At 42.6% G+C, this 57,671-nt stretch carries 53 protein-coding genes and 5 tRNA genes (1 of these 58 running past the window's edge); 26 read left to right on the forward strand and 32 right to left on the reverse strand.

The annotated features are described in order from the left end of the window. Window positions 1-49: 49 nt before the first annotated feature. Genes TY87_RS18950 through TY87_RS18960 form a run of 3 tightly spaced genes read right to left on the reverse strand, consistent with a single transcriptional unit; the run spans window position 50 to window position 3,334 of the window. The gene (locus TY87_RS18950) at window positions 50-1,222 is read right to left on the reverse strand and encodes a sodium ion-translocating decarboxylase subunit beta (protein WP_100188261.1); all 1,173 of its coding nucleotides are present in this window, start codon (window positions 1,220-1,222) and stop codon (window positions 50-52) included. A 19-nt stretch (window positions 1,223-1,241) separates the two neighbouring features. Next, window positions 1,242-3,041: a sodium-extruding oxaloacetate decarboxylase subunit alpha gene (gene oadA, locus TY87_RS18955; protein WP_100188262.1), complete on the reverse strand. Its 1,800-nt coding sequence runs from the start codon at window positions 3,039-3,041 to the stop codon at window positions 1,242-1,244. A 41-nt stretch (window positions 3,042-3,082) separates the two neighbouring features. After that, a complete protein-coding gene (locus tag TY87_RS18960; RefSeq protein ID WP_100188263.1) occupies window positions 3,083-3,334 on the reverse strand; it encodes an OadG family protein in 252 nt (83 codons plus the stop codon). A 149-nt stretch (window positions 3,335-3,483) separates the two neighbouring features. Here TY87_RS18960 and TY87_RS18965 point away from each other — a divergent pair, with 149 nt between their 5' ends. Next, window positions 3,484-4,497: a tRNA dihydrouridine synthase gene (locus TY87_RS18965; RefSeq protein ID WP_100188264.1), complete on the forward strand. Its 1,014-nt coding sequence runs from the start codon at window positions 3,484-3,486 to the stop codon at window positions 4,495-4,497. A gap of 67 nt (window positions 4,498-4,564) precedes the next feature. Here TY87_RS18965 and TY87_RS18970 read toward each other — a convergent pair. From TY87_RS18970 to TY87_RS19010, 9 genes are all read right to left on the reverse strand, one after another. Then, window positions 4,565-4,641, reverse strand: a tRNA-Arg gene (locus TY87_RS18970). A 54-nt stretch (window positions 4,642-4,695) separates the two neighbouring features. Next, window positions 4,696-4,772 (reverse strand) — tRNA-Arg (locus tag TY87_RS18975). A gap of 58 nt (window positions 4,773-4,830) precedes the next feature. Then, window positions 4,831-4,907 (reverse strand) — tRNA-Arg (locus tag TY87_RS18980). Window positions 4,908-4,976: 69 nt separating this feature from the next. Further along, window positions 4,977-5,066 (reverse strand) — tRNA-Ser (locus TY87_RS18985). Window positions 5,067-5,124: 58 nt separating this feature from the next. Next, window positions 5,125-5,313 (reverse strand): carbon storage regulator CsrA, encoded by a 189-nt coding sequence (csrA, locus tag TY87_RS18990; protein ID WP_072840609.1) that lies wholly within the window; start codon window positions 5,311-5,313, stop codon window positions 5,125-5,127. 145 nt (window positions 5,314-5,458) lie between these two features. Then, window positions 5,459-6,700, reverse strand: coding sequence for an aspartate kinase (locus TY87_RS18995; protein WP_072840610.1), 1,242 nt, complete (start codon window positions 6,698-6,700; stop codon window positions 5,459-5,461). 60 nt (window positions 6,701-6,760) lie between these two features. After that, window positions 6,761-9,379, reverse strand: coding sequence for an alanine--tRNA ligase (gene alaS, locus TY87_RS19000; RefSeq protein WP_100188265.1), 2,619 nt, complete (start codon window positions 9,377-9,379; stop codon window positions 6,761-6,763). Window positions 9,380-9,604: 225 nt separating this feature from the next. Further along, a complete protein-coding gene (gene alr, locus TY87_RS19005) occupies window positions 9,605-10,702 on the reverse strand; it encodes an alanine racemase (protein WP_100188266.1) in 1,098 nt (365 codons plus the stop codon). Window positions 10,703-10,732: 30 nt separating this feature from the next. Then, window positions 10,733-11,986, reverse strand: a complete 1,254-nt coding sequence (locus TY87_RS19010; RefSeq protein ID WP_072840613.1) for a D-amino acid dehydrogenase — start codon at window positions 11,984-11,986, stop codon at window positions 10,733-10,735. A 197-nt stretch (window positions 11,987-12,183) separates the two neighbouring features. Here TY87_RS19010 and recX point away from each other — a divergent pair, with 197 nt between their 5' ends. After that, window positions 12,184-12,633, forward strand: coding sequence for a recombination regulator RecX (recX, locus tag TY87_RS19015; protein ID WP_100188267.1), 450 nt, complete (start codon window positions 12,184-12,186; stop codon window positions 12,631-12,633). 209 nt (window positions 12,634-12,842) lie between these two features. Here recX and TY87_RS19020 read toward each other — a convergent pair whose 3' ends face one another. Beyond that, window positions 12,843-13,256, reverse strand: coding sequence for an HPF/RaiA family ribosome-associated protein (locus TY87_RS19020; protein WP_072840615.1), 414 nt, complete (start codon window positions 13,254-13,256; stop codon window positions 12,843-12,845). 125 nt (window positions 13,257-13,381) lie between these two features. On the opposite strand from TY87_RS19020, the gene nhaR reads away from it, so the two are divergent. Next, complete coding sequence (gene nhaR / locus TY87_RS19025) at window positions 13,382-14,278, forward strand: transcriptional activator NhaR (RefSeq protein WP_100188268.1); 897 nt, start codon at window positions 13,382-13,384, stop codon at window positions 14,276-14,278. A gap of 21 nt (window positions 14,279-14,299) precedes the next feature. On the opposite strand, the gene TY87_RS19030 is transcribed toward nhaR, so the two are convergent. Beyond that, the gene (locus TY87_RS19030) at window positions 14,300-15,472 is read right to left on the reverse strand and encodes a coiled-coil domain-containing protein (RefSeq protein WP_100188269.1); all 1,173 of its coding nucleotides are present in this window, start codon (window positions 15,470-15,472) and stop codon (window positions 14,300-14,302) included. A 172-nt stretch (window positions 15,473-15,644) separates the two neighbouring features. On the opposite strand from TY87_RS19030, the gene TY87_RS19035 reads away from it, so the two are divergent. From TY87_RS19035 to TY87_RS19060, 6 genes are all read left to right on the forward strand, one after another. After that, window positions 15,645-16,394 (forward strand): helix-turn-helix domain-containing protein, encoded by a 750-nt coding sequence (locus TY87_RS19035; RefSeq protein ID WP_100188270.1) that lies wholly within the window; start codon window positions 15,645-15,647, stop codon window positions 16,392-16,394. Between the two features lie 133 nt (window positions 16,395-16,527). Then, a complete protein-coding gene (locus TY87_RS19040; protein ID WP_100188271.1) occupies window positions 16,528-17,505 on the forward strand; it encodes an iron-siderophore ABC transporter substrate-binding protein in 978 nt (325 codons plus the stop codon). Beyond that, entirely contained in the window at window positions 17,502-18,524 is a 1,023-nt protein-coding gene (locus TY87_RS19045; RefSeq protein WP_100188272.1) for a FecCD family ABC transporter permease, read from the forward strand. The genes TY87_RS19040 and TY87_RS19045 overlap by 4 nt, the downstream gene beginning before the upstream one ends. Next, window positions 18,521-19,561, forward strand: coding sequence for a FecCD family ABC transporter permease (locus tag TY87_RS19050; RefSeq protein WP_100188273.1), 1,041 nt, complete (start codon window positions 18,521-18,523; stop codon window positions 19,559-19,561). The genes TY87_RS19045 and TY87_RS19050 overlap by 4 nt, the downstream gene beginning before the upstream one ends. Next, window positions 19,558-20,367 carry an ABC transporter ATP-binding protein gene (locus TY87_RS19055; protein ID WP_100188274.1) on the forward strand — a complete coding sequence of 270 codons (810 nt, stop codon included), beginning with the start codon at window positions 19,558-19,560 and terminating at the stop codon, window positions 20,365-20,367. Before TY87_RS19050 ends, TY87_RS19055 begins: the two co-directional genes overlap by 4 nt. Window positions 20,368-20,461: 94 nt before the next feature. Then, a complete protein-coding gene (locus TY87_RS19060) occupies window positions 20,462-22,561 on the forward strand; it encodes a TonB-dependent siderophore receptor (protein ID WP_100188275.1) in 2,100 nt (699 codons plus the stop codon). A gap of 84 nt (window positions 22,562-22,645) precedes the next feature. Here TY87_RS19060 and TY87_RS19065 read toward each other — a convergent pair whose 3' ends face one another. The 3 genes from TY87_RS19065 to TY87_RS19075 are packed head-to-tail and all read right to left on the reverse strand — an operon-like array spanning window position 22,646 to window position 25,258. Next, window positions 22,646-23,206 (reverse strand): phosphatase PAP2 family protein, encoded by a 561-nt coding sequence (locus tag TY87_RS19065; RefSeq protein WP_100188276.1) that lies wholly within the window; start codon window positions 23,204-23,206, stop codon window positions 22,646-22,648. Beyond that, window positions 23,203-24,885 (reverse strand): phosphoethanolamine transferase, encoded by a 1,683-nt coding sequence (locus TY87_RS19070; RefSeq protein ID WP_100188277.1) that lies wholly within the window; start codon window positions 24,883-24,885, stop codon window positions 23,203-23,205. Before TY87_RS19070 ends, TY87_RS19065 begins: the two co-directional genes overlap by 4 nt. Continuing rightward, the gene (locus tag TY87_RS19075; protein WP_425435123.1) at window positions 24,872-25,258 is read right to left on the reverse strand and encodes a diacylglycerol kinase; all 387 of its coding nucleotides are present in this window, start codon (window positions 25,256-25,258) and stop codon (window positions 24,872-24,874) included. Before TY87_RS19075 ends, TY87_RS19070 begins: the two co-directional genes overlap by 14 nt. 208 nt (window positions 25,259-25,466) lie before the next feature. Between TY87_RS19075 and TY87_RS19080 the strand changes: the two genes are divergently transcribed. The 3 genes from TY87_RS19080 to TY87_RS19090 are packed head-to-tail and all read left to right on the forward strand — an operon-like array spanning window position 25,467 to window position 28,565. Beyond that, entirely contained in the window at window positions 25,467-26,747 is a 1,281-nt protein-coding gene (locus TY87_RS19080; RefSeq protein ID WP_100188278.1) for a serine/threonine protein kinase, read from the forward strand. A gap of 15 nt (window positions 26,748-26,762) precedes the next feature. Further along, entirely contained in the window at window positions 26,763-27,962 is a 1,200-nt protein-coding gene (locus TY87_RS19085; RefSeq protein WP_100188279.1) for a hypothetical protein, read from the forward strand. A 3-nt stretch (window positions 27,963-27,965) separates the two neighbouring features. Further along, the gene (locus tag TY87_RS19090) at window positions 27,966-28,565 is read left to right on the forward strand and encodes an ECF-type sigma factor (RefSeq protein WP_100188280.1); all 600 of its coding nucleotides are present in this window, start codon (window positions 27,966-27,968) and stop codon (window positions 28,563-28,565) included. A 435-nt stretch (window positions 28,566-29,000) separates the two neighbouring features. Here the strand turns inward: TY87_RS19090 and TY87_RS19095 are convergent. Together TY87_RS19095 and TY87_RS19100 are read right to left on the reverse strand one after the other, a co-directional pair. Further along, window positions 29,001-29,077: transfer RNA gene (locus TY87_RS19095), tRNA-Arg, on the reverse strand. A 206-nt stretch (window positions 29,078-29,283) separates the two neighbouring features. After that, window positions 29,284-29,577 carry a putative quinol monooxygenase gene (locus TY87_RS19100; protein ID WP_100188281.1) on the reverse strand — a complete coding sequence of 98 codons (294 nt, stop codon included), beginning with the start codon at window positions 29,575-29,577 and terminating at the stop codon, window positions 29,284-29,286. A 143-nt stretch (window positions 29,578-29,720) separates the two neighbouring features. Here TY87_RS19100 and TY87_RS19105 point away from each other — a divergent pair, with 143 nt between their 5' ends. Next, on the forward strand, window positions 29,721-30,059 hold the full coding sequence (locus tag TY87_RS19105) for a c-type cytochrome (protein WP_072840630.1): 339 nt from the start codon (window positions 29,721-29,723) through the stop codon (window positions 30,057-30,059). A gap of 12 nt (window positions 30,060-30,071) precedes the next feature. Here the strand turns inward: TY87_RS19105 and rep are convergent, their stop codons facing one another. The 3 genes from rep to TY87_RS19120 form a co-directional block, all read right to left on the reverse strand. Next, entirely contained in the window at window positions 30,072-32,120 is a 2,049-nt protein-coding gene (gene rep, locus TY87_RS19110; RefSeq protein WP_100188282.1) for a DNA helicase Rep, read from the reverse strand. A 157-nt stretch (window positions 32,121-32,277) separates the two neighbouring features. After that, window positions 32,278-33,207 (reverse strand): bile acid:sodium symporter family protein, encoded by a 930-nt coding sequence (locus TY87_RS19115; RefSeq protein ID WP_100188283.1) that lies wholly within the window; start codon window positions 33,205-33,207, stop codon window positions 32,278-32,280. Between the two features lie 291 nt (window positions 33,208-33,498). Next, window positions 33,499-35,010, reverse strand: coding sequence for a YifB family Mg chelatase-like AAA ATPase (locus tag TY87_RS19120; RefSeq protein WP_100188284.1), 1,512 nt, complete (start codon window positions 35,008-35,010; stop codon window positions 33,499-33,501). Window positions 35,011-35,117: 107 nt separating this feature from the next. Here TY87_RS19120 and TY87_RS19125 point away from each other — a divergent pair, with 107 nt between their 5' ends. Beyond that, window positions 35,118-35,339 carry a TIGR02450 family Trp-rich protein gene (locus TY87_RS19125; protein ID WP_100188285.1) on the forward strand — a complete coding sequence of 74 codons (222 nt, stop codon included), beginning with the start codon at window positions 35,118-35,120 and terminating at the stop codon, window positions 35,337-35,339. A gap of 78 nt (window positions 35,340-35,417) precedes the next feature. Here the strand turns inward: TY87_RS19125 and TY87_RS19130 are convergent, their stop codons facing one another. Then, window positions 35,418-35,657 (reverse strand): accessory factor UbiK family protein, encoded by a 240-nt coding sequence (locus TY87_RS19130; RefSeq protein ID WP_072840635.1) that lies wholly within the window; start codon window positions 35,655-35,657, stop codon window positions 35,418-35,420. A 195-nt stretch (window positions 35,658-35,852) separates the two neighbouring features. Next, on the reverse strand, window positions 35,853-35,990 hold the full coding sequence (locus TY87_RS22525; protein WP_157789924.1) for a hypothetical protein: 138 nt from the start codon (window positions 35,988-35,990) through the stop codon (window positions 35,853-35,855). Window positions 35,991-36,149: 159 nt separating this feature from the next. Between TY87_RS22525 and glnK the strand changes: the two genes are divergently transcribed. From glnK to radA, 4 genes are all read left to right on the forward strand, one after another. Then, window positions 36,150-36,488 carry a P-II family nitrogen regulator gene (gene glnK / locus TY87_RS19135; RefSeq protein WP_012071322.1) on the forward strand — a complete coding sequence of 113 codons (339 nt, stop codon included), beginning with the start codon at window positions 36,150-36,152 and terminating at the stop codon, window positions 36,486-36,488. Window positions 36,489-36,527: 39 nt separating this feature from the next. Further along, window positions 36,528-37,793 (forward strand): ammonium transporter, encoded by a 1,266-nt coding sequence (locus TY87_RS19140; protein WP_100188286.1) that lies wholly within the window; start codon window positions 36,528-36,530, stop codon window positions 37,791-37,793. 179 nt (window positions 37,794-37,972) lie between these two features. Beyond that, window positions 37,973-39,502 (forward strand): carbon-nitrogen hydrolase family protein, encoded by a 1,530-nt coding sequence (locus tag TY87_RS19145; RefSeq protein ID WP_100188287.1) that lies wholly within the window; start codon window positions 37,973-37,975, stop codon window positions 39,500-39,502. A 114-nt stretch (window positions 39,503-39,616) separates the two neighbouring features. After that, window positions 39,617-41,005 (forward strand): DNA repair protein RadA, encoded by a 1,389-nt coding sequence (gene radA, locus TY87_RS19150; RefSeq protein WP_100188288.1) that lies wholly within the window; start codon window positions 39,617-39,619, stop codon window positions 41,003-41,005. Window positions 41,006-41,033: 28 nt separating this feature from the next. On the opposite strand, the gene TY87_RS19155 is transcribed toward radA, so the two are convergent. From TY87_RS19155 to TY87_RS19165, 3 genes are all read right to left on the reverse strand, one after another. Beyond that, the gene (locus TY87_RS19155; RefSeq protein WP_100188289.1) at window positions 41,034-41,318 is read right to left on the reverse strand and encodes a DUF1289 domain-containing protein; all 285 of its coding nucleotides are present in this window, start codon (window positions 41,316-41,318) and stop codon (window positions 41,034-41,036) included. Between the two features lie 33 nt (window positions 41,319-41,351). Beyond that, window positions 41,352-41,963: a COG3904 family protein gene (locus tag TY87_RS19160; protein ID WP_100188290.1), complete on the reverse strand. Its 612-nt coding sequence runs from the start codon at window positions 41,961-41,963 to the stop codon at window positions 41,352-41,354. 186 nt (window positions 41,964-42,149) lie between these two features. Further along, complete coding sequence (locus TY87_RS19165; protein ID WP_100188291.1) at window positions 42,150-43,640, reverse strand: CoA-acylating methylmalonate-semialdehyde dehydrogenase; 1,491 nt, start codon at window positions 43,638-43,640, stop codon at window positions 42,150-42,152. 176 nt (window positions 43,641-43,816) lie between these two features. On the opposite strand from TY87_RS19165, the gene TY87_RS19170 reads away from it, so the two are divergent. From TY87_RS19170 to TY87_RS19185, 4 genes are all read left to right on the forward strand, one after another. Then, window positions 43,817-44,725 carry a LysR family transcriptional regulator gene (locus tag TY87_RS19170; protein ID WP_100188292.1) on the forward strand — a complete coding sequence of 303 codons (909 nt, stop codon included), beginning with the start codon at window positions 43,817-43,819 and terminating at the stop codon, window positions 44,723-44,725. 129 nt (window positions 44,726-44,854) lie between these two features. Continuing rightward, window positions 44,855-45,967: an efflux RND transporter periplasmic adaptor subunit gene (locus TY87_RS19175; protein ID WP_100188293.1), complete on the forward strand. Its 1,113-nt coding sequence runs from the start codon at window positions 44,855-44,857 to the stop codon at window positions 45,965-45,967. After that, window positions 45,967-49,056, forward strand: a complete 3,090-nt coding sequence (locus TY87_RS19180) for an efflux RND transporter permease subunit (protein WP_100188294.1) — start codon at window positions 45,967-45,969, stop codon at window positions 49,054-49,056. Before TY87_RS19175 ends, TY87_RS19180 begins: the two co-directional genes overlap by 1 nt. A 112-nt stretch (window positions 49,057-49,168) precedes the next feature. Further along, window positions 49,169-50,149 carry a LysR family transcriptional regulator gene (locus TY87_RS19185; protein WP_100188295.1) on the forward strand — a complete coding sequence of 327 codons (981 nt, stop codon included), beginning with the start codon at window positions 49,169-49,171 and terminating at the stop codon, window positions 50,147-50,149. Between the two features lie 21 nt (window positions 50,150-50,170). On the opposite strand, the gene TY87_RS19190 is transcribed toward TY87_RS19185, so the two are convergent. After that, window positions 50,171-50,392: a DUF1653 domain-containing protein gene (locus TY87_RS19190; RefSeq protein WP_072840646.1), complete on the reverse strand. Its 222-nt coding sequence runs from the start codon at window positions 50,390-50,392 to the stop codon at window positions 50,171-50,173. Between the two features lie 154 nt (window positions 50,393-50,546). Between TY87_RS19190 and TY87_RS19195 the strand changes: the two genes are divergently transcribed. The 4 genes from TY87_RS19195 (at window position 50,547) to astB (ending at window position 55,615) form a co-directional block, all read left to right on the forward strand. Beyond that, entirely contained in the window at window positions 50,547-51,560 is a 1,014-nt protein-coding gene (locus tag TY87_RS19195) for an arginine N-succinyltransferase (RefSeq protein WP_100188296.1), read from the forward strand. Between the two features lie 70 nt (window positions 51,561-51,630). Then, a complete protein-coding gene (gene astA, locus TY87_RS19200) occupies window positions 51,631-52,695 on the forward strand; it encodes an arginine N-succinyltransferase (RefSeq protein WP_072840648.1) in 1,065 nt (354 codons plus the stop codon). Between the two features lie 67 nt (window positions 52,696-52,762). Beyond that, window positions 52,763-54,235, forward strand: a complete 1,473-nt coding sequence (gene astD, locus TY87_RS19205; protein ID WP_198432139.1) for a succinylglutamate-semialdehyde dehydrogenase — start codon at window positions 52,763-52,765, stop codon at window positions 54,233-54,235. A gap of 33 nt (window positions 54,236-54,268) precedes the next feature. Then, window positions 54,269-55,615 (forward strand): N-succinylarginine dihydrolase, encoded by a 1,347-nt coding sequence (astB, locus tag TY87_RS19210; RefSeq protein WP_100188297.1) that lies wholly within the window; start codon window positions 54,269-54,271, stop codon window positions 55,613-55,615. A 91-nt stretch (window positions 55,616-55,706) separates the two neighbouring features. Here astB and TY87_RS19215 read toward each other — a convergent pair whose 3' ends face one another. The 4 genes from TY87_RS19215 to cobU form a co-directional block, all read right to left on the reverse strand. Then, the gene (locus TY87_RS19215) at window positions 55,707-56,039 is read right to left on the reverse strand and encodes a DUF1904 family protein (RefSeq protein WP_100188298.1); all 333 of its coding nucleotides are present in this window, start codon (window positions 56,037-56,039) and stop codon (window positions 55,707-55,709) included. 51 nt (window positions 56,040-56,090) lie between these two features. Next, on the reverse strand, window positions 56,091-56,498 hold the full coding sequence (locus TY87_RS19220) for a DUF2914 domain-containing protein (RefSeq protein WP_072840651.1): 408 nt from the start codon (window positions 56,496-56,498) through the stop codon (window positions 56,091-56,093). A gap of 267 nt (window positions 56,499-56,765) precedes the next feature. After that, window positions 56,766-57,263 (reverse strand): xanthine phosphoribosyltransferase, encoded by a 498-nt coding sequence (gene gpt / locus TY87_RS19225; protein ID WP_012071340.1) that lies wholly within the window; start codon window positions 57,261-57,263, stop codon window positions 56,766-56,768. 98 nt (window positions 57,264-57,361) lie between these two features. Continuing rightward, window positions 57,362-57,671, reverse strand: the 3' portion of a protein-coding gene (cobU, locus tag TY87_RS19230; protein WP_072840652.1) for a bifunctional adenosylcobinamide kinase/adenosylcobinamide-phosphate guanylyltransferase. The gene runs 203 nt beyond the window's last position; the window shows 310 of its 513 coding nt (coding positions 204-513); its start codon lies beyond the right edge, outside the window — the gene reads right to left on this strand; the stop codon is at window positions 57,362-57,364.

The following is a 57,671-nucleotide window of genomic DNA, read 5'->3' on the forward strand; positions in this document are numbered from 1 at the left end:
ATAAACAAAAAGACACCGGAGTGTCTTTTTGAAAACTGGCAATTAAACACTAACCACCGACGTAACTCAGCATTACACCAGCCGCCACAGCAGAACCTATAACACCCGCAACATTAGGACCCATCGCATGCATTAATAAGAAGTTTTGCTTGTTCGCTTCAAGACCAACCTTATTCGCCACGCGCGCAGCCATAGGAACGGCCGACACACCAGCAGCACCAATCAATGGGTTAATGGAATCTTTAGAGAATCTATTCATCAACTTCGCCATCAATACACCTGCAGCCGTGCCGATAGAAAATGCAATCAAGCCTAAGCTCAAAATCCCTAGCGTTTCTAAATTCAAGAAAGCCTCTGAACTTAACTTTGAACCGACACCTAAACCCAAGAAGATAGTTACGATGTTAATCAAAGCATTTTGAGACGTATCACTTAAACGGTCTACAACACCACATTCACGCATCAAGTTCCCAAAGCAGAACATTCCAAGCAGAGGCGCTGCAGATGGCAAAAACATCGCAACCAAAATAGTCACTACAATTGGAAAAACAATTTTCTCTTTCTTAGTAACAGGCCTAAGCTGCTCCATCTTAATCGAACGCTCTTCTTTAGTTGTTAGCGCTCGCATGATTGGCGGCTGAATAAGTGGCACTAACGCCATATAGGAATAAGCCGCTACAGCAATCGCACCAAGCAAATCAGGCGCCAACCTACTAGCAACGAAGATAGCCGTCGGGCCGTCCGCGCCACCAATGATACCAATTGCCGCAGCATCCGCTAATGAGAAATCCATAATGCCGGACGCACTTAATAAAACAGCCCCAATAACCGTAGCAAAGATACCAAACTGAGCAGCAGCCCCAAGCAGTAATGTTTTTGGGTTAGCAAGCATAGGACCAAAGTCCGTCATAGCCCCAACACCCATAAAGATAATCAATGGAAACAACCCTGTCTCAATACCACCATGATAAATATAGTATTGAAGACCACCTGGAGAAACCATGTGACCAGTTGCATCATAAACCGGTGCTGCCATAAAACCAGCACCAGGAATATTGACTAGAACCGCACCAATACCAATAGGTAAAAGCAGAAGTGGCTCAAAACCTTTTTTGATTGCCAGATAAACCAACAGCAAACCAACACAGATCATCACAAACTGACCAAGCTCCAGCTGGTAAATTCCTGTGTCGTGATAAAGATTTAATAATTTGTTTTCCATTTTCGATTGATTCCTTCAACTACAAAGTAAGAAGTGACTGACCAACTTGCACGGAGTCACCTTCTTTTACATTAATGGAACCAACGACACCGGATCTAGGCGCAGATATTTCTGTCTCCATCTTCATTGCCTCAAGAATCATCACAGTATCACCTTCTTCAACTTGCTGACCTGAAGACACAAGCACTTTGAAGATATTACCCGCTAATGGAGAAGGAACATCTTCACCAGATGACGCAGCAGGAGCCGAAGGCGCCTGAGCTGGAGCACTTGGAACATTAGCTACTGGCTGAATATTACTAACATCGCCACCTTCAGACACCTGAACAACAAAACTCTGTCCAGAAATTGAAACGGTATAGACACTCGCATCATTAGAAGATGCACTTGCAGCAGCGGGCTTACTATCAACAATATCATCAAGCGTCGGCGCTGGTTCAAAAGCACTTGCATCTCCACGATTTTGTAAGAACTTAAGACCAATCTGAGGGAACAAGGCATACGTTAAAACGTCATCAATCTGATCATCAGACAACTGAATATTTTTTTCTTTTGAAAGACCAAGCAACTCTTCAGTCAGTTTATTCATTTCAGGTGACAATAAGTCAGCTGGTCGACAAGTGATCGCCTCTGCCCCATCTAGAACTCGCGCTTGCAACTCTTTATTAAATTCAGCAGGAGCCGCACCATACTCACCCTTCAAAATACCTGCTGTTTCTTTTGAAATAGACTTATATCGCTCACCAGTAAGGACGTTCAAAACCGCCTGAGTACCAACAATCTGAGAAGTAGGCGTGACAAGTGGAATCAACCCCAAGTCTTCACGAACTTTTGGAATCTCTTTTAACACTTCGTCAAACTTATCTGCTGCACCTTGCTCTTTAAGCTGACTTTCCATATTAGTCAACATGCCGCCAGGCACTTGAGCAATCAATATGCGGGAGTCTGTACCTCGAAGGGAGCCCTCGAATTTCGCATATTTCTTTCTAACTTCACGAAAATAAGCCGCAATCTCTTCTAATAATTCTAAATCTAAACCTGTATCTCTATCTGTACCCTGCAGCGCAGCAACCACAGATTCTGTCGCACTATGACCATAAGTCATCGACATAGAAGAAATAGCTGTATCAACTCGATCTATTCCAGCCTCAACAGCTTTCAAAATCGTCATATCTGACAAACCAGACGTAGCGTGCGCATGCAATTGCACCTCCAGCTGAGTCTGAGCTTTCAACAAACTAACTAATTCAAAGGCATCATATGGAGTCAAAATGCCAGACATATCCTTAATAGCGATGGAGTCCGCCCCCATATCTTCAAGCGTTTTTGCATAATCCACCCAGTTCTTAGTGGTATGAACTCGGCTCTTAGTATAAGAAATCGTCCCTTGAGCATGCTTACCTTGCTGCTTAACTGCTTTAATCGCCGTCTCCAAATTGCGCGGATCATTCATCGCATCAAAGATTCGAAAAACATCTACACCATTAAAGGCAGCACGTTCAACAAACTTATTCACAACATCGTCAGCATAATGACGGTAGCCAAGCAAATTCTGCCCACGCAACAACATCTGCTGAGGCGTTTTTGGCATAGCTTTTTTCAATTCACGAATACGCTCCCAAGGATCCTCTCCAATAAAGCGAATACAAGAATCAAATGTCGCACCGCCCCAAGATTCAAGCGACCAAAAGCCGACTTGATCAAGTTTTTCTGCGATTGGAAGCATATCGTCAATGCGCATACGCGTTGCAAACAAGGATTGGTGAGCATCACGTAAAACGACATCAGTAATGCCAAGAGGTTGCTTTGTTGTTGTCATGTTTCAGCCTCAAAGAAATTAGAAGAGTTAGTATTAGAAAATTAAGATTTTTTACTGTTTCTGTGTTGATGAACAGCAGCAGTAATAACCGCAGTCATTTGCGCATCCACACCAGAAGAAGAAAGATTTTTAGAAGCAGGCTTTGACGCTACGACAACAGGTACTTCAGGAAACAAATAATTTAGTAGTCGCGACATGTAACCTGTCGCAAAAATTAACACCACTAGAAACAGGAATACAAAGCCCATCCCTAACACCATCAACCCCACACCATCTTCTAGTAACCCATTCATAGTATCGTTACCTTTTTTCTCGTCTTGTTTGTACAGATCTAATGTGATCAGATGCACACCCAAGAGCGCTGTTTATTTTTGATAGTTAGTTTTTTACCACAAACCAGAACAGTTTCATATTTTTATTGCATAACAGTTAGACTTATTTCGTGAACAATTCCCTAAAAACAGCCACCACCCTAAAAACTTCAACGAATAACAATAGCATTGTACTGGCCGTCGCACCGATGGAAGGTGTCATGGATCACACAATGAGAGCATTGCTGTCGCAAATTGGCGGCATGGACTACTTAGTTACGGAATTCATCAGGGTCACCCAGTACCCCATTCCCGCAACAACATTCAAACGCCTTGCTCCAGAAAACACTAACAAAGCAAGAACAATACATAACCATCCAGTTCACACTCAACTACTAGGTAGTAACGCAGAACTTATGGCGGAAAGCGCCTTGAATGCAACTAAAGCCGGAGCCACTCACATCGATGTAAATTTTGGCTGCCCAGCAAAACGCGTAAATGGTCACGGTGGCGGCTCTGTTTTATTACAAACCCCTGATGCACTTTATGACATCATGAGCGCAATCCGAAACATACTGCCGAGCGAAATTCCTGTATCAGCGAAAATTCGCTTAGGTTTCGAAGATGAAGCATTACTATTTGATAACGTAGCCGCCATTGAGGCCGCTGGTGTTGACACTCTCACGATACATGGGCGCACTAAAAAAGATGGTTATAAACCACCAGCAAGATGGGAAAAAATAGGCGAAATTAAAGATAAGACAAGCATGATTGTCGTCGCCAATGGAGACATTACAGATACAGAATCACTCTTAAGCTGCCAATCCATTACAGGATGCAAGCACTTCATGATTGGACGTGGCTCACTCAACAACCCATTTGTATTTCAACAAATAAGAGCTGGACTAAACGGACAAAATAATACAATAGACTTGACGACTCTAAACAAACTCTTTGCAGGCTATAGCACCGAACTACAAGAATATTATGACGAAGTCGCTACACTTGGCAGATTGAAACAATGGTGTGGACACTTACGGTTTGGTTTTGCGGAAGTTAAAGAAAACCTTCAGACATTACGACGCTGCAAAAGCGTGAATGAGCTAACACAAACATTCGAAGGCATAATAACAAAAATACAATAAGAGATTAAAATAAGGAGTTTATAAATTAACTTAAGGAGTATAAAGAATCTTAGAGGATAACTAGAATTGGTGCACCAGAGAGGATTCGAACCTCTGACCGCTCGGTTCGTAGCCGAGTACTCTATCCAGCTGAGCTACTGGTGCATATGATATTTCTTTCAGATATAACAAAAAAATATTTTTTTAGAGATTTAAGAATGGTGCACCAGAGAGGATTCGAACCTCTGACCGCTCGGTTCGTAGCCGAGTACTCTATCCAGCTGAGCTACTGGTGCAAAACAAATCTTTACTCACAGTATTTAAAGAATATCTCTTAAAATACTTTTTTTGGAATGGTGCACCAGAGAGGATTCGAACCTCTGACCGCTCGGTTCGTAGCCGAGTACTCTATCCAGCTGAGCTACTGGTGCAAAACAAAACTTTACTCANATTCCTGCCTTTTTGCTCAGAGAGTAAACTCTCAAAAGACAAACTTGAAATGGCGGAGAGTGAGGGATTCGAACCCTCGATGAGTGTTAACCCATACACCCTTAGCAGGGGCGCGCCTTCGGCCACTCGGCCAACTCTCCGTAACAAGTGGGGCGCATTATATACGACACATTTGTCTTGTAAAGGCTTTTTTAGAAATTAATCTTCAGAAATTTGTTCGTCTTGCTCTTTCTGAATACGAAGATAAATCTCTTCACGGTGAACAGACACATCTTTAGGTGCATTTATACCAATGCGTACCTGATTTCCTTTTACACCTAATACAGTGACAGAAACTTCATCACCAACCATTAAAGTTTCACCAACACGACGAGTAAGAATAAGCATAAGAATATCTCCCTGTAATTGCCTTTAACTATTTATTAAGATGAATTGCCCGACAAATCTTGTAGGGCAATTCCTACAAAGCTAATTGTAGCCTCTCAATAAAAATTAAACCATCCATAACTACAGGGTTTTATGTATCCAATTGTTAAGCTTCTCGAACACCTGATGCCGTTTCATTCAATTTGAAAGCGGAATGCAATGCACGAACCGCCAACTCCATGTATTTTTCATCGATAATGACTGACACTTTAATTTCCGAAGTAGAAATCAACTGAATGTTAATAGACTCCGCAGCCAAAGCTTTAAACATAGTACTCGCCACACCTGCATGAGAGCGCATACCCACACCGACAATAGACACCTTAGCAATCTTGGCATCAGAGAGCACAGCACTCGCTCCAAGCTCTTTCGCGATAACATTCAAGGTAGACAAAGCTTGATCATATTCATTGCGATGCACGGTAAAGGTAAAGTCTGTTGTACCATCCACAGATACGTTTTGAACAATCATGTCTACTTCAATATTGGCATCACTAATAGGACCAAGAATACGAGAAGCAATACCTGGAATATCAGGAACTCCTTTCAATGTTAATTTTGCTTCATCTCTATTGAACGCAATTCCAGAAACCGCTGGCTGCTCCATACCCTTACTCCCCTCAGTTGTAATCAACGTACCTTCACCTTCAACAAAACTGGACAGCACCCTAAGTGGCACTTGATATTTACCAGCAAACTCTACGGAACGGATTTGTAACACCTTCGAGCCAAGGCTAGCCATTTCTAGCATTTCCTCAAAAGTAATTTTATCCAAACGTCGAGCACTATCTACAACACGAGGATCCGTCGTATAAACACCATCCACATCGGTATAGATTTGACACTCATCCGCCTTCAAAGCGGCAGCAAGCGCAACACCGGTGGTATCAGAGCCACCTCGACCTAATGTCGTAATGTTGCCTAACTCATCCGCTCCCTGGAAACCAGCAGCCACAATCACTCGTCCAGCGTCTAAATCTGCGCGCATTGCTTCGGTATCAATTTTTTGAATTCGAGCTTTACCATGAGCGCTGTCAGTAGTAATACGAATCTGAGAGCCAGTATAAGAACGAGCATCAAGACCACGCTTCATCAACGCCATAGACAAAAGAGCAATAGTAACTTGCTCTCCGGTAGACAAAAGCACATCCATTTCACGCGCGCTTGGTGAAGCATTGATGCTTTTCGCAAGAGCAATCAGCCTATTGGTTTCACCACTCATGGCTGAAACCACAACCACTATGTCATCACCTTGTTGCTTATGCTTTAACACTCGATCTGCAACTGCCTCGATACGCTCTATTGTGCCTACCGAGGTGCCGCCGTATTTTTGAACTAACAACGCCATAATTTTTCCACTATTTAAATCAAAAAAGCCGAAATCAAAGCTCTTAAGGAATGATTCAATTTAAACTCTTTCAGCTACCCAACCAGGCACTGACTCAAGAGCTGCAGATAATCCATCTGGATTGTTACCACCAGCTTGAGCCATATCTGGACGACCACCACCTTTACCATCAACATAAGGCGCAATCATTTTAATCAGATCCCCAGCCTTCACGTTTTTAGTCAACTCTTTGGTTACGCCAGCAATCAAACTTACTTTGCCATCATTAACCGCAGCCAATAAAATGACTGCCGATTCTAGCTTGCTTTTCAGCTCATCTAGTAAATCACGTAACGCTTTTGGATCTTCTACTTCAACCTGAGCAACCAACAACTTACCGCCACTGATATCTACCGCCTGAGAAGCCAAATCAGCGCCAGCTAAAGCTGCCATTTTACCTTTCAATACATCCAATTCTTTTTGCAAGCTGCGCGCATGATCGTTTAAGGCAACCACCTTGTCTAACACACTGTCTTTATTGCCTTTGACAAGACTTGCAATGCCATCCAGCACAGATTCAGTCTGGCGCGTTGTATCAATTGCCACTTTACCTGTCACGGCTTCAATACGGCGAACGCCAGCAGCAATACCGCTTTCTGTAATAATTTTAAAGAAACCAATATCGCCTGTACGACTAACATGAGTACCACCACACAACTCAATCGAGTAATCGGCACCCATCGTCAATACTCGCACTTCGCTATCGTATTTCTCGCCAAACAACGCCATCGCGCCTTTCGCTTTAGCAGATTCAACATCCATGATGTCTGTTTCTACCGGACGGTTTAAGCGAATCTGTTCGTTAACCATGTCTTCAATTTGCTCGATTTCTGTCGCCGTAACGCCTTCAAAATGAGAGAAGTCAAAACGCAAACGCTCAGGATTTACCAAAGAGCCTTTTTGCGAAACATGATCACCCAAAATACGACGCAGTGCTTCGTGCATTAAGTGAGTAGCAGAGTGGTTCAATGTAGTCGCCATGCGCAAAGTGCGATCCACTTCGCCAGTCACCTGATCACCAACCGCCAAACGACCTTCTTTTAGCTCACCGTAATGCAGATGTGCTTTAGCTTGTTTAGTTGTGCTAGATACTTTGAAAGCACCGGCACCACGTAACCAACCTTGATCGCCAACCTGACCACCAGATTCCGCATAAAAAGGAGTAGATTTCAAAATCACTGCCGCAACTTGACCTGCTTCGATAGCTTTAACTGAAGTACCATCAACGAGGATCATTTCAACTTCACAGGTAGCGTTTAGATTCTCGTAACCAGTAAATTCTGTAACAGAGTCCAATTTAACGCCGCTCGACATATCCATAGAAAAGTTACTGGCTGAGCGAGCGCGAGCACGCTGTGCGTCCATCGCGACTTCAAATCCAGCCTCATCTATTTCTAGATCATTTTCACGCGCAACATCGTTGGTTAAATCCGCAGGAAAACCATAAGTGTCGTAAAGTTTGAAAACAGTCTCACCAGGAATAACTTTTTGGTCACCTAGTTCAGAGATCGCTTCTTCAAGAATCTTCATCCCTTGATCAAGGGTTTTGGCAAACTGCTCTTCTTCTTTTAATAGAATAGAAGCAACTCGCTCTTTTAATTTCGTTAACTCTGGGTAAGCTTCACCCATTTCGACATCAAGTGCTTCCACCAATTTATGGAAAAACACACCTTTTTGTCCAAGCTTATTACCGTGACGAATCGCTCGACGAATAATACGGCGCAAAACATAACCACGACCTTCATTTGATGGAATCACGCCATCAACAATCATGAAGGAACAAGAACGGATGTGGTCAGCAATAACTCGAAGAGACTGCGCACTCAGATCTTGAGTACCAACCACTTGTGCCGCTGCTTTAATCAGATTTTGGAACAAATCGATTTCGTAGTTACTATGAACGCCCTGCAAAATCGCCGCGATACGCTCCAAGCCCATTCCAGTATCAACAGAAGGCTTAGGCAATGGCGCCATAGTGCCATCAGCAGAACGATTAAATTGCATAAAAACAACGTTCCAGATTTCAATGAAACGGTCGCCGTCTTCTTCAGGTGAACCTGGAGGCCCACCCCAAATATGCTCACCATGATCATAAAACACTTCAGAACAAGGACCACAAGGACCTGTATCGCCCATCGCCCAGAAATTATCAGATTGGTAACGGCCGCCTTTATTATCACCAATACGGATAATTTTTTCTGCAGGAAGACCGATATCTTTGTTCCAGATATCAAACGCTTCATCATCGTCTGCGTAAACTGTTACCAACAGCTTTTCAGTTGGCAATTTCAATACAACCGTTAGAAATTCCCACGCATAATGAATCGCCTCTTTTTTGAAGTAATCACCAAAGCTGAAGTTACCCAACATCTCAAAGAACGTATGGTGACGCGCGGTATAACCGACGTTTTCTAAGTCATTGTGTTTACCACCCGCTCGAACACAACGCTGAGACGTCGTTGCTCGTGAGTATGGGCGAAGATCCTCTCCCAAAAACACATCTTTAAACTGGACCATACCAGCGTTGGTGAACAGCAATGTAGGATCATTTCCAGGAACCAATGAACTGGATTCTACGATCTGATGCTGCTTACTTTCAAAGTACGATAAAAATGACTGGCGTAACTCAGAACTCTTCATAATGGGATGAGTCTCTATCTCTATTTTTCTGGACGAATTGGATTGCGTGAATGGCAGATTAGTACGTGCCAACTCGATGCAACGAAAAGCACAAAATAGTACACGCAAAGGATAGGTGTTTTCAAAAGAAACCGCAGTAATTTAAAGCTTATTTTGTGCATAACTTAAGCAAAAGTAGAATTTACGGATGTAAACCTACTTTTGCTTGATATTTCTAGAAAGGCATTACTGAGAACCTTCACCGCGAATATAACGATAATGAGGTCGCGCGGTCATTCTGGTCACTAGCTCATAACCAATAGTACCAGCGTAATCAGCGACTTCTTCGACGGGCACATCGCCACCCCAAAGCACTACCTCTTGACCCATTGCAGGCTCAGCGGCAAAGTCTTGCATACGCACCGTAATCATATCCATGGACACACGACCTGCTAGGCAAGCGGGCTTTCCATCGATTTGCAACGGGGTACCATTTACTGCGTGACGAGGATAGCCATCGCCATAGCCCACAGCAACCGTCGCCAATACGTGATCTTCTGCAGCGACATACCCAAGACCATAACCGACTTTGTCACCTTGCTTAAGTTTGCGTGTTGAAATCACCTTGGACGACAAGGTCATCGCTGGGCGCAAGCCCACTGCTCGACCGCTCACTTCAGCAAAAGGAGAAATCCCATACAACATGATACCCGGACGAATCCAACCACCTTCAGGCACGCTCCACTTCATAATTGCCGCAGAGTTCGCCACGCTGGCTTCAATGTCACCAATCGACTGACGCGCTTGTTCAAAATAAGCCAACTGCTGCATAGTCGTTAAATCTGACAAATCATCCGCACAAGAAAAATGCGTCATTAAAACGACCTCACCCACTTGGCCACTGTCTTTTAACGCCGAAACAAACACTGGCGCGGTTTCTTTATCAACCCCAAGACGATGCATGCCTGAATCTAGCTTCAGGAAAACCTTTTCAATTTTGGCATGGCTAGCTTGTAGTTCATCCAGTTGCTGAGCATTTTCTAGAGCAGACCAAAAACCATGCTTCTCGCATAGCGCCCACTCCTCACCTTCAAATACACCTTCCAACAACAAGATAGGAGAAACAATGCCTGCTTCTCGTAAAGCAATGGCTTCTTCAATCGCTGCCACTGCAAAAGCATCTACTTCTTTATCTAAATAACGCGACACTTCAACCGCACCATGTCCGTACGCATTGCTTTTAACAACAGCAAACGCTTTACAAGTTGGCTGTAACTTTTTTGCATAGCGGTAGTTTTGTAGGATCGCTTCCAAATCTACCGTTGCCGTGAGTGGCCTTGCCATTTTCGCCCCTTAAACTTTTAAAGCGTTGTATTACTTATAACGTTGTACGGAAAGGTCCTGCGAATCGATATCCGTTTTATCGCCAGACATAATGTCAGCGATCACTGCCGCAGAGCCACAACTCATCGTCCAACCTAATGTTCCATGACCGGTATTCAAATACAAACCATCAATACCTGTACGCCCAACAACAGGCGTGCCATCTGGTGTCATTGGACGAAGTCCTGTCCAGTAGTCCGCTTGGGACAACTCACAACCCTGATTAAACAAGTCATGAACAACATGCGTAATAGTTTCTGTGCGCACTTTTGGCAAATCAAGATTATAGCCATTCAACTCTGCAGTGCCTGCGGCACGAATACGACCACCTAGTCGAGTCACTGCAACTTTGTAGGTTTCATCCATCACCGTAGAAATAGGAGCAAATTGCGCATCCGTAATTGGCACAGTTAAGGAATAACCTTTCACAGGGTAAACAGGAATAGAAATATCGATCGCTTTTAGTAACTCTTTTGAATAACTCCCCATGGACACCAAGACATTATCAAACTCAAAGTCACCCTGATCGGTTTTAACGGCGCGTATTTTACCACCTTCTACGACCAAGCGATCAATCGCTACGCCAAATTTAAATTTAACGCCTAATTCATCACAGTGTTTCTTCAACTCTTGGCAAAAAACAAAACAATCTCCGGTTTCATCTCCGACCAGACGAAGTCCACCTTTAAACTTATCAATTACCGGAGCAAGTCCAGGCTCAACTTCTAATATTTGTGCTGGCGTTAACACTTGATGTGGGACATTCAAGGCTTTTAGCACCTTGATATCTTTTTCGGACGCTTCAACTTGCTCATCCTTACGAAATAACTGAGTCAAACCACCTTGCCCATCATCGTACTTAATACCAATATCTTTGCGCATAGCAATGAACTGGTCACGGCTGTATTCCGCCAATGCCACCATACGAGACTTATTCACGTCGTAGGCTTTTTCATTACAGTTCGCCAACATCTTCCCCATCCAAGCTAATTTTTTAAGCTCAGGATCAGCACTAACTTTTAATGGCGCGTGTTTTTGCATTAGCCATTTAATAGCCTTAAGTGGAATGCCAGGCGCTGCCCAAGGTGCAGAATAGCCAGGTGAAATTTGCCCTGCGTTAGCAAAACTAGTCTCAAGAGCTACACCTTCTTGACGATCAATCACTGTCACCTCAAAGCCTTTTTTCGCCAAATAATAGGCTGAAGTCAAGCCAACAACACCCGCACCCAACACGCAAACACGCATAGAAAAACCTCAAATAAATATAAAAGTCACATCACCCATAATCACACAAGATATGCAGTTTTATCATCTTATTTATATTAACAATAAAGAATAAAAAACCAAAAAATATAAAAAATACAGTCAATTAAAAACAAAATGTAAAAACCCCATTCAGCTGATAAAATAACCTCTCAACCAAGACAAGCAGAGATATAGATATGAAAGAACACCAGACATCAATATTCGACCAAGCCTTGTCACTGCTAAGTCACAGAGAGCACAGCAAACAAGAGCTAGTCACAAAATTAAAAACGAAAGGGCACGAGGAAGAAGAGATCAGCGCAACAATTGAACGCCTTGAAGAAATGAACTATCTCAATGATGAGCGCTTCGCTGAAATATTTGTAAGGAGCCGACTAAGCAAACCTCTTGGAGCAAGCCGGATTCAGCAAGAACTAATACAAAAAGGTATCAATAGCGAGTTAGCAAAAACAGCTCTATCAGAAGCAAATGCAGATTGGTTTGAGTTAGCAAAGCAACTTAAGGAAAGAAGATTCGGAGAGGAAATCAGTACCGACTTCAAAGAAAAAGCCAAACAATCACGCTACCTTCAATATCGTGGATTTGACTTTGAACAAATAAAATACGCAGTATCTTCGCAAGACTAATACAACTTTCAGAACCAAGCTATTCCCCCCTGTATTTGATTCGCTTTATATTATAACTCGCCGCCCTATTTAAGCTCTTAGATTAGGTCATCAGCGCTCCCAAAGTTATCAACGTCACTAACTGAAAAAACAAAAAAGGCGAACCTTATTAATTGGTTCGCCTAAAACGGGAATTTCGATTATCTAGTATAACGCTTTCTAGCTATCACTCAGGCATGCTGATAGTAGCCATATTCGTTTTCGTATTCTTCATAGATGTCGCGAGGCATTTTCTTCTGCGGTCTCATTTTATGGAAAGCAGCTTTTAATCGCGTGGCTTTGTGTTGTAGTCGCTCAATACGTCTTGTCACGGTTCGACTCGTGCGGCTGGCCGCACTGTCTATAGCGGAATACATATCGGCTTGCTGCTCACTAATTACTACTTCTTTTTGGCCATTAATTTTGACCAATACTTGGCAGTGTTTATCTTCACCACCCTTAGGACCATTAACGTCGGTAAGCGTCACGGTCACTCTTTGAATATTGTCATAACGGGAATTCAATGCAAAATTAAGACGGCGCTTCACATAGGCTTTTAAACTTTTAGTAAGAGCTAGACGACGTGCTTGTACCTTGATTCTCATCTTCTTCTCCTTTACTCATGAATGAGTAAGTTATGTTGGAAACTTCAACTTACTCATAAAAACCCATAAGATATAATCGAATTATTTATGTAAATAGTCAGCTTTTTTCGAAGTGTCGGTGAATTATGATCAATTTCAAACATTTGCATTATTTTTGGATGGCGGCAAAGCAAGGCAGCATTACAAAAGCCAGTGAACACTTGCATATTACGCCCCAGACTATCAGTGGACAGATCAGCTTACTGGAAGAGCAATTAGGCAAAGATCTTTTTAACAAGATTGGACGTAACTTAGAACTGACCGATACTGGCCGCATGGTACTGAGTTACGCGGATGAGATTTTTACTTTGGGCAGTGAGCTGGAACAATCTGTGCGTATCGCGTCGACTGATAGAACACAATTACTGCGCGTCGGCATAGCGGATTCGATACCAAAATCCATTGCTTATCGGCTATTGGCTCCAGCTATGGAGTTAGAAGATCCGATACGACTTGTCTGCAAAGAAAACAGCTTAGAAGATTTATTGGGCGAATTGGCGTTGCATAAATTGGATCTTATTATCGCCGATGGCCCAATTCCACAACACTTGGGTGTGCGTGGTTTTAATCACTTCTTAGGTGAATGTGGTACGTCTTTTATGGCGGCACCAAACCTAGTTGAAAAAGGTCATATAGACTTTCCAAAGAACCTTATAGGCACGCCGTTTCTAATTCCTAGTGATCAATCTTTGATACAAATCCAACTCCTACAATGGCTAGAAAAACACCATATCCATCCGAAAATCATGGGAGAATTTGATGATCGAGCGTTAATGAAAACCTTCGGCCAAGCTGGCGCAGGCGTCTTTATAGTGCCATCGGCCATTGCTAATGAAGTAGCGCAGCAGTTTCAAGTCGAAGTCATAGGTAGCACGGAAGAAATACGCGAGCAGTTCTTCGCTATTGCCACCGAACAACGCCTTTCCAACCCCGCTCTTGTTGCCATTACTGACGCGGCGAAAGGCTGGCTAAAACATAAATAGCAAAACACAAATAGCAGCGTTTTATAGGCTCTCTTTTACGCCTTGTTTGGCTCGTTCTATCAGGTCAGACGGTTTCATTTGCCAGACTAATTTGAAGCCTTTTGCACCCAGATAAAGAAACAATACTGGGATCAACACGGTATTGAAGGCAAACAACGCCAGTAGTGTGAGGAAGTCGTTTACCAAGCCATTTAGCGTTTCCACATACTCGCTGATCTTGTCTTTAAAATGGCTCAGCCCAAAAGTGCCTTGTTTGATGGACGCGAAAAAACCTTGGTCTTCTAAGGTCAGGTTGCCTAGATCATCAATGGATTGCTGCAAGGCATTTATCTTATTTTTCGAGGTTTTGATGTTTTGTTCTGTACGCTGGCTATCATCACTCAGGGCGCTTTGCTGTGTTCGTAGACCCGCTAGTATTTCATCGTTATTAAACAAAATATCTAAGGCTGATAACGTATCTTTACGTGCCGATATTTGACGATTTAGAGATTCATTCTGAACAGTTAATTCATCTAAACGCGCATCATGGTTAGACAGCTCGCTCTGCAGATCGTCCAGTTTGATTTGTAACGTCTGTTTGTCTATATCAAGAGATTGCTTTAGATCCGCAGCGACACCTAAGCCAGTTGTCACTTCATTCATTTCGTCTGAATGCACTTGTATTTTATCCATGGTTTGCGTCTTTTCTTCATTCAAAAATGAGGCATCGACCAACGCCGATAACAAAACCACCAGCACCAATAAGAACTTCGCGCCCACAGCTGTGACAAACACTTTATAAGCCACTTCGATAAAACGACTTTTCACCCAATACAAGTAACCAAACAGTAAACCCGACAAGGTCACAAAGGCTTTGAAATACACTGTAGCAATGATTTTTAGCAGAATACTTTGGAAAATAAGCGACGACACAGCCACCTTCATTACACCTGAGAAGTCTTCCACCATGTCGTTAAAGGGATCTAATAATTCGCCAATAGTAACGGAGCTGACGAACACACTGATTTGGATGCTTTGCAATACAGAAACGGTGGCGTTAAACAACTTAGCCAAGCCAAATGCACTTAACGCTTGCACTAAGGAAGAGGAAACATAGTCGGACGCTTTAGTATCTAAAAAGCCCCACCAAGAAAAAACAATTGCCAGCAGGATCGCAATGTAATAACCGTTGAATTTGCTTTGTTGCTTGATCATCTACCACCTCTTTTATCCCCAGTGCCTCATAATAACAACTAAGAGTTAATACGAATCTATCTCAATTGAAGCTAGAAGATCGCTTTTTAATCGTTATACTATCTACTTAAATTTAAAGTAGCCATCGAAGGAACGAACGCGCAACACTCACCTCCAACTTTGCGATTAGGTAATGAAAGAGACCATTCAACTAACGTCATTAGTACCAAGCGACGACTTAGCTCCATTCGTTGAAAGCTTTTGGATGATCGAAAATCCAAGCGATAAAGATGAAGAACTTTCCACCTTCCCTGATGGCGGGATTGATTTGTACTTTTTCCACAATGCCGAATATCCGCTGCACATATCCTTGGTAGGACTAGAAACAGACGCTAAGCAGGGCGTCATGCCAAAACAGTCAGTATTACTGGGGGTTCGCTTAAAAATATTAGCCGTTGAGCATTTATTGAGCACCTCTGTCGCCAACATTCTGAATCATCGCATTACACTCGACATTGGCTTCGCGGGTATAGAACTAAACGACCTAAAAAGCCTGGATACTTTTGCTAATAAGCTCAGTTTGTATTTTGCGTCCCAGCTGACAGCGCCAATAGACCCTCGAAAAAAAGTCATGTCAGAACTGATTTATAAGACACATGGTTCAATAACAGTGACTGAAATATCTCAAGCAGCCAATTGGAGCAGTCGCCAAATCAATCGATACTTTACTAAGTGGCTTGGCTTACCGCTAAAAAGCTACTGTGACATTTTGCGGTTTCGCCACAGCTTCGACTCACTCAAAGTGGGCGAACTCTTTCCCAAAGAAGGTTTTAACGACCAATCTCACTATATAAAATTGATCAAAAAATACTCTAGCCTGACACCTAAGCAACTGGCTCAAGACGAAAACGACCGATTTATACAATTATATTCTGAAGATTAACTCTATCATCCGACTCGCTTTACAATTGATTATGAGTTTCATTCCCATAAAAACTCACTCATTGCATTGTAATTCCTAACGACCTCGTTCCTTTATTTAGCACTCTATTTGATTGGCATGGCACAAACACAATATGAAGATGATTATTGTTATTACCATTGTTTCTATATTTTTAAATAATGCATGGGCCGCGGACAACGTACGCTCCCCTATTACGATTCAACACGCTTTCGGCTCAACAACCATTACCCACAAACCAAAACGCGTGGCAACTGTGGCATGGGCAAACCATGAAGTACCACTTGCTCTAGGTATCGTTCCCGTTGGTTTTGCTGCCGCCACATTTGGAGACGACGATAACGATGGTTTATTGCCTTGGGTGACTGCACGACTTAAAAAACTGAATGCTAAGACGCCCGTATTGTTTGATGAAGGCGATGGAATCGATTTCGAAGCGGTCGCAGCAACACAACCCGACGTTATTCTGGCGGCTTACTCCGGCTTAAGCCAATCCGATTACGACACGCTAAGCATGATAGCGCCTGTCGTTGCTTTTCCAGACAAGCCTTGGTCTACCAACTGGCGCAGTATGATTCGCATTAATAGTGCTGGGCTGGGAATGGCGGAAGAAGGCGAAGAACTCATTGCCAGCATTGAAAAAGACATCGCCGAGCGTGTTGATCAATACCCAGAGTTAAAAGGTAAATCTGCCATGTTTATCACTCATCTTGATCCGACCGATTTAAGTGTTATTCGCTTTTACAGCGCCAATGATACCCGTGTGAAATTTTTTGATGATCTAAGCATGCACTCACCTCAAAGTATCAAAGACATCAGTAAAGATGGGCTCTTCTCTGGCGAAAGCAGCATTGAGCAAATAGACATGTTTAACGACGTAGACATTTTCGTTACCTATGGCAATGAAGAGTTGCTGGCGCCTTTAGAATCAAACCCACTTATGTCAAAAATGCGTGCGGTTAAAAATGGCTCTATTGTCATGCTGGGCAATAGCAAAATGGCGACTGCAGCTAATCCAACGCCACTGTCTATTACCTGGGTGTTAGATGATTACCTTCAAGCGCTTGCAGAAGCGGCTCGTAAAGCCAAATGAGCCAGAACAATTCCAAACATAAAGGCCTTTTACAACAGAAGCCCATTGCCTTATTCGTCGTCCTAGTCGCTTTACTGCTGTTGTGCTTTTCCTCTATTGCCATTGGCACGAGGGAGGTTACTTGGCAGGAAATAATAGGCGCCTTACAAGGCCAAATGAACACCATGGGAGAAGCCTCTGTGACCATGCGCCTACCACGCACAGTGCTCGCCATTTTTGCGGGCTGCGCCTTGGGATTATCTGGTGCCATTATGCAAAGTGTGACCCGCAATCCATTAGCCGACCCTGGGATTCTTGGCGTTAATGTGGGTGCCGCTTTCTTTGTTGTTATTGGGCTGGCGTGGTTTGGTATTAACCAACTGCAAACCTATGTTTGGCTTGCCATATTGGGGGCAGGCATAACAGCCATCTTCGTCTATTTCATTAGTTCGCTAGGATACGGCAAATCCACCCCACTCAAATTCGCTTTGGCGGGTGCCGCCACTTCTGCTGCGCTGTCTTCTTTTATTGTGGCTGTCGTCTTGCCAAGAAATGACATTGCCGGCAGCGTTAACTCTTGGCAAATTGGCGGCGTCGGTGGCGCCACGTTTGATAGCATCCAGCTAGTTTTGCCCTTCTTAATCGTTGGTTTTTTACTTAGTGTATTTATTGCTAGGAAGTTAAACACGCTTGCACTCGGAGACGATATTGCCGCTGGACTGGGAGAAAATGTAACTAGGATTCGTCTTTTAGCTTGGTTATCTGCGGTACTTCTGTGCGGAGCAACAACGGCTATTTGTGGCCCTATCGGCTTTGTTGGTCTCGTGGTTCCTCATTTATGTCGACTGCTTGTCGGCGTAGATAACCGCTGGCTGCTCATTTTTTCAGCGCTTGTCGGCGCATGCTTATTATTAAGTGCGGATGTGTTAGGACGCATTATATCAAGACCAAGTGAACTCTCAGTTGGTGTTGTGACCGCCTTTGTTGGCGCACCTTTCTTCATCTGGATTGTCCGTCGACAACGGGTGAGAGAGTTATGATTAACACAAACTCGACGCTCGCACGCGTTACCAATGGACGAAAAAAACGATCCAAGCGCTGGAAATACGTAGCTAGCTTACTTTGCTTATTGGCTGTCGCTGCGTTTTCAATCACCTTAAGCTTGGGGCAATCCTTTACACCGCCACAAGATGTCATAAACGTTTTACTGGGTGAAAACGTTCCTGGTGCCTCTTTTGTCGTTGGTCAGTTACGCCTACCAAGAGCCATTATTTCTCTTCTCGTCGGCATGAGTTTTGGTATGGCTGGCGTGGCATTCCAAGTGATGCTGAGAAACCCATTGGCTAGCCCCGATATTATCGGAGTAAGTTCAGGTGCGACCGCCGCCGCGGTATTTGCCATTATTATGCTACATATGGATGGCACTAGCGTGGCCTTCTTCTCTATCGCCGTAGGCTTATTGGTCGCCTTAGCGGTCTACGGCTTGTCCTATCGAAATGGTGCGTCAGGTGCTCGACTTATTCTGGTTGGTATTGGCGTCTCAGCGATGATTGAAAGTTTTATTGTGTATTTACTATCACAAGCCCAAGCATGGGACCGTCAAGAAGCCATGCGCTGGCTCAGTGGTAGTGTGAACTCCGCACAAATTCATCAAGCCTTACCGCTAATCATTTCTTTATTGATATTTGGTGGATTTTTACTAAGTCGAAGCAGAGATTTAGAAGCATTAAGAATGGGTGACGATACCGCCCACGCACTGGGTGTTCGAGTCGGCATGACTCGCCTTACTGTCATAGTGTCGGCGGTAGGACTTATTGCGGTGGGAGTCGCGATAACAGGGCCTATTGCGTTTGTTGCTTTCTTGTCAGGCCCAATTGCAGCACGCCTAGTAAAGAACAATGGTTCCTTGCTGATTCCTTCCGGTTTAGTTGGGGCTTGCTTAGTGATGGGCGGTGATTACATCGGACAATTCTTGCTACAGAGTCGTTACCCTGTCGGCGTGATTACTGGCGCTTTAGGTGCGCCCTACCTTATTTATCTTATTATTCGTGTTAATCGTAAAGGTGGCTCACTATGACACTAAAACACCAACTCCTTGTCGATCATCTTGCTGCAGGTTATGGTGAAAAAAACATCCTTAATGACATCAACATAGACATTAATCTCGGTCAAATTACATCTATCATTGGCGCCAATGCCTGCGGAAAATCCACCTTATTACGCACTATGTCACGCTTATTATCACCGTCTAGTGGTCAAGTTTTACTTGATGGCAAATCGATACACAACACGCCAACACGACAACTAGCGCAAACGCTTGGTTTATTGCCCCAATCACCCATTGCACCAGAAGGCATCACAGTCAGCGATCTAGTCAGCCGAGGCAGACATCCCCATCATGGATTCCTGTCACGATGGCGCAAAGAAGACGATGAAGCCATTACCAAAGCACTAGAAACCACCAAAACCACAGAGCTTTTGGACCGAGAAATAGACGAATTATCCGGTGGACAACGCCAGCGCGTCTGGATCGCCATGGCATTAGCGCAAGAAACCGACATATTGCTATTAGACGAACCGACCACCTTCTTGGACGTTGCTCACCAAATTGAAGTACTTGACCTGCTTGTCGACCTAAACCAAACCCGTGGCACCACCATCGTATTGGTATTGCACGATCTTAATCTTGCAGCGCGTTATTCAGACCAGCTTATCGCCATACAACAAGGTCAAGTCTTTGCCAATGGAGCACCAAACGAGGTGGTAACAGAAAACATGATTCACGCTGTGTTTGGCCTCCAGAGCCAAGTCATTACAGACCCTATTTCCGGCAGCCCAATGGTTTTGCCAATTGGACGACACAAGAGAATAAAACACACTTAAGCAAAGCAGACTGAAACCCTTATCCATAACAAATACGTATCAATAATCATTAGCAATACTATTTTTATATTATGAAGTTATAGAGGAACCAAAAATGAACAAGAAAAGCGCTCTTCCCTTTAAGTTAAAGCAAAGCCACTGCGCTGTCGCGACACTTTTCTGCTGCTCCGCACTCACACCAATTGCTGGGTATGCAGAAACAGAAAATGAGGCAGGCACCTTTCGACTTTCCCCTATCATGGTGAATGATCAAGCTATAGCCGATGATGACTCAGAATCAGTTGTGGCCAAAGAACTATGGGTCGGCGGCAAAGTCGCTACCAGCATTCAAGACACGCCAGCGTCTGTCTCTGTCATCACTGAAAAAGAAATCAAGCAACGTGGCGCCAGCACCACAGAAGAAGTTCTTGAATATACACCAGGCACAGTGACAGGTTACTACAGCACAGATGACAGAAACGATTATTTCCAAATTCGTGGTTTTAGCGCCACAACCTATCGAGATGGACTCACTCTTGGTTCCATGAGAGGCATCAGAGAAGATGCTTATGCTTTTGAGCGTGTCGAGGTAATCCGCGGTGCGAACTCCACCTTATTCGGCCCTGCTGATCCAGGTGGATCCATCAACTTTGTGAGTAAACAACCAAAATTCTATCGCTTTAATAATGCCTTCGTTACATATGGCTCTAACGACCATAAAGAAATGGGTATCGATGTTGGCGACACACTTGATGAAGACAAAAACCTAGCCTACCGACTAACAGGCAAGGTAAAAGACAGTGACCGAGAATACGATCACTCAAAAGATGATTCACAATTCATCATGGGCGGCCTTGCTTGGGAGCCTAATGACAACACCAGAGCCAACCTAATTGTTGACTACCTAAAAACCGATTCATCACCAAACAGCGGCGGCTATCCTGCTGGCAAAAATTATAACAGCAGCCTATTTTATGGTGAACCTGATTATAATTCCCACGATGTAGAGCGAACCAACATCAGCGCCAATATTACCCACAAGCTTGATAATGGCTTTAAAGTCATTTCAAACTTACGCTACAGTGATGCTGAAGACAGCTTTGGTTATTTGTACCTAAGCAAATACTCTGCTGACACGTCTGGAACCACTATGGGACGCGACTACTACGCCCAAGACTCTAAATTAGAGCAGTTCAATGGCAACTTGTTAGGGCAATATGACATTAGTTTTGATCGCCTAGATAGCAGTACTGTATTTGGTATCGAGTATCAAGATTCGACGACAGATTCCACTACTTACTATGGAAGCGCTTCAAGTATTGATATTAATAATCCTATTTATTCTGGTGCCCCTACAAACACGCCAGTTTACGGAAACACAAAAACTGATTACCAAACAAAAGCCGTGTTAATTCAGCAGAACTTCGCATTAGATGATAAATACATTCTTACTATTGGCGCTAGACACGACGACATTGATGTTAGTCAAATGAACTATTTGACCGAGACAAAATCTTCAAATGACTTTTCAGAAGACACTTTCCGCTCGGCATTTACATATAAATTTAACGATGAAGTGTCTGCCTACATAAGCCAAGTAGAATCCGTAGCACCGCCATCAGCGACGAGTACAAAAATCGTCCGCGGCGACCAAACTGAGGTCGGTGTTAAATACTCACCAAGTAATATGAACGCCCTATTCTCTATTGCTGTTTACGATCTTGAAAAAAGCAATGTAGAAACCGCCTCTTTCCAAAGTAGCGGCATCATTCGCGAAACCATTGGCAAGAACCAAGTGAAAGGGGTAGATCTAGAAGCTCGCGCGGAGTTAACCGATAATTTAAGCATCTCTGGTGGTTACTCATACATGGAGCCAAAGATTACCAAAGATGATACCTACGAAGGCAAAACGATCTCATACACACCAAAGCATTCCGCTTCTGTATGGGGGCATTACACACTTCCACGCCAAGATATGTCTGTCGGTCTAGGAGCTCGTTACATCGGCTCCTACTACTTCACCAATACCAACGATTCGAAAAGTGAATCCGCAGTAATAATAGATGCTTCATTTGGCTATGAGGTTACACAAGATACCCAACTTTCTATGAACATCAGTAACTTACTTGGTAAAGAATACGTTGCGGGTTCTGGTTCAGCGGATTTCTATAACCCAGGCCGAGATATAACCCTTACTTTAAACCACAGCTGGTAAACAGCCGTAAGACAATAAATCGAACACCATCCCTTTTATTTAGCCAGTATGGACACCCATACTGGCTTTTTTTATTTACAGTAACTAGTAACTCATGGATGCATAAAGTCCATACGCATTTCTGTCAATAATTGGAGCAACTACGAGGTTTCTAACACTCTTTCCCATACCAGTTATGACATATTGAACACCCACGGCTAGCGCAGCTCCTGCTGCGACATCACGCCAGTAATGATATTCACCATGTACCCTAGAATAACCAACAAAAGAAGCAGCAGCATAAGCTGGCACACCGTATTCCCATCCGTAACGCATCTGCAAGAAAGCCGCACCTTGAAAAGCGGCTGAAGTATGCCCTGAAGGAAATGAATTATTGTCATTTCCGTTTGGACGCTCTTCATCTACTGCAAATTTTAGAGTATGTGTTGCAACTGAAGTCCACAAAGCCCCTTCAGCCCATTGCTTAGTACCCTCAGAGTCACCTTTCATTAATGAAACCATACCAGCCATCAGTGGAATACCTATCTGAAGATTATCTCCAGCACGCACGATAGCATCATCAGCATGAACCGCACTAAAGCAAGACACAAATAAACAGACAACTATCGCCCTAACTAATTTAACAAAAGCTTGTCGTGATCTCATTTTTGAGCCCCCAAGCATGCGTTAAATATATTCAGCTTTGGGTTCAGCTCTTGTGTAGAGACACGAGCAAGACTAAGTAATGAATGGAAAAAGTAATCATGAGAAATGTCAGTATCTTTTGATGCTTTTAGACAATCCATATCTATATTGAAAGCGGTAGCCGTTTCTTCTGGCAACCATACAAACCAAGGTACTTGAGTCTGGTATTCGGGAGCAAATGCATATGGAGCACCATGCAAATACAGCCCGTTTTCACCTAAAGATTCTCCATGGTCTGAAACATATATAAGACCGACATTATATTTCTCTTGATATTTTTTTAGCTTTTCAATCAGTTGAGAAAGAATAAAATCGGTATAAACAATCGTATTGTCATAAACATTAACGATTTCTTGGTCAGTACATTGCTCAATGTCCTGCCTTTCACAGGCTGGCTCAAATACAGACATAGATTTAGGGTATCTTTTATAGTATGTCGTCCCATGAGAGCCAATAATGTGAAAAGCAAGCAGTTTGTTTGAGGCCTCCATATTTTGGATGTTTTTATCTACATCCGTGATTAGCGCTTCATCGTAACAATAACTGCCATCACAAAATTCAGATCGATTTCTCGCTAATTCGACAAAAGGAATATGCTTGGCGACTCCCTTATCACCGCCATCATTTTCCTTCCATAAAAGCTGATAGCCACTTTTTTGAATAATATCTAGAACATTACTTTGACTATTGGCGATTTCTTTTTTGTAAGACTGACGAGATAAATTCGAGAACATACATGGCACAGAGTGCGCTGTAGCTGTTCCACAGGATTCAACTGAAGAAAATGAAACTAAGTCGTATTTTTCTGTATAAGGATTTGTATTGCGAGAATAGCCATTGTATTGAATATTCTGTGAGCGAGCGGTTTCACCAAGAACCACAAAAATTAGATTCGGTTTATTCGAATGATTCGGTATTATTTTCGCATCATCCCCAAGCTCTCTATATTCAATAGGATCAGAAAATACATACTTTTTTAAATATTTATAAGTTCCATACACATGAGTAGGAGTAACCATTTTATCCATGTAGGAATGGTTGCGCCCTACAGCTGCTATTTCTTTGTAATTAATTTTAACAACTAGAAAACCAACAAAAACAGCAATTAAAATAGTAATAATTCGTTCTGAGATTTCTTTTAATAGAGTCGCTCTAAATCCTGTCTTTTTCAACGCAATAAAAATAGATGGAAAAATACCAAGCATAATCACAAACGATATAGATCCAAAAGAAAGAAAACCTAATGCTTCGGATGGATCTGTCTCGATTGTATTTTCAATCATTCCGATATCCCAAATAACGCCATAATGTAAGGTGGCATATACACAGGATGCTGAAGTAATAATAAGCGGAATGAATATCAACTTATTTATTAGTGGAAAAGCAAATAACTGAAATACAATAACAAAAACTGATGATAATAAAATTGGAATTGAAACAATGAGAGCGTAGCTGAATGAATCCGTACCTTTCGTTACTTTTATAAATTCATTAATAATAGGTGCATTTAAAATTGTTCCGAAATATATCCCGACCAATGTACTAAGAAAACTATATGAAATAGGGCGTCTAAAAAAACGTATAACTCCAAATTTCCCAAGCATATTTCCTTTGGCTAAAAAAGCTCTAATTAAAGGCATAAGACAGCACCTCATCACCTAAAATTAAGCTCCAACTAGCGATTAAGACCACTAACGAAACAAAAACAGCAGCACTACCAATGTCTTTTGCTCGACCACTAAGTTCATGATATTCATCACCTACACGGTCTACGACAGCTTCGATTCCTGAGTTAAGTAACTCAACAATAAGCACAAGTAACAAAGTTGAGATCAACATTGCTTTTTCTACACCCGTGCTATCTGAAAGTAAGGCGATTGGCCCCATTATTAAAATTAGAGCTGTTTCTTGACGGACTGCTGCTTCATATTTAAAAGCAGCTTTAAAGCCTTGATATGAATATCCAGCAGCTTTAATAACTCGCATAATCCCTGTGTAACTTGACTTCAACACGCTCTCCCACGACTTGACTGGATGTTTTTTGAACAAAAAACACTACGGCTTTAAAATTTCATCGTGGAGGATTTTAGAAACGTCTTTTCCTAAGGCAAAGATACGTATTTTGAAAGGAAACCCGTAAATTATTTTTTATTTTTTCATCTAAATTAATCAGTTATACTCACGCGACACTGACAGCCTAATCTTGTGTAAGGTTAAATTAATGCCACTTCTTACTGAATTAATTCACAAAACATCTTATATGGATGAGGAAGAACGCTGTGAATTCATTGAAGACTTGAAACGAAAACATCCAGAGCTACTTAAAGATATTGATGATCAACTTTCTTTCAATGCAGACTTTGACCTTACAAAAATTCTCTCTGTATCAGCTTCATACGCAGTCTCTTCTGACATCTATTTAGAAAGCTCTATTGTAGGGAAATATAAACTGCAGAATAAGCTAGGCTCTGGTGGGATTGGCGTCGTTTATAAAGCCGAAAGAAATGATCAAACCTTTGAACAATCTGTAGCGGTAAAATTTATACAACCTGCTTTGGTTAATGTTATTGGTCGATGGGCTTTATTTCGTGAAGCACAACTTCTTGCAAGTCTCAACCACCCTAATATTGCTAAAGTATTTGACGGAGGAGAGCACGAAGGACATATTTATATTTCTATGGAATGGATTGATGGCTCAACTCTAGGAGACCATTTAAAAAAAAAGAATATAAGTCAAAATGAAAAACTTAGTATATTCATTGATATTTGCAGTGCAGTAGAACATGCACATTCAAGAAATATAATACATGGAGATATTAAACCCTCAAACATTATTATTGATGAGATAGGAAGAGCTAAACTCATAGATTTCAATTTATTTATAAAAACAAAAACAGGGGCAGACATAGAAGGTATATCCGCATTCACTTCTGAATATTCAAGTCCAGAACAATTAGAGTCAAAAGAACTAACACAAAGTATAGATATTTATTCATCAGGAAAATTATTAAAAGAATTAACTAGAGACTATAATTCCCAAGAGCTAGAAAAAATAATCAATAAATCCACTCAGCATGAATCATCCAACCGATACTCTAACATTACAGAGCTAAAGAATGATGTTAAAAATATATTAGAAATAAAACCTATATCAGTGATGAAGGGAAACTATATTTATATTTTAAAAAAGTTCATTAAAAGAAGGCGGTTTACATCTCTATTAATTTCAATCGTATTTATAACTTTAATTACCTTCTGGATGTCTATCTTTTTAAAAAACAAACAAATTGAACTTGAAAAAAAAGCAGCTGAAAGTTTATTATTCGAAATAGCGAATTTATTACACTACAGCGATGATGAAAAATACAGACAAGCAACTTTGGATACCATGTTAGATCTAACTAGAAGAAAAATCCTATCAAATCGAGATCTATCTAATGAAATGAAAGGAAAATTACTTAAAGAACTAATAAGCCCATCGAAAACTTATAACCATAAATAAAGAGAAAAATACGAAATGTCTGGGAACAAAATAATTAAAATAAATTTTATTAAATTTATTTTTCTCACAACAACAACAACTATGATGTCATCTAAAACAATTGCGGACACAAAAAAAGCTCAACTCTCCGAAAAAATGGATATCGAAATATATTATGAAACATCAAGTGGTTTATCCGGGTTAACAAATAATGGATATTATAATTTCAATACAGGTGACGATGTTACTTTCTACTTAACTGAAAACAAAAAAATAGAGATATTAAAGCTAAATAAAAAACTATCAAATTCAAAAAACACAAACTTTAAAGAAGTGGTTTTTCAACCATTAGATAAAACGCTAACAAATTACGTTGTACAAAAAGCAGATAAAAATGGTGATTTATGTTTTTATGATGTTTCTCAATATTCTACTGAAAATTACACAGGGCCAATTGGTGAAACGTATTACAAAGTAACTACTAAAGGGATTTATGAGTACCCTAGCATAGGTGACGATTTTACGAATTGTGAGCGCAAACCTAGCACCAAAAAAAATGTAAGCTTTGAGCCAATCGACGATTTTTCTCGTTTTGAAGGCGGAATTCTCGGCTGTGCATTAAATGGCTGCTCTATTAAAGACCTTAATGGATACTCTTTGACTGCTTATGCCGTAGAGAATAAAGGTAATGAAAAATATCGAAGTGTCGCAATGCATTATGATCAAGATAGTAAAATCTTGGTCGAAAAGAGTAAGGGCATAGGAAAGCAAGATGGAATATCTCATTTGAATTTAGCTGAATACCTCTGGTTAACGCCTTTAAAAGAAGATATAGATAGCTTAAAATTTAACGGATTATGGCGCTATAGAGAGATAGGACAAGAAGAAATTAAAACTGGTTGCATCTTAATAAAAGGTGATCAAATTTTTGAGTCTAATAAAACAAAATCTAACTGCATAAAGTCAGTTGAAAGCTATAAAATAGATGTTTCATCGAAATATATTGATATGTGGTGGCTTAAAAATAAAGGGGCAACAGCAACAATTGCTCAAGTTAATGCCGCAGTAAAATATAAAGATCAAAACAATATAGTACAATATACTGAATGGGAGTACTTCCCCATTTCTGATGATTTAGAGAGTGCTCCTCTTTATAAATACTCATACAATCCAAATGAAATAAAAAACAAGAAAAAAGAAATATTTTCTATAACCACATTCGAGAGAGTCAAATAAGCATTGGAATATAATACTAATCTATATATTTTATTTGGTGAAAAAAACAAAAATGCCGAAAAGGTTTTATATACTTTTGTTTACCAAAGATTAAAAGACATTGCTCGTGTTCAAAAGCAACGCCATCCTAATTCTTCGAAAGACATCATAGAAGATCAGGAAAAAACTACGGCTTTAGTTCACGAAGCATATCTTAAGATGACTCATTTTCCTCGTGAAGAATTAAATAGTAAACGAGATTTTTACCTAGCTATTGCCACCTTGATCAATCAAGTTTTATCGGATATATCGAGAAAGAAAACAGCAAAAAAAAGAGATAGTACAGTTGGTGTATTTAATAGTGCTACTAACGATGAATTATCTTTTATGGAAGTAAGCCTTTCTATTGAAAAGTTACTCTTGAAATTAGAGTCAAACTATTCAAGGCAGGTTGAAATCTTCAAACTAAAGCAGTTAGTAGGCTTGTCTACTAAAGAGCTGACTGAGTTATATAAATGTAGCGATAGCTTAATCGAGAAAGACCTCCTCTTTGTACGTAGGTGGTTAAAATCAAAGTTACACACAAGTTCTCACAACGAATTTGAGACCACAAGTCATATGTAAAGAAGCTAGGAATGTATATCAAAAAATAAACTTGTCACTAAAACGCTGACCTCTCAAGTTTTCTATCAGTAACGAACTACAAATTTCAAAGTCCGCTGCTGTCTAAACCCAATGTTGCCATAACTAAAATTCCTCTTTCATAGCTAAGAGAAGAAGCTCTAAATGCACAACCCCTCTTAGACATATCTTGTCTTGAGGTAAGCACGAAGAAATTAGGAAACCGAATCGATGAACCGTTTTTAGACAAAACAGTTAATTTTTTTGAAAGATGAAATTTAGACGCTCGAAAGAACCCTCATAAACAGTTTTTTAGGAGGTGTCCCAATTTTGTCCCATAAGAAAAAATGAGTTGCATCGCCCAAAAGAAATTCTAAGTAGAAACTCTCTAAAACCCAGCAAATACGTGGGTTACAGAGTTAGTGACCATTATTAAAATGGTACGCCCGAGAGGATTTGAACCTCCGACCTTCGCCTCCGGAGGGCGACGCTCTATCCAGCTGAGCTACGGGCGCATGACTTGTTGCGTGGCATTAATACTTTTGCAAGATGCAAAGTAAACCAGAACAAATTGGAGTGCGTATTCTAAAGGAAATCCCTCAGGATTCCAGTGCTTAAAGCAATAAAGAACAGATATAAGCTGTTTTTTATTGCTTTGCTATCACTCGGGTTTCTCGTTAGCTGCTTACACTGCCAACAGTTAACCTATAAGAGAAAAAACTTAGCCTATTTTATGCAACTCAGCCACACTAAAATCAGCAATAATGTCTTTAGTCGATTCCAAAAAGGTATTGATATGGGTTGTTTTCATGTGATCTTGCCAAGTATCGTAACCGCTCCAACGTTCAAAGTAGACAAACGCCTCGGCGTTATTGTTGTCTTGATGCAGATCGTATTGCAAACAACCTGCTTCAACACGAGTTGGTACAAGTAAAGCTTCTAGAGCAGTTTTTAACTCTGCACTTTTGCCAGGATGGGCTTTAATATTGGCGACGAGAACGAGTTCGGTGGTCATGTTTTTTCCTTGTCTTATTAATATGTTACAAAAATAAAGTAGAAGTAAAATACAAAGCGGAATAAAAAATTACGCGATGGAAAACACGTCTTTGTGTTTTAATCACTGTATCGTTTTTGACTCTTCATCGCTAAGGATTCATTGTGACTTTTTCTATCGCGATTTTTACACAACGCATCGTTATTCTTGGTTTCGCCAGCCTTGCTCTTGCGCTTTCTTCTGTTGCACATGCCGCTCGTTCTGGCGAAACTCTTTACAACAGCTATTGCATTGCTTGTCACATGAATGGCGTTGCTGGCGCTCCGAAGTTTGGTAATAAAGCGGATTGGCAACCACGCGTTGAAAAAGGCATAGACACTTTATTAAAAGATGCGACAAATGGTTTTAAAGCCATGCCACCAAAAGGTTTATGCTTCGATTGCAGTGAAAATGAGCTACGTGGTGCGATTCAATACATGATCGACAATAGCTCAAGCAACTAGCTGTTTAACTACTTAGCCATTTAACATGGCTTTTAAGGCAGATAATGAAGCTTGGCCGCGTTCTTTTTTAGTGCTTTCCCCTTCGTCGCTGCGGCCTTCCCATACAAGATCTTCTTCCGGTAGTTCATCCAAGAATCGACTCGGCATACAGTCAATTTCTTCACCGTATTGGCGACGCTTTGCAGCTAAGGTAATGCATAAGGTTTTTTTCGCCCGAGTGATGCCAACGTAAGCCAGACGACGCTCTTCTTCGATGTCATCGTTTTCTATGCTGTTTCTATGCGGTAACAGTTCTTCTTCACAACCGATCAAAAACACATGTGGATACTCCAAACCTTTGGAGGCATGAAGCGTCAGTAACTGCACCTTGTCTTCATCTTCCTCTTCTTCTTGGCGTTCCAGCATATCGATTAATAGCAACTTGCTAATCGCTTGATCCAAGCCTGCAGTTTCGTCTTCTTCCCAAGCAGATTCCATCATGCGCTGAATAGAATCGAGTAAGAAACGCACGTTTTCGATGCGTCGATCGCCTGCTTTATTGGAAGATGTTTGCTCTTGAATCCAGCCGTAATAATCCATGTCATGAATCATTTGCTCGATCACGGGCACTGGCGATGCGCCTTCTAAACGCTGTCGCAAGTTGGACATCCAGCGCTCAAAGTCCTGCAAACTTTTTAATGAGCGCCCAGTAACGGTGTCTTCCAGCTCTTTATAACCTGATGCTTCAAACAAACTCACGCCGCGCTCAGTGGCAAGATTCCCCACTTTTTCAAGCGTGGCTGGTCCAATCTCTCGACGCGGCAAGTTAACGATGCGTAGGAAAGCGTTGTCGTCGGAAGGGTTTACCAAAAGACGCAGATAGCTCATTAGATCTTTGATTTCGGCCCGTGAGAAAAACGAAGTGCCACCGTTCATCTTGTAAGGAATACGGTAAGCTTGCAGCTTGATTTCTAACAAGCGTGCTTGGTGGTTACCACGATACAAGATGGCAAAATCTCGATAGGGAATTTCATGACGTAAATGGCGTGATTGAATTTCCGCCGCCACACGTTCAGATTCAGCGTCTTCATTACGGGTCACCATGACACGAATCGGGTCACCCTCTTCGTGATCACTCCACAAGGCTTTATCGTAAATATGCGGATTGTTCGCTATCAGCGTATTGGCCGCTTTCAGGATGGTTTTAGTCGAACGGTAGTTTTGCTCCAACTTAACCAATTTTAAGCTCGGGTAATCGACAGATAAACGCTCAAGGTTTTCAGGACGTGCGCCACGCCACGCATAAATAGATTGGTCATCATCGCCTACTAGAGTGAAACAACGACGAAATCCAGCTAACAAACGAATCAATTCATACTGGCTGGCATTGGTGTCTTGGCACTCATCCACCAGCAAGTAACGGACTTTGTTCTGCCAACGATCGCGCAGCTCTGTATCGGCCATTAATAAACTAACAGGCAATAAAATTAAATCATCGAAATCCACCGCGTTATAAGCGCGCAAATAACGCTGATATTGCACATACACTTGAGCCGCTAGCAGAAACTCTTCGGTGTCCGCATTGGTCATGGCTTCTTGTGGCGTAGTTAGATCGTTTTTCCAGTTGGAAACCGTATTTTGACAGTAAGCGGCAGAGTCAGTTTGACCGTTAAACTCTTTATCGAGGATTTCTTTGATCAGACTAAGGGAGTCTTGAGAATCAAAAAGGGTGAAGCCTTCTTTTAAGCCCGCGCGACGATACTCTTTACGAAGAATCCGTAGACCTAAATTGTGGAAAGTCGAAATACTCAAACCTCGACTTTCTTGTTTAGACAACATACCGACAACACGTTCTTTCATTTCTCGCGCAGCTTTATTGGTAAAGGTTACCGCGATAATGCTGTTAGCTTTGAAGCCACATGTTTGAATCAGATAGGCAATTTTTGTGGTAATTACGCTGGTTTTTCCCGATCCAGCACCCGCCAATACTAGCAAAGGTCCATCGATCTGTTTGACGGCATCTAGCTGACGCTCATTCAGATTACGAAGACGATGAGATATGGATGGCATGGACTGACTCATGGAAAAACTCTGGCTCGTATGGCTATTAAAAATCAGCCGTAAGTGTAACCGACAATGAAGCTTCTCGCACTGAGAGAAAAATCATAAGAGCAAAAATCAACAGGCATAAAAAAGGGATGCACAAATGGCATCCCTTTTTTAACGCTAACGAAATGTCTTATTTAGACGTTTCTTCGCTGTTATTTTCAGCAACAGGTCGACGGCTCCAATAGCTCGCCAACAAGGAACCTGAAATATTGTGCCAAACACTGAAAATAGTTCCAGGTAAAGCCGCCATTGGCGTGAAGAATTTCACCGCTAGCGCTGCGGCTAGACCAGAGTTCTGCAGACCGACTTCGAAGGCAATAGTACGACAAACACGCGCATCAAAACCAAGCAAGTAAGTCACCCAGTAACCCAAGGTCAAACCAATCGCATTATGGATAATTACGGCTGCTGCAACGACAAGCCCAACCTGAACGATCTTAGATGCGCTCAATGCCACAACAATGGCAATAATCAGTACAATGGCAAACATCGAAATATAAGGAAAAATCGGTTCAGCCTTGCGGACAAACTTCGAGAAAAAAGTATTAATCAATACACCCGCAGCAACAGGTAATAATACAATTTTAAGTAAGCTAAGCAACATACCAGCCACTGGCACATCAACACTTTGACCAATCATTAGAGACACTAAAAATGGTGTCAGTATCACGCCAAGCAAAGTCGAAATAGCCGTCATAGATATTGACAGCGCCGTATCGCCTTTTGCTAAATAACACATAACATTTGATGACGTACCACCAGCTACACTGCCTACTAACAACATGCCAACGGTTAGCTCAGTATCAAAACCAAATGCAAAGGCAACACAGAATGCGGCAATCGGCATGACTAAAAATTGCAATAACACACCCACGCCAACTGCTTTACCATTCTTCAAAACTTGTTTGAAGTCTGCTGGGCTTAAGGTCAATCCCATCGCTAACATAATGATGGTCAATAATGGAACAATTTGTGTTTTTAAACCGACAAATATATCCGGTTGAAAAAAGGCAATTGCTGACAGCAACAATGCCCAAAAAGGGAACAGCTGGATAACCATAGGACAAAACTCCACATAGGCTACTTACCTTCGTCGCCAATAAATCGACAAACTTGAGCACGCAACGACTATTTAATTATTATTAGTCCCGAAAACGGGAGGAGAATTGTAACGAAATGAAAAGAGTTAAAACAGCTTTTATCTTGCATTTAGAAGAGTAAAAAAGCTTGCACTACACCGTATTGAAGACATACTTAAGCCTTCAATACAGCAGAAAAAAATTTACTATTACAAACCTTCACATGACGTTTTTAAGCGGCATTTCTTAAATGTTTATTTTAAATAATATGTTTAAGAAGATACCGCCATCGATAAGGTTTTTTCCATTTTTCGATAACTTAATGATTCCATTAAATGCGCCCTGGTTACTGGAGAATTGTTTAAATCTGCCAAGGTGAGTGCCACTTTTAAGACTCGATGGTAAGCACGAGCTGAGAGTTTTAACTTTTCCAGTGCTTGCTGCATAAATTGTTTATCTTCTTCACTTAACGCACAAATAGCCTCTAACTGTCGACCGCTTAGCAAAGCATTTTGTACTCCTTGTCGAGCTCTCTGCCTTGCGACCGCAAGCTCCACGCGCTCACGAACATAAGCACTGCACTCTCCTTCTTCTTGTGCATTCACTAAAACATCAGAAGGCAAAGGCGGCACTTCTACATGCAAATCAATGCGATCTAAAAAGGGTGCAGAGAGTTTTTTGAGGTATTTTTGGCTAGCGCTGGATTGATAATAATCTTGTCCACCACTGTAGGCTTCATTACTGGCGTTCATTGCTGCAACCAATTGGAAGCGAGCAGGAAAGGTAACTTGTCCACGTGCACGTGAAATATGTACCTCACCACTTTCTAAGGGCTCGCGCAGCACTTCTAACACCTTACGGTCAAATTCTGGCAATTCATCAAGAAAGAGCACTCCACAATGCGCCAAAGATGCCTCACCTGGCTTAGGTATTGAACCGCCTCCAACCAATGCAGCAGCTGAACAAGAGTGATGTGGAGATCGAAAGGGACGTTCGGACCAATACCAGTCTAGCCCCATTTTTCGCCCAGCCACCGATTGAACAGACGCTACAGCCAGCGCTTCGGCTTCTGTCATGGCGGGCATAATACTTGGTAAACGTGACGCCAACATGGTTTTCCCCGTTCCTGCAGGACCAATAAATAATAAGTTATGCCCACCCGCTGCTGCGACTTCTAGCGCTCTACGAGCCTGATATTGACCTTTTACATCGCGCATGTCTTTATGATCCAAAGGCAAAGGCTCAGACGGTTTAGATTCACAAACAGGTAACTTACTTAATTTTAGTAGATGGGCTGTCACTTGAGTAAGATGTTTGGCAAACACTGCGTCGCCTTCAACTAAAGCAGCTTCTTGCTGATTGTCTTCGGGAAGAATCAGTTGGCGATTAGCATGGTGACAAGCAATAGCAGACGGCAGCAACCCTGGCACACCACGAATATCCCCCGACAAAGCCAACTCCCCTATAAACTCAGTGTCACGAAGATTCAACTCTCCGAGTTGCCCAGACGCGACTAACACACTGATAGCAATCGCCAAATCGTATCGGCCACCCTCTTTGGGTAAATCCGCTGGAGCTAAGTTGATGGTGACGCGCCGGGTAGGAAATTCAAAATGGCTGTTGATAATTGCACTGCGTACTCGATCTTTCGCTTCTCGAACAGCGGCTTCAGGCAAGCCCACTATATTTAGTGAAGGCAATCCATTTGAAATATGGGTTTCGACGGTAACTAAAGGGGAAGACACACCCACACGGGCACGACTATAAATAGTGGCTAAACTCATGATCACTCCTTGACCAAATTATTTCTTTATGATGCTTTATCGCATGAAAAGCAATCCAGCTTTTCACTTGTTTCGTATAGGTAATACCTATTAACTAAGGTTAAAAAATGGCTTTCAACCAAATAAATCCCAACAAACTTCTGCTGTCGAAATGGACGTCCACATCGCCACAACAAAAAGAGAAGCATTTCATCGTCACAAAACTGATTCGAGATGAAGAAAACACGGTTGTGGAATGTGTTCTTGAGGCTGTTATCAATAAAAATCAGTATTGCTTGCCTTGGCAAACTCTGACGTCACCAGATAATTGGCTTCAAGGTTGGAAATAGCCAATCTTAACCATTTCCATATCAAGCGATTACTTATATCAGACTACTGTCCATATCAAACCACTGTAAGAAAACGAGTTAGTCGTTTTTTTCTAACTCGTTCAAACGTACTTCCAATGCAGCGAGCTTTTCACGGTACTTGGCTAGCATTGCCGCTTGCACTTCAAACTCTTCACGGGTGACTAAATCCATTTTACTTAACGTATTACGAGCCACCTCGTGCAATTGCGCCTGAATTTCTTCTTTTGGCAACTTACCCAATGTTTCTGCGGCTTGGCCTAGTCCAGTTCCAAGTTGCTTTATAAATTGATCAATCATGTCATTCTCATTTTTTGTATTTACAATACTTAATAGTATAGAAGCCTAAGTAAGGTGCAAACAAGCTCTCGGCTGCACATCTTTATATCAATGCTCCGTTATAAACACCTAACGTCATTAAATTGCCTCTTTTTTGTGCGCCAAATAAAATATTGCGGGCTTTAATCAAAACAAATCCTCTAAATAAGGCACGCATTACACTTTTAGCCAAATGTTTGTTTTCTGATCAGAAGCAATAAGATAGGGATCTCGCCCAACAACACCACTCGGATCAATTGCCCACTCGCACCAAGTTAATGCAATAACCAATGCAGACACACCAATATGCCGCACTAAATAAAGCCATCTGATGCTCTTTTTAATTCCGAAAAGTCGACAAAATCCTTACAAAGCCATTGTTATAAGGGCGTGTCCATATATGGCACGCATATTGAATAAGGTTAATTACCTGCGATACGACAATAAAACTGACTTTTAAAGGAGACAGTGGGTATGAAGCTTATAACTGCCATCATCAAGCCATTTAAACTCGATGATGTTCGAGAAGCACTTTCTGAAATCGGAGTTCAAGGCATCACCGTAACAGAAGTGAAAGGTTTCGGACGTCAAAAAGGCCACACAGAACTATACCGCGGCGCTGAATATGTAGTGGATTTTTTACCTAAGGTAAAAATCGAACTTGCCATTGCAGACGAAATGACCGACCAAGTGGTTGAAGCCATCACTGGCGCAGCAAACACTGGCAAAATCGGCGACGGTAAGATCTTTATCGTTAACCTTGAACAAGCGGTTCGTATTCGTACCGGCGAGACTGGTGTAGAAGCAGTTTAATAACTGCTCGATTTATACAAGCCTTTAGGGGGGCGAAACATGCAAGATCAAATTTTTCACTTACAATATGCGATGGACACCTTTTATTTCTTGGTGTGTGGCGCGCTGGTCATGTGGATGGCAGCTGGATTTGCCATGTTGGAAGCAGGTCTAGTACGTGCTAAAAACACCACTGAAATTCTTACCAAGAACGTGGCTTTGTTTGCCATTTCTTGCATCATGTATCTAGTTTGCGGTTACGCCATCATGTACGGTGGCGAGTGGTTCCTTACTGGTATTCAAGACGTTGATGTTGCTTCTACTTTAACGGACTTTGCTGGTCGTGAAGGTGGATTTGAAGGCGGCGCAATCTACTCTGGTGCTTCTGATTTCTTCTTCCAAGTTGTGTTCGTTGCAACAGCTATGTCCATCGTATCTGGCGCAGTTGCTGAACGTATGAAGCTTTGGGCTTTCTTAGTGTTTGCAATCGTAATGACAGGTTTCATTTACCCAATGGAAGGTAACTGGACTTGGGGTGGCGGTTCTGTATTCGGTATGTTTAGCCTTGGCGACCTAGGTTTCACTGACTTTGCAGGCTCCGGTATCGTTCACATGGCAGGTGCTTCGGCTGCTCTAGCTGGTGTATTGGTACTCGGCGCTCGTAAAGGCAAGTACGGTCCTAACGGTGAAGTTCGTGCTATTCCTGGTGCTAACCTTCCACTAGCAACTCTAGGTACTTTGATCCTTTGGTTGGGTTGGTTCGGATTCAACGGCGGCTCTGTACTAAAACTTGGCGATATCGCTAGTGCTAACTCTGTTGCCATGGTGTTCTTAAACACAAATGCAGCTGCAGCTGGTGGCGCAATCGGTGCACTTATCCTTGCTCGAATTTTATTCGGCAAAGCCGATCTAACAATGCTTCTAAACGGCGTACTTGCTGGTTTGGTAGCAATCACTGCGGGTCCTGATACACCATCTGCTCTAGGTGCGACGCTTATCGGTCTTGTTGGTGGTTTGATTGTTGTTGTGTCTATCCTGACTCTAGACAAGCTTAAAATTGATGATCCAGTGGGCGCGATCTCTGTTCACGGTGTTGTTGGTCTTTGGGGCTTGCTAGCTGTACCACTAACTAATGATGGCACGACGTTCGGCGGACAAATCGCAGGCGCTCTTACTATCTTCGTTTGGGTATTCGTTTCTAGCCTAGTGGTTTGGTTAATCATCAAAGCCATCATGGGTGTACGAGTTACTGAAGAAGAGGAATATGAAGGTGTTGACCTTTCTGAATGTGGTATGGAAGCGTACCCAGAGTTCAGCAAAAAATAATCGCCCTTCCTAAAAAGATAGTGTTCTTAATATCAAAACCCTCGCCTCGGCGGGGGTTTTCTTTTTATCTCCCTTATTGAGTTAGCGTTATACACCCTTATGACATACTGATCTCTTACTTACTCACACCGATACGCGTTATCATGAGCAATACATAAGACCGATTTATAGAGGCCAACATGCACGACGATTTACATTTAACCATTCGTAACCTTACCAACGACGACTACGACGAAATAAAAGTACTGATGGATAAGGTCTATCACGACATTGGTGGCTCATGGCCGGAACATACTATTCATAAGCTGATCAAGGATTTTCCTGAAGGACAAATCTGTTTAGAAGATCACGGCAAAATTGTCGGTTTAGCCTTGTCTGTTCAAGTTAGCTATCAGCGTTTTAGTAACCCGCATACTTATGATGATCTTATCGATCAAAAAGAAAACATTCTGAACGATGACCGTGGCGACGCCATGTATGGTCTAGATGTTTTAATCGCCCCAGAATACCGTGGCTACCGTCTTGGTCGTCGTTTATACGAAGCAAGAAAAGACCTTTGTCGTCAACATAACTTGCGCGCTATTTTGGCTGGTGGCCGAATTCCAAGTTACCACGAACATGCCCATGAAATGAGCGCGGCGGAATACTTAGAATCCGTTCGCGAGCGTAAAATTTACGACCCGATTCTGACTTTCCAATTGTCTAACGATTTCCAAGTGACTCGTTTGCTAAAACGCTACATGCCTGAAGATGAAAAATCTCAAGGCTACGCAACCTTGTTGGAATGGAAAAACATCTTCTTCGAACCTGATACCAACGTGATTCGTTCACGTAAAACCCAAGTTCGTATCGGTGCGATTCAGTGGCAAATGCGTGAAGTAGAAAGCGTTGACGAGCTGTTGAAGCAAGTCGAATACTTTATCGACGCGGTATCCGATTATAAAAGTGACTTTGTTTTATTCCCTGAATTCTTCAATGCGCCACTGATTGGACTAAGTCCTGACCAAAGCAATCAAACCGAAGCTATCCGCTTTTTGGCGAGCTTCACTGAACGCTTTATCAACGAAATGTCCCAGTTCGCGGTCAGCTATAACATCAACGTCATCACTGGCTCCATGCCAGTAATTGAAGACGAGACTGTTTATAACGTCAGTTACCTGTGTCGTCGTGACGGTACAGTGGAAGAGCAAAAGAAAATCCACATCACGCCCCATGAACGCCGTGACTGGGTTATTGAAGGTGGCAACGATTTACGCGTCTTCAATACCGATGCTGGCCGAGTGGGCATCTTGATTTGTTACGATGTGGAATTCCCTGAATTGGGTCGTCTACTTGCAGAGCAAGACATGGACATTTTGTTTGTACCATTCTGGACAGATACCAAAAACGGTTACTTGCGCGTACGTCGTTGTGCTCAAGCGCGCGCCATTGAAAACGAATGTTATGTGGTTATTTGTGGTAGCTGTGGCAACCTTCCTCAGGTAGAAAACCTAGACATTCAGTATGCGCAAAGCTCGGTATTTTCGCCTTCTGATTTCTCTTACCCACATGATGCAGTGATGGCAGAAACCACGCCAAACACTGAAATGATCATGTTCTCAGATTTGGACTTAGATAAGCTCAAATTGACTCGCAGCGAAGGTTCGGTGAACAACCTAAAAGACCGTCGTACCGATCTTTACTCAGTGAATTGGAAAAAATCGAAATAAGCGAAACCGCTTTTTCCTGTGATAACATGGACGTTATCACAACAGCTTAATTTCATTTTGTAAGACTGTTCAAAGGCGCTGATAGCGCCCTTTTTATGACAAAAAGAGACTCTCATGGCCAAAGCAAAAACCGCCTTTGTATGCAATGAATGCGGAGCCGACTACGCAAAATGGCAAGGACAATGCCAAGCCTGCAGTGCGTGGAATTCACTATCCGAAATTCGCCTTACTTCTAGCAAAACCTCTGCTCGCGTTTCCGCCAGCCAAGATCCACGTTATCAAGGTTACGCTGGCGCAGTAACTGGCATCCAAAACTTATCCGATGTTGATTTGGGTGATGTACCTCGCTTTAGCTCTGGTGCGAACGAATTCGACCGAGTATTGGGCGGCGGATTGGTTCCCGGTGGCGTGGTGCTGATTGGTGGGCATCCAGGAGCAGGTAAAAGTACCTTATTGCTGCAAACCATGTGCTGGCTCGCGCAACAACAAACCGCTTTGTACGTAACAGGGGAAGAATCCCTTCAACAAGTTGCCATGCGAGCACAACGCCTTGGGCTGCCAACACAAAACCTAAAAATGTTGTCAGAAACCAATGTGGAAGCGATTTTAAACATCGCTCAACAAGTCAAACCCAAAGTCATGGTTATCGACTCGATCCAAGTGATGCATTTAGATGGTGTGGAATCCGCACCCGGCAGCGTATCGCAGGTTCGAGAAAGTGCCGCTGTTTTAACGCGTTTTGCTAAGCAAACTCAAACTGCGGTATTGCTTGTCGGGCACGTTACTAAAGATGGTTCTTTGGCTGGGCCAAAAGTACTTGAACACATGGTAGATTGTTCTGTATTGCTGGAAGGTTCAGAAGACTCGCGCTTTCGTACCCTTCGCGGCATGAAAAACCGCTTTGGTGCCGTGAATGAGCTTGGCGTTTTCGCTATGCTCGAAAATGGCTTAAAAGAAGTCAAAAACCCAAGTTCTATTTTCTTAAACCGCAGTAATCATCCCGCGGCTGGTAGCCTTGTGATGGTTGTTTGGGAGGGAACGCGCCCGTTATTGGTTGAGCTCCAAGCACTGGTCGATGATTCAGCTTTAGGCAATCCAAGACGCGTCACGGTGGGCTTTGATCATAATCGTTTAGCCATGCTATTGGCGGTGTTACACAAGCACGGTGGTTTACTAACATCAGATCAAGATGTCTATCTAAACGTGGTTGGCGGTGTGAAAGTTTTGGAAACCAGCGCGGATCTTGCCGCTATCGCAGCGGTAGTCTCTAGTTTCCGCGATAGAGCATTACCACATGATTTAGTGGTACTTGGAGAAGTCGGTTTATCGGGTGAAATTCGCCCTGTGCCATCAGGACAAGAACGTATTAGTGAAGCGGCGAAACATGGTTTTACCAGAGCGGTGGTACCAAAAGCTAACTGCCCCAAAAAGCCCATTGAAGGCATGAAAGTCATTGGGGTTGAACGTTTATCGGAAGCGCTAGACGCGATTTTTGAGAATTAATTGACCGATTAACGGCCCGAATGGGTGGTTAATCATTTGTTAGTTCAAACAGATCTGTAATCTGTTCATCTTCCATACCATATGGAAGCGCCTTGGCGGAATCGGCTTCCAATCTTTCTTGGCGAGCTTTCAACAAGCGCGCACGACGTTGCTGGCACAAATCCAACACATGATGCCGCGCTTCATTGGACAAGGAAAACCAATGAAAGCGCTCTTCCCTACTGCGTAAGCAGCCTTTACAGAATCCCTTTGCACTGTTTTCACACACGCCTCGGCAAGGGCTTTCTATGGCAAACAGTTCTATTTGTTCCATAATGCCCCCTTAAGACGTTAATGTAATTCGACGTTATTCTGTTGCTAGCTGAAAATCGTACACTTCTTCTGGTGATAAAAAGTACACCCTATCCGCTGGAGCTGCATCCAAAGAAAACCAATAAAATCTCTCTGTCACACCCATTTCTAAATAAAAATTAACATACGCCGCATGCACAGGATCGGTAACGCTCAAGCTCTTAGCTACTACTCTCGTGCCATCTGACCATGAATGAACGCCAACACCAGCGCCAGCCCCAATACTTCGTGTTACACCACCTAAGAATAGATCAACACCACCAGAAAGCACGTAACCCGTCGGCGCTATGTGAGTTTTCAAGCCAAGTCGACGGATCAAACGTGCACCTTCCATTGTTGCTTGCTGATCAACAGAACCTGGCACATCAACTAAAACGAGATCCGTGACATTAGGATTTTTACGCACCATATCGCTTAGCTGCTTTACGAGGTCTACGCCCAAGACACCAGATAAATAAGCCGAGTTTCCTTCGACTTCAATGGTCAGCTCAGCACTTGATTGAACGCTTTCTTTTTTTTCAGGTGACAAGGCACAACCCGATATTAAAACGCTCAGCAAAACAGGTAGCCACTTAGCACTATGTAAAAAAGATATCTTGGTATTCATATTGGTCCTAGCGAAAAGAAAAGTGTCAATTCATAACAAGCCTTCGCTGCTACTTTATATTGCCAACCAATACGAGGGAAGTGTATCAAGAAGTTTTTATGCTTACATTTCTCGCATATAAAAAATGGCCGCTTATCTTTCGACAAACAGCCATTAAATAACTCAAATCTTTTATAGGTTTAATCCCTATGAAGGAAAAGAAAAACTCTTCCCTTCACGAACGCCAGCTGAAGGCCAACGCTGAGTAATGGTTTTGCGCTTGGTGTAAAAACGCACTGCATCCGGACCGTAAGCATGTAGATCACCGAACAAAGAACGCTTCCAACCACCAAAACTGTGATACGCCACAGGCACTGGTAAAGGCACGTTAATGCCAACCATGCCCACTTCAATATTATCCGAGAAATAACGCGCCGCTTCGCCATCACGAGTAAAGATACAAGTGCCGTTGCCGTATTCGTGGTCATTAATCAGCGTCATGGCCTCTTCCATAGTATCGACTCTAACCACTTGCAGCACAGGACCAAAAATCTCTTGTTGGTAGCTTTCCATGTCTTTGGTCACGCCATCAATAAGCGTCGCACCAACAAAGAAACCATTTTCATAACCTGAAACATTAGGGTGACGACCATCAACAACAATCGTCGCACCTTGTGATTCAGCGCTATCAATAAAACCAACCACTTTGTCTTTATGCTCTTTAGTGATAACTGGACCAAAGTCATTGGTTTTATCTGAACATTCACCCACTTTAAGAGGCTTCATGGCTTCGGCCATTTTGCTAACCAAAGCATCACCAGCGGCTTTACCAACCGCAACTGCTACTGACAAGGCCATGCAACGCTCGCCAGAGGAGCCAAAAGCTGCACCAAGTAACTGGCTGACAACGTTATCCATATCCGCATCCGGCATGACAATAGCATGATTTTTCGCGCCGCCTAAAGCCTGGCATCGTTTGCCGTTTGCGCTAGCTTTGCTATAAATGTATTCGGCAATCGGCGTGGAACCGACAAAGCTCACGGCTTTTACTCGCTTATCTTCCAATAAGGTATCAACAGCCACTTTATCGCCATTTACCACATTAAATACACCAGCAGGCAAACCAGCCTCATGCAATAGTTCCGCGATAAACAATGCGGTACTTGGATCGCGTTCAGACGGTTTCAAGACAAACGTATTACCGCATACAATCGCCATCGGAAACATCCACAGTGGTACCATCGCAGGGAAGTTAAAGGGCGTAATACCGGCCACCACACCTAACGGTTGGAACTCACTCCAAGAATCGATATTTGGACCAACATTTTTACTGTACTCACCTTTCAACAATTCTGGTGCACCACAGGCGTACTCAACGTTTTCAATTCCGCGCTGTAATTCACCCGCAGCGTCATGGCAAATTTTTCCATGCTCAGCACCGATGAGTTCACAAATTTTATCGGAATGTTTTTCTAATAAGGCTTTGTAATTAAACATAATGCGCGCACGCTTTAATGGCGGAGTATTGCGCCATTCTGGATACGCAGCTTGAGCGGCTGAAATCGCTTCTTCTACCGTTTCACGAGAAGCAATGGCAACTTTTTTTGCCACCTTGCCAGTTGCTGGATTAAACACATCTTGAGTACGTTCGGCTTGCTCTGAATGTTTACCGCCGATCAAGTGTCCGATGATTTCCATGAGTACTCCATATAGTCATTATAAAAGGGTTATTGGCATCATTACGACAGAGTAAAAGCCACACTGATGACAAACATTGACTCTACTATGACAAGAGGAATAGATTATAAAAAGTCGAATCTATTAACGCTTAGTTAATCTTTTACTTAACTAAGATCTCTAGGGCAGAATAAATAATGAATCAATTTCAAAGCCAGGTAAGCGATGCTGATCTTCGTATCTTACGAATCTACCGAACAGTGGTGGAATGTGGCGGATTTTCCGCTGCCGAAGTTGAGTTAAATATCAGTCGCGCCGCGATCAGTATTGCCATATCTGATTTAGAAACACGTTTAGGCTTTCGCTTATGTCAACGTGGCCGCTCAGGTTTTTCGCTAACCAATGAAGGTAGCAAAGTATACGACTTCACCTTACAACTATTGTCATCCATCGAAGATTTCAGAACCAACATCAATGCGCTTCATCAACATTTGAAAGGTGAATTAAACATTGGCATTACCGATAATCTTGTGACCCTGCCACATACACGTATTACAAGAGCTTTAGCAGGACTAAAAGACAAAGGCCCGCAAGTTGCTATCAATATTCGGATGATTCCACCCACGGATGTAGAACGAGGTGTGTTAGATGGGCGCTTGCATGTTGGCATAGTGCCAGACCTAAAAATACTCAGCGGTTTAGATTATCACCATCTATACGAAGAAGAATCCAAACTTTATTGCAGCGATACTCATCCATTATTTTCGGTCACAGATGGCAAAATATCCAAAAACAAACTCAAAGACTTTGACGCAGTACTTCCTGCTTATGCGCAAACACCTGAAATAAAAGCCCAACACCAACCTCTTACCGCAAGTGCTACCGCGACTGACCGAGAAGGGATTGCCTTCCTTATTTTGACAGGACGTTATATTGGTTTTTTACCCGACCATGTAGCAGAACATTGGATTCGTGACGGCCGCATGCGTGCCATTCTTCCCGATGAATGCCATTACATCACCCAGTTTTCAGCAATCACTCGAAAAGGTGCTCGTGCCAATCTCATTCTGGAAACATTTTTAGATGAGTTAGAAAAAACCCAATAAAACATAACCTATAAGACAGATATCTAACATAGGGAATATCTTTCATATATATTTAAAAGTTTATATCCTAACTCCAGAGATATAAAATACATTCATCTAAGTATTTCCTATATTTTTACGGAGTAATCAATGAATTCCCAAAAACGTATTAATACGATTATTGGTTTAACGTTAGCAGCATCTCTGCTGCTAACTGGCTGTTCATCGAACGAAGATGAATCAGCTGTAGAAAAAGAAATTGTGCGACCAGTAAAATTAATTACCATTGAGGCAACAGATTCAATAAACATTCGTCGCTTTCCTGCAGAATTAAAAGCCAGTGAAGAAGCAGATATTGCCTTCCGCGTTGGTGGACAATTAATGAAAGTAAATGTTGTCGCTGGTCAACGGGTCAATAAAGGCGAACTTCTAGCTTTACTGGATCCAACTGATTTCAAACTTGAAGTAGAGCTTGCTGAAGCAAACCAAAGTCTTGCCGAGGCACAGTTTAAGCGTATTCAGGCAATATTTAAGCAAAATGCTACAACTAAATCTGAGTATGACTCAAGTAAAGCAACATTGGATCAAACTAATAACGCCCTACAATCTGCTAAAAACCAACTTCAATACACTAAGGTTTACGCACCATTTAAAGGAGTCATTTCCTCTGTTTCGACAGAAAACTTCCAATACATCAGCGCTGCTGCACCTATTATGCACATACAAAACATTGATGATTTAGATGTTGAGTTTCAAGTTCCAGAAAGCCTAGTGGTCAGTATTAAATCAACACAGTCAGACTACCAACCAAATGTCGTTGTTGACGTCGCTCCAAACGAAGTATTGTCAGGAATATACAAAGAACACAATACAACGCCTGATCAAACAACGATGGCTTATGATGTGTCATTGAGTTTGATCCGTAATGGTGAGTCAAAACATACTTTATTACCAGGCATGACAGCAAACGTCGACATCGATTTAAGTCGCCTTTTAGGCATTACAAGACATATTGTTATCCCTGTTGAAGCGGTTATGCGCCACGAAAATACTGACACAGGCAAATCCGAAAGCACGGTTTGGGTTTTCAATAAAGACACTAGCAAAGTGAATACACGTGTAGTGAGACTAGGATCCTTACAAGGTAATCAAATTGAAATCACTTCCGGGCTTGAAGCGGGAGACCAAGTCGTTGCCGCTGGCGTAAACAGTCTCACTGAGTCAATGCATGTTCGCCCTTGGACACGTGAGCGAGGTCTATAATGGATATTGCTGCTTATTTCATTCAACGCAAAGTAACAAGCTGGATGGTGACTCTGATCCTATTGATCGGTGGTACCCTTGCGTTTACCAGTCTTGGTCAATTAGAAGACCCTGAATTTACTATCAAGGATGCGTTGATCATCACTCAATACCCTGGTGCATCTCCAGAACAGGTAGAAGAGGAAGTGACCTACCCTATTGAAACGGAACTACAGAACTTACCTTATGTTGATAAAATTACATCGACCTCAAAAGCAGGCTATTCAAAAGTTCAGCTAACCATTAAAGACTCCTATCGTGCTAAAGAACTAAAGCAGATATGGGACGAAGTGCGTAAGAAAATTAGAGATATTCAGGGCAGCTTCCCAAGCGGCGTAGCAACACCAATGGTGCTAGACGACTATGGTGATGTTTACGGCGTAATGCTGGCAATCACTGGCGAAGGTTATCCATATAAAGACCTTAAAAATTACGTTGATTACATCAAGCGTGAATTAGTATTGGTTGATGGTGTGGCGAAAGTGACTGTTGCTGCAGAACAAGATGAGCAAGTCACCATTGAAATTTCTCGTTCTAAAATGGCCAATATGGGCATCGCACCAAGCCAATTAGAAGACTTATTATCGAACCAAAACAGTGTATCAAACGCTGGACGCGTAAAAGTTGGCAGCGAGTATATTCGCATTAGCCCGACTGGTGAATTCAAAGACATATCTGAGCTTGAGAACCTTATTGTCGGTACTCCATCGGATGGAAACTTAATTCGTCTACGTGATATCGCTACCGTTAAACGTGAATATGTTGAGCCACAAACTCAAATAGTTGATTTCAATGGGGCTAAATCACTCCTGCTCGGTATCTCCTTCTCATCAGATGTAAACGTGGTGAAAATTGGCGAAGCTTTAGAGAACCGTATTGAAGAACTACAGTATCAACAACCTGTTGGTCTAAACATGGAACCAATTTACTTCCAGTCGAAAGAAGTGGATCGTTCTGTATCGAACTTTTTGCTCAACTTGGTTGAAGCCGTTGGTATCGTTATCCTAGTTCTTTTGGTTTTCATGGGTATTCGTTCCGGTGTTTTGATTGGTATCATTCTATTGCTTACCATTCTTGGTACCTTCATTGTGATGGATTACTTCCATATCAACTTACAACGAATTTCCTTAGGTGGTTTGATAATCGCCCTCGGGATGCTAGTAGACAATGCCATCGTAGTGACCGAAGGGGTGCTAATTGGCATGCAAAGAGGCATGACCAAATTGCAAGCGGCCAGCGCTGTGGTAAAACAAACTAAATGGCCGCTTTTAGGTGCAACCGTCATTGCGGTTACCGCTTTTGCACCGATTGGTTTATCACCTGATGCTGTTGGTGAATTCGTTGGTTCGCTGTTCTATGTTTTGTTGATTTCTCTGCTATTAAGCTGGATCACAGCTATTACACTGACGCCTTTTTTCTGTGATTTATTCTTCAAAGAAACAATCCAAAAAGCCAACAATGAAGACGGTTCAGCAGAAGAGCTAGTCGACCCTTACAAAGGTTTTATCTTTACTGGTTATAAATGGTTGCTAGATAAAGCTATGCACTACCGCTGGGTAACGGTCATTCTTTTAATTGGTAGCTTATTTACTGCAGGTTGGGCTTTCCAATTTGTAAAACAATCTTTTTTCCCACCTTCGACAACCGCAATGTTTTATATGGACATTCAGATGCCGGAAGGAACCCACATTGATAGCACTTACGAAACCGTAAAACAGATTGAAAGTGATCTGTTGAAAGACGATCGTATTAACAATGTAACGTCAACAACAGGCCAAGGTGCTTTGCGTTTCATGTTGACCTACACAGCGGAACAAACTAACTCAAGTTACGCTCAGTTCATTATTCGTACCAAAAATGCTGACGTAATTCCTAGCTTACTCAAAGACTTGTATTACAAAATGCAGGAAGAGTATCCGGAGCTGGAAGTAAAACTACAACGCCTACAATTAGGGCCATCTAGTGGTGCTAAACTGGAAGCTCGTATTAGTGGTCCAGATCCTAAATTTTTGCGTCAAGTAAGTGCACAAATCCAAGAGATTTATCGCGCTGACGGTGGACTTGAAAATATCAAAGACAACTGGCGCCAGCCTGTTAAGGTACTTCGCCCAATCTTTAATGATGCTCAAGCTCGACGCCTAGGTATCAGTAAAGCTGAATTAGACGACGTTTTGTTGACTAACTTTACTGGATCTCAAATTGGTTTGTATCGTGAAGGTACAGATTTGTTACCTATCGTGCGAACAGCGCCTGAAAATGAACGCGTTTCTATCGATCAAATTCGCGATTTACAAATTTATAGCCCTGCGTCAGGATCTTATGTGACCCTTTCTACGTTGGTGTCTGGATTTGAAACCGTGTGGGAAGATCCAATTATTGAACGTCGAGATCGTAAACGTACTATTACGGTGATGGCTGACCCTAAAATTTTAGGTGATGAAACCGCAATGGCGATCTTCTCTCGTACACATGGTGCAATCGAAGCTATTCATTTACCACCTGGTTACGTATTAGATTGGGGCGGAGAATACGAAAGCAGTACCGATGCTCAAGCTAACATATTCAAGGCTTTGCCTATGGGCTACCTGTTTATGTTTATCATCACCATATTACTGTTTAACTCAATTCGTGTGCCACTAACCATTTGGTTCTGTGTGCCACTAGCATTGATTGGGGTTTCTACCGGCTTACTGGTGATGAACTCAGCATTCAGTTTTATGGCTTTGCTTGGTTTCTTGAGTTTGTCAGGTATGACGGTGAAAAATGGTATCGTATTAGCGGACCAAATAAACTATGAACTTGAGCAAGGCACAGAGAAGTATGAAGCGATATTCATCTCTGCTGTAAGCCGTGTCCGTCCAGTTTGTATGGCCGCTATCACGACCATTCTTGGTATGGTGCCATTACTTTACGATGCGTTTTTTGAAGGCATGGCCGTGGTCATTTCCTTTGGCTTAGGCTTCGCGACAATACTGACACTGATCGCTGTACCTGTGTTTTACACTATATTATTCCGAGTCAAATATCGTCATCACGAAGATTTTGAATAATACCGCTTAACATTACCTTTAAATAATAACTAACCATTGTATTTAGAGGACGGAGCCTTATCGAATAGATAAGGCTCCTGCTTTCTAATCTAAAAATACTATTGAGAAGATCATGCATCTAGACGACATCTTAAAACTAGATATTAAGCTACTCGTCGCTTTCGTCACTATTATGGAAGAAGGCAGTGTTTCACGCGCCGCAGAAAGACTTGGAGTGACACAGCCAGCACTGAGCAAGAGCTTGCAACGCTTAAGAGAATTATTTAAAGACTCGCTTTTCACTCGCCAAGCTTATGGTCTTAGCCCAACAGCGCGAGCCTCGGAATTACACGATTTAATTCAGCCAATTTTAAACTCTCTTTCTGAATTAATGAGCCCGAACTCACTAGATTTAAAAAACCTAGATCGACGTTTCAAGCTACGTGTAGATGAAGGAGATTTAGAAAATTTTATTGAGCCATTATTAGCGTCATTACAATATCAGGCACCAGGCATGCGATTAGCCATAAGTTCATGGGGAGATTCCCACCTAGATGAACTAGTTTCAGGCAATGTAGATCTTGGGATTATGCGCATCAACGATACGCCCGGTAATGTTCGCAGCAAGCTAATAGGCTACATGGAAGCTTGTATTATATTAAGTGAAGCGCATCCGCTTTATCACAAAGAAGAGTTGACGGTAACAGAGCTGTTATCCCACAAAGTGGTCACCCATCACTTGCGTAACAACCGACACAGCACTTTTTCTAAAACTGAGCAAAAGCTAAAACAACAAGGTCATTGCATTCAACCAGATTTGGAAACAGACAGTTTGATGGTCGCTATGCAAGCGGTAAAAAGAGGAATGGCGCTCGTCACTTCTCGCTCAATCGGCGATTTGTTCTTACAGGTAATGTGCGAAAAAGCGCACTTTTATCCCGTGAAATTATTGCCAATTCCAAAAGAAGTATTGGAGCTCGATGAATATAGTGGTCGACACCCTATCCATATTTTTTGGCATGAACGCTTCAATAATGACCTTGCCCATCGTTGGCTGAGAGAACAGATCATTTACTTTATGCGTGAATCTCCCTGGATGCATCCACCAGTTTGATGCATCCACATTCTAGTAGAATTATCCCGCGTCGCGCTCCGATCTAACCCAATCAAAGCGCGGGATTCTTTCACCATTTATTTCAACAGACTCTTGAAACATACTTAGCGGTCTTGCCCACCAGCCGAATTCTCCATATAAAGCCTGATAAATAACTAACTCTTCCTCAGTTTCGCTGTGTTTTGCCACTCGCTCAACCCAGTACAGCGCCCCTTTATAATGTTGATAAACGCCCGCTTTCATATTTAAAACCTCTATACTTTTTAAAAATCGACCATAATTAGCCAATATCTAGAAAAACTTGTCGCTAATGCGAAAGTTACTCTCTTACACGTACTATAGAACTCAGCAATAATACTTACATATTATCGCCCTAACCCATTTTCAGGAATTTTCTATGTATCTAGTACGTCCAGTAGATTTTGCCGATCTTCCTGCGCTGGAACGCCTTGCTCAACAGGCGGGTATTGGTATTACAAACTTCCCCGCAAACAGAGAACGCCTCAACGACAAAATCGCGTCTTCTCGTCGTTCTTTTCAAACTGATGTCGTACAGCCAGGCGACGAATCCTACTTGTTTGTGTTGGTGGATACCAGCAATGAACAGATTGTTGGTTGTTGTGGCATCGATGCCATGGTGGGAGTCGATACACCGTTTTACAGCTATCGCATTGATGAAGTGGTTCATGCGTCGCCACAGTTGCAAATTCACAATCGAATTCCTGCACTCTTCTTATGCCATGACTATAGCGGAACCAGCCGACTTATTGCCTTAGTGGTCGACAAGGCGCACCAGAACCCCCTTGCTATGTCTTTGTTATCCAGAGCACGCCTACTCTTTATTGCTCGTTATCCAGAGCGTTTTACTAAGCGTTTATTTGCAGAATTGCGCGGCGAAAGTGACAAACACGGCTACTCTGCTTTTTGGGACGCCTTGGGAAAACACTTTTTTACCATGGACTTCAAGAAAGCCGACTATCTTTCAGGTGTCAGCAATAAAAATTTTATCGCAGAATTAATGCCTCGCTACCCGATTTATGTTCCGACCTTGCCAGAAGCCGCACAAGAAGCAATTGGTGTAGTGCATGAAAACTCAGGGCAAAGTGCAGACATTTTATTAGATGAAGGTTTTGAGTTCCGTGGCTATGTGGACATATTTGATGCCGGCCCTAGTATCGAAGCAAGAACAGAAAGCCTGCACACCATTACCAACCAGAAAACAGACAAGGCACTGACGCTAACAGAAACCTCAAAAGGCGCTATCCATCTTATATCTGCAGGCCATTTAGAGAATTTCAGAGTGACTGCCGCACCTGCTGAGCCGCAAGTAGCAGGATTAGCATTAGAAAAATCGACCCAAGAAAGGCTAGGCATTTCATCCGGAAAGCGTATCCAGTGGGTTGCTCTATAAACAATAATAACGATCTGCATGATCTTAATAACCGTCAAAAGCAGCTTAATTAAATACGAGGAACACCATCATGATGGTCATACGCCCCATTTGTCAGAATGACCTAAAGTCACTTTACCGACTTGCAGAAAAAACCGGCATTGGTTTTACCTCCTTGGTGTCTGATGAAGCCATTCTACAAAAGAAAATCGACGGCGCCGTGCGTTCTTTTAACAAAGAAAACGTCACCAAGCCCCACAATGAAGATTATTTGATGGTACTTGAAGATACCACAACAGGTGACATTGTTGGTACCTGTGGAATATTAGCTACGGTTGGTTTAGATGAACCCTTCTACAGCTATCATCTAGGAACCATTACTCACGCATCCCGTGAACTTGGTGTACATAACGCCATTCCTACTCTGATACTTAATAATGACTTCACCGGATTTAGTGAGATCTGCACACTGTTTTTAGAAGAAGATTACCGTCATTCAAAAAACGGCCAACTGCTTTCTAAGGCACGTTTTATGTTCATGGCACAATTTCCTGAACGTTTTACCGATAAAGTATTCGCGGAAATGCGTGGTGTTAGTGATGAAAATGGCATTTCTCCTCTATGGGAGAGTCTTGGCCGCCACTTCTTCTCTATTGATTTTAAAGAAGCTGACGAACTTACCTCTCAAGGTAACAAACAGTTTATTGCTGAGCTTATGCCGAACAACCCAGTCTACGTTAACTTGCTGCCACAAGAAGCCCGCGACGTCTTGGGACAAGTTCACAAAAATACGGTGCCAGCCCGTCGTTTATTAGAACAAGAAGGCTTTCGTTATGAAAACTACGTCGACATTTTTGATGGCGGCCCAAGTTTAGAGGCTCGTGTGCAAGACATACGAGCAGTCCGTGACAGCCGACTTTGCCTTGCTAACATAGGTCAACCTAAAGGCATCCGTGAAGGCAAGGGCGAAGGGATGAGCGAAGGTAATTACTATCTTGTCTCGAATGCCAAGGTAAAAGACTTTCGTTGCATTCTGATTCAACGCTCAATACCGCCTGGCAGCGCTATGACTTTGACTCAAGAGGAAGCAGACTGCCTCTGCATAATAAACAAAGAACCCGTTCGAATCGTGGAACTATCACCCTATTCAAGATAAGTGCGCTTAACCTTTATCAGAATTGAAAGTACTAAAGTTAAAAGTGCACGAATTAACAGGAGCTATCATGAAACAAGCACATTATATTAATGGTCAATGGTTAGCAGGCGAAGGCCAGCTACTCCGCTCTATCGACCCAGCAGATGCAAGTTTAGTATGGCAAGCCAACACAGCCACTTCAGACCAAGTAGATTTAGCCATCAAGTCTGCTCGCTCTGCATTTCCTACTTGGGCTAATCGCCCTTTAGAAGAACGCTTAACGATTATTGAAGCCTTCGCAGAATTGGTAAAACAGCACAGCGAAGAAATCGCTACCGCCATTAGCCGCGAAACCGGCAAACCAATCTGGGAAACCCGCACCGAAGCCGCTGCTATGGTGGGCAAGGTCGCGATTTCCAAACAGGCGTATCACGAAAGAACAGGTGAAAAGACCACGCCTATGCCTGGTGCCACAGCCCGACTACGCCATCGTCCACATGGTGTGGTTGCTGTATTTGGCCCTTACAACTTTCCCGGGCATTTACCCAATGGCCACATAGTTCCAGCGCTGATTGCAGGTAATACAGTAGTTTTTAAACCAAGCGAGCAAGCTCCTGCTACGTCGGATTTGATCATTCAGTTATGGGAAAAAGCTGGTCTGCCAGCTGGCGTACTTAACTTGATTCAAGGCGAGCGCGACACTGGCGTTGCTTTGGCCAATCACCAAGGCATCGACGGATTATTCTTCACCGGCAGTCCACAAGTAGGTCACATTTTACACAACGATTTTGCTGGCCATCCGGGCAAAATCTTGGCGTTAGAAATGGGCGGCAACAACCCATTATTAGTTTCTGAACAAGTGGCGGATCAACGTGCTGCCGTGCATGAAATCATCCAGTCAGCCTTTATATCAGCAGGACAGCGTTGTACTTGTGCCCGTCGTTTATTATTGCCGAAAGGCAAGCTTGGCGATGCGATTTTGCAGTCCCTAGTAACGGCAACCAAAGCGCTAAAAATCGATCGTTTTGATGCGGTCGAACAGCCATTCATGGGACCTGTCGTATCAGCTCAAGCCGCCGACGGTTTACTGCAAGCCTACCAAAAACTGATCAAATTAGGCGCATCACCAATCCTAGAAATGACCCGCGGCGACAGCCAAACCGGCTTTGTTACACCGGGTATTATCGACGCAACAGACATGCTAGACGAGCTTCCAGATCAGGAATATTTCGGCCCTTTGCTGACGGTGATTCGTTATGACTCTTTGGATCAAGCCATGAACATCGCCAACAACACCAAGTTTGGTTTGTCTGCCGGTCTCTTATCCGATGACGCAGCCGAGTATGAATGGTTCTTACAGTATAGCCGTGCTGGCATTATCAACTGGAACCGCCAAACTACCGGTGCATCAAGCAACGCACCATTTGGTGGCACAGGCGCTAGTGGCAACCATAGAGCCAGCGCTTACTATGCAGCAGATTATTGCGCTTACCCAGTTGCCAGTATTGAGGCAGACAGCTTAACCATGCCGGAAAAACTTGGTCACGGCATTACCCTTTAACGACACAGAAGACACAATTTACAAGAGGTCATTATGAACACTGCGACAGAAGCCAATTTTGACGGCTTAGTGGGCCCAACCCACAACTACAGCGGCCTATCTTTTGGTAACGTCGCTTCATTGAATAACTCGGCACGTCCATCCAATCCAAAAGCAGCGGCAAAACAAGGCTTAGTAAAAATGAAAGCCTTGGCTGACATGGGATTTGTTCAAGGTGTACTCGCGCCACACGAGCGCCCACATATCCCAACGCTGCGCCGTTTAGGTTTTTCTGGTAGTGACGCAAATATATTAGAACAAGCTGCCAAACAAGCACCCAAGCTGCTTGCTGCGGTTAGTTCTGCGTCTTGTATGTGGACAGCCAACGCTGCAACCGTATCGCCAAGTGGTGACACCAGTGACAAGCGAGTGCATTTCACGCCTGCAAACTTAGTAAATAAATTCCATCGTTCCATCGAACATGAAACCACTGGCGCGATTTTACAAGCGACCTTTAAAGACGAAAAACATTTCGCTCATCATCCAGCGTTGCCTAGTGTCGATCACTTTGGCGATGAAGGAGCAGCAAACCACACACGTTTTTGCCATGGTTATGGCGAACAAGGCATCGAATTCTTTGTGTATGGAATGGAAGCCTTCAACAACAGCGCGCCACATCCTGCTAAGTTTCCAGCTCGCCATACATTAGAAGCATCACAGGCCGTGGCGCGTCGTCATGGATTATCAGCAAATCAAGTGGTTTACGCACAACAAAATCCAGACGTCATCGACGCTGGTGTTTTCCACAATGACGTCATCGCCGTTGGCAATCGCAATGCGCACTTCTATCACCAAGAAGCCTTCTTGGATACCGCCAAGATGAAGCAAGACTTGCTCACAGCTTGGGGAGAAAGAGAATCTAAGTTCCACTTGATTGAAGTTCCGAGTAATGCCGTATCAGTACAAGACTGCATTCAGTCTTACCTGTTTAACAGCCAACTATTAAGCCGTGGCGACGATGACATGGTTTTGGTTGTACCGGGAGAATGCGAAAATAACCCAGCAGTTTGGGCGTATTTAAATAGCCTAGTTATTGGTCAATCGCCGATCAATGAGATCAAAGTCTTCGACCTCAAACAAAGCATGAGCAACGGCGGCGGCCCAGCTTGCCTTCGACTTCGCGTTGCCCTAACGCAAGCTGAGCAACAAGCTATTAATCCATCGACACTGATGAATGACGCCTTGTTTGAGCGTTTAAATATCTGGGTAGATAAGCATTACCGGGATGAACTGCATGAAAAAGACCTTGCCGATCCGCAGCTGTTAATCGAAAGCCGCAACGCATTAGATGAATTAACTCAGATAATGCACTTGGGAAGTGTCTACGAATTTCAAAGATAGTCTCGAACAACCCCACCCTAACCCTACACTTGAAGATAAGGGGCTTCAGCTCCTCCCCCTGCTAAGGGGGAGGTTGGGAGGGGGTTATCTCTTAAAAGTGCTCGCCATTCTCGTAATAATCTTTGCCCTGTAGATCATGAAACAAAACGGTAATGTCTTGGCCACTATCTACCAATGGTCTAACCAATTCTTCGATGATTAACGCTACTTTGCGCTTTACTTCATCGCCTCTGTCAAACCACAAAACATCAAAGAATGGATAAGCAGGAGAAGCGCCGCCAACCGCAAGATACGTCGTTGCTTGGTACTCAAGTGTAAAATGTAAATTAGGTGTATCAGTAATTTCAGCTAAGTTTTCTATCAGGATATCTGCGATAGATTCTAATTCGTCAAAAGCTAGTCCACGAACACGTAAATGAGGCATATTAATCCTTAGTCGATATCAACAATTTAGCAGTAAATAATGCCTGATTTACTAACCTTCATCTACATAATCGAATGAACGACTTTCAATCACTTGGCCATCCTGAACGACATCAACACTCCATTTACCATCAAAACCAGGCATTAATCGTTTACTTGACCATACTCGCCAACGGTCACCACCTATATCAAATCCTATATCAGCTTGATCTTCGCCATCCAGTTTCCAACGATGAATAACTTGGCTGCCAGACATATCACGTAAATCAGTAAAGAAATACACTCTTTGTATTTCGCCATATTCTACTTTTACAGTGGGCCCAATATCATCAATCGGCTCTCGATCTACAACATCTGTTGAAAATTGAGCACGAGCCACTGTACCTTCAGCCCAAGCTGGTAAAATCATCGCAAACGATAAAATACCAGCCAAAGCAACTTTAGTTAACGTTTGCCACATATTAAAATCCTATTGTACTTGTATAAAAATGTTTGCATTAAAAATGCGTGAAATAGCCATTTTCTCGCCGACCTTAATTTTTATTTAACTCTTCTTTAGAGACGAATATAACCATAAAGTTAGCTGAAAACTGTGTAAAAGAAACGAGAGTTTTGTGTAATTTTGCAAGCTCTCTCGCTTCTTTTGTGTCAAACAATAACTAACTTTCTGTTGAGGCTTTCTTTTTAGACTTTCTTTTTAAGGAATATATGTGGCTGAAGTGAATACTTACTTTGCTTGACGATCCGCCAAGGGCGTTGAAAAAGTATATTCCATATCCCAAGGAAAACGTATCCACGTATCTTGGCTTACTTCGGTAATAAAAGTATCAACCAATGGCTTACCAGCAGGTTTTGCGTAAATGGTCGCAAAATGAGCTTTAGGCAACATTTCACGTACTTTTGCCGCAGTACGCCCTGTATCAACTAGATCATCAATCAAAATGAAGCCTTCACCGTCGCCTTCTACGCCTTTCAAAACGTTCAGCTCACCTTGCTTCATTACTCCATCGCCTTTCTCGCCGGCACCGTAACTAACAATACAAATCGTATCAATCAGGCGAATATCCATTTCACGACATAAAATAGCCGCTGGCACTAAACCGCCACGAGTAATCGCAATAATTCCCTTCCAAGGACCTTGCTCAAGCAAACGCCAAGACAAAGCGCGAGCATTCCTATGTAACTCTTCCCAAGATACCGGAAAATCTTTTGAATAAGGGGTCATCAAAGCTCCTACGCCTTTCGCTATTGGTTCTGATTTCTCAATTATGTGCCACTAAGGGAATAACATAATACAAGAAAAGATTGAGTGGAAATAAAAGATTAGGATTTTAGCGGCAATGGTAGGCCGGCCGCAACAAAAGTTACCCGATCGGTCAATTTAGCTAGCGCCTGATTCATTGCGCCAGCCTCATCACCAAAACGCCTAGCCAGCGCATTCATCGGCATAATACCTAAACCCACTTCACTCGATACTAGAATTAAATCCCCTTCGAATACTTCAACCGCTTTTAGTAGCGCTTGTTTTTCATCTTCCAAACGAGTTTCATCTTCTAGGCACAATAAGTTCGTCATCCATAAGGTAAAACACTCAACGATGACTGCTTGATCAGGTGAATTAAGAGAATGTAAG

The organism is Marinomonas sp. BSi20584, from assembly GCF_002792415.1.
In the GTDB taxonomy this organism is placed as follows: Bacteria; Pseudomonadota; Gammaproteobacteria; order Pseudomonadales; family Marinomonadaceae; genus Marinomonas; species Marinomonas polaris.

Bases quoted from the DNA above. Each gene is read 5' to 3' on its own strand.
- TY87_RS18950 (WP_100188261.1), bottom strand. From the start codon at position 1,222: ATGGAAAACAAATTATTAAATCTTTATCACGACACAGGAATTTACCAG.
- oadA (WP_100188262.1), bottom strand. From the start codon at position 3,041: ATGACAACAACAAAGCAACCTCTTGGCATTACTGATGTCGTTTTACGT.
- TY87_RS18960 (WP_100188263.1), bottom strand. From the start codon at position 3,334: ATGAATGGGTTACTAGAAGATGGTGTGGGGTTGATGGTGTTAGGGATG.
- csrA (WP_072840609.1), bottom strand. From the start codon at position 5,313: ATGCTTATTCTTACTCGTCGTGTTGGTGAAACTTTAATGGTTGGTGAT.
- TY87_RS18995 (WP_072840610.1), bottom strand. From the start codon at position 6,700: ATGGCGTTGTTAGTTCAAAAATACGGCGGCACCTCGGTAGGCACAATA.
- alaS (WP_100188265.1), bottom strand. From the start codon at position 9,379: ATGAAGAGTTCTGAGTTACGCCAGTCATTTTTATCGTACTTTGAAAGT.
- alr (WP_100188266.1), bottom strand. From the start codon at position 10,702: ATGGCAAGGCCACTCACGGCAACGGTAGATTTGGAAGCGATCCTACAA.
- TY87_RS19010 (WP_072840613.1), bottom strand. From the start codon at position 11,986: ATGCGTGTTTGCGTGTTGGGTGCGGGTGTTGTTGGCTTGACTTCAGCC.
- recX (WP_100188267.1), top strand. From the start codon at position 12,184: ATGAAAGAACACCAGACATCAATATTCGACCAAGCCTTGTCACTGCTA.
- TY87_RS19020 (WP_072840615.1), bottom strand. From the start codon at position 13,256: ATGAGAATCAAGGTACAAGCACGTCGTCTAGCTCTTACTAAAAGTTTA.
- nhaR (WP_100188268.1), top strand. From the start codon at position 13,382: ATGATCAATTTCAAACATTTGCATTATTTTTGGATGGCGGCAAAGCAA.
- TY87_RS19030 (WP_100188269.1), bottom strand. From the start codon at position 15,472: ATGATCAAGCAACAAAGCAAATTCAACGGTTATTACATTGCGATCCTG.
- TY87_RS19035 (WP_100188270.1), top strand. From the start codon at position 15,645: ATGAAAGAGACCATTCAACTAACGTCATTAGTACCAAGCGACGACTTA.
- TY87_RS19040 (WP_100188271.1), top strand. From the start codon at position 16,528: ATGAAGATGATTATTGTTATTACCATTGTTTCTATATTTTTAAATAAT.
- TY87_RS19045 (WP_100188272.1), top strand. From the start codon at position 17,502: ATGAGCCAGAACAATTCCAAACATAAAGGCCTTTTACAACAGAAGCCC.
- TY87_RS19050 (WP_100188273.1), top strand. From the start codon at position 18,521: ATGATTAACACAAACTCGACGCTCGCACGCGTTACCAATGGACGAAAA.
- TY87_RS19055 (WP_100188274.1), top strand. From the start codon at position 19,558: ATGACACTAAAACACCAACTCCTTGTCGATCATCTTGCTGCAGGTTAT.
- TY87_RS19060 (WP_100188275.1), top strand. From the start codon at position 20,462: ATGAACAAGAAAAGCGCTCTTCCCTTTAAGTTAAAGCAAAGCCACTGC.
- TY87_RS19065 (WP_100188276.1), bottom strand. From the start codon at position 23,206: ATGAGATCACGACAAGCTTTTGTTAAATTAGTTAGGGCGATAGTTGTC.
- TY87_RS19070 (WP_100188277.1), bottom strand. From the start codon at position 24,885: ATGCCTTTAATTAGAGCTTTTTTAGCCAAAGGAAATATGCTTGGGAAA.
- TY87_RS19080 (WP_100188278.1), top strand. From the start codon at position 25,467: ATGCCACTTCTTACTGAATTAATTCACAAAACATCTTATATGGATGAG.
- TY87_RS19085 (WP_100188279.1), top strand. From the start codon at position 26,763: ATGTCTGGGAACAAAATAATTAAAATAAATTTTATTAAATTTATTTTT.
- TY87_RS19100 (WP_100188281.1), bottom strand. From the start codon at position 29,577: ATGACCACCGAACTCGTTCTCGTCGCCAATATTAAAGCCCATCCTGGC.
- rep (WP_100188282.1), bottom strand. From the start codon at position 32,120: ATGAGTCAGTCCATGCCATCCATATCTCATCGTCTTCGTAATCTGAAT.
- TY87_RS19115 (WP_100188283.1), bottom strand. From the start codon at position 33,207: ATGGTTATCCAGCTGTTCCCTTTTTGGGCATTGTTGCTGTCAGCAATT.
- TY87_RS19120 (WP_100188284.1), bottom strand. From the start codon at position 35,010: ATGAGTTTAGCCACTATTTATAGTCGTGCCCGTGTGGGTGTGTCTTCC.
- TY87_RS19125 (WP_100188285.1), top strand. From the start codon at position 35,118: ATGGCTTTCAACCAAATAAATCCCAACAAACTTCTGCTGTCGAAATGG.
- TY87_RS19130 (WP_072840635.1), bottom strand. From the start codon at position 35,657: ATGATTGATCAATTTATAAAGCAACTTGGAACTGGACTAGGCCAAGCC.
- glnK (WP_012071322.1), top strand. From the start codon at position 36,150: ATGAAGCTTATAACTGCCATCATCAAGCCATTTAAACTCGATGATGTT.
- TY87_RS19140 (WP_100188286.1), top strand. From the start codon at position 36,528: ATGCAAGATCAAATTTTTCACTTACAATATGCGATGGACACCTTTTAT.
- TY87_RS19145 (WP_100188287.1), top strand. From the start codon at position 37,973: ATGCACGACGATTTACATTTAACCATTCGTAACCTTACCAACGACGAC.
- radA (WP_100188288.1), top strand. From the start codon at position 39,617: ATGGCCAAAGCAAAAACCGCCTTTGTATGCAATGAATGCGGAGCCGAC.
- TY87_RS19155 (WP_100188289.1), bottom strand. From the start codon at position 41,318: ATGGAACAAATAGAACTGTTTGCCATAGAAAGCCCTTGCCGAGGCGTG.
- TY87_RS19160 (WP_100188290.1), bottom strand. From the start codon at position 41,963: ATGAATACCAAGATATCTTTTTTACATAGTGCTAAGTGGCTACCTGTT.
- TY87_RS19165 (WP_100188291.1), bottom strand. From the start codon at position 43,640: ATGGAAATCATCGGACACTTGATCGGCGGTAAACATTCAGAGCAAGCC.
- TY87_RS19170 (WP_100188292.1), top strand. From the start codon at position 43,817: ATGAATCAATTTCAAAGCCAGGTAAGCGATGCTGATCTTCGTATCTTA.
- TY87_RS19175 (WP_100188293.1), top strand. From the start codon at position 44,855: ATGAATTCCCAAAAACGTATTAATACGATTATTGGTTTAACGTTAGCA.
- TY87_RS19180 (WP_100188294.1), top strand. From the start codon at position 45,967: ATGGATATTGCTGCTTATTTCATTCAACGCAAAGTAACAAGCTGGATG.
- TY87_RS19185 (WP_100188295.1), top strand. From the start codon at position 49,169: ATGCATCTAGACGACATCTTAAAACTAGATATTAAGCTACTCGTCGCT.
- TY87_RS19190 (WP_072840646.1), bottom strand. From the start codon at position 50,392: ATGAAAGCGGGCGTTTATCAACATTATAAAGGGGCGCTGTACTGGGTT.
- TY87_RS19195 (WP_100188296.1), top strand. From the start codon at position 50,547: ATGTATCTAGTACGTCCAGTAGATTTTGCCGATCTTCCTGCGCTGGAA.
- astA (WP_072840648.1), top strand. From the start codon at position 51,631: ATGATGGTCATACGCCCCATTTGTCAGAATGACCTAAAGTCACTTTAC.
- astD (WP_198432139.1), top strand. From the start codon at position 52,763: ATGAAACAAGCACATTATATTAATGGTCAATGGTTAGCAGGCGAAGGC.
- astB (WP_100188297.1), top strand. From the start codon at position 54,269: ATGAACACTGCGACAGAAGCCAATTTTGACGGCTTAGTGGGCCCAACC.
- TY87_RS19215 (WP_100188298.1), bottom strand. From the start codon at position 56,039: ATGCCTCATTTACGTGTTCGTGGACTAGCTTTTGACGAATTAGAATCT.
- TY87_RS19220 (WP_072840651.1), bottom strand. From the start codon at position 56,498: ATGTGGCAAACGTTAACTAAAGTTGCTTTGGCTGGTATTTTATCGTTT.
- gpt (WP_012071340.1), bottom strand. From the start codon at position 57,263: ATGACCCCTTATTCAAAAGATTTTCCGGTATCTTGGGAAGAGTTACAT.